This window comes from Kitasatospora sp. NPDC059747, assembly GCF_042732955.1.
Taxonomy (GTDB): Bacteria; Actinomycetota; Actinomycetes; order Streptomycetales; family Streptomycetaceae; genus Kitasatospora.
The window spans coordinates 94,603-152,273 of sequence record NZ_JBHWGV010000001.1 but is presented as its reverse complement, the minus strand read 5'-3'; the positions used below and the strand labels follow the sequence as shown (position 1 = coordinate 152,273).

The following is a 57,671-nucleotide window of genomic DNA, read 5'->3' as shown; positions in this document are numbered from 1 at the left end:
CGGCGCGCCTCCGCGTCCGTGGGGGACCGGGAGGCGCGCCGTCTGCGGAGGATCATGACAGCGGGAACCTGAGGAATTCATGAGCCCGGTGGTGGCCGGTGGGCCCGGGCCGTCCCGCCGGTGTCGTCCAGCGGTCCATGCCGCCGCGGCAGAAGCGCATCGCGAGCCGGTGGTGCCCGGCGGAGGCGGCGTGCTCGCACACCACGTGGAGCGGCCGTACGTCCGCGCTCGCGATCTCCCGCGCGGCGGTTCCGGCGCCCACCACCGCCGCCAGCGCGACCGCCGACCACCCGGCCCGGCGCAGGAGCCCCCCGGCCCGCGCCGAGCCGCGTATGGATTCCGACATCGACTGCTCCGTCCGCCCACCGTCCGACTACGGAACAGAGTGTTGCGGGGGGTACCTGAGGATTCGCTGAAGCGGGGGCCGCAACCGACGGTTCGGCGTGCGGCGTGCGTCGCACGCAGCACCACGGGCGTCCGGGCGGGTCATCCGTCGCGCGTCGACTCTCTCATCTGACGTAGTTTCGGCTCTCCCTCGTGCACACTCCCTTCACACCGGCCGGTCGGACCCGCGAGGCTTCCGCTCGGACTGCCACCGGGCCGCGCGACCGCGCGGCCCGTCGCATGGGGAGGACCGACATCGTGCCCAACAGGCAACGTCGACGGCTGCTGCTTCCGGCCGTCACCCTGACCGCCCTCGGACTGACCACCACCCAGGCGCTCGCCGCCTCCGAGCCGCCCAGGCCCCGCCCGCACCAGGCGCAGCACCTGCAGGAGATCGGGCAGCAGCACGCGAGAAAGGTCCAGGAGGGCCGCGGCGCGGCCGGGCCCGCGTTCTCGGCGAAGGCCGACCGGGGCGGGGACGACGGCGGCGCGGACGAGGCCGAGAACGCGGCCGAGGGCACCGCGCAGTACACCGAGGCCCGCACGGCCCCCGGCGTCGTCGCACCGGGCGCGTACGGCGCGGCGTGGGCGCAGCTGAGGTCGATGCCGAGCGCCGGCGGCCGCTGGGAGCAGGTGACGAGCAAGCCGTACAACGCGGACGACCCGCGCTACCGCGACGTCAACTCCAACTCCAGCGGCGGCGCGGGCTTCGTCACCGGCCGGATCACCGGCATCGCGGCGGACGACGACGGGTACGTGTACGCGGGCGGTGCGAACGGCGGTGTGTTCCGCTCCCGGACCGGCGGCGGGCAGTGGCAGTCGATCTCGGAGAAGCTGCCGTCGCTGTCCACCGGCACGCTGGACCTGGACGGCACCGGGCGGCTCTGGTATGCGACCGGTGAGTCGAACACGGGCGCGGTCTCGTACGTCGGCACCGGCGTCTACGTGCTCGCCGACCCCAAGCGCGGCCAGTTCCAGCCCGGGAACCGGGTCGGCGGGGCGGAGTTGGAGTCGACGACGATCCACGCGCTGCGCTTCGCGGGCGACAAGGTGTGGGCGGCCACCAGCCGGGGTGTGTGGAGCCACTCGACGACGGACCTCTCGGGCCCGTGGACGCAGGAGTTCGTGCCCAACCCCGAGTACCTGCCCGGGGGTTCGAAGGCGGGCGACCCGAGTGCGCCGTACAAGAACATCGCCAACGACATCGCGATCGACCCCAAGGACCCGTCCAAGGTGGTCCTCGCCGTCGGCTGGCGAGGCGGCGACACGTACAACGGCTTCTACAGCAAGGCCGCGGACGGGAGTTGGCAGCGCGTCGCGTCACTGGGTGACCTGCCGACGGACGCGGCGAACGTCGGCAACGTGACCTTCGCGCGCTCGGCGGATGGCTCGCGCTACTACGCGATCGACCAGTCGCCGGACCTCACCGCGCACAACCCGGACTCCGGACTGAAGGGCATCTACGTCTCCAAGTCCGGCTCCCCGTCCGGCCCGTGGACGCTGATCGCGGACAAGGACAAGATCAAGAACTCGGGCTCCGCCCTGCAGGGCGCCGGCTACCAGCCGGGCATCCAGTCCTGGTACAACCAGTTCCTCCAGGTCGACCCGGCCAACCCCGACCACGTCTACGCCGGTCTGGAGGAGGTGCTGGAGACCAAGAACGGCGGTGCCTCCTGGATCGTCCCCGGCCCCTACTGGAACTTCCCGTTCCCCTGCTGGAGCATCGACCCGACGAAGCAGACCGGCGACTGCTCACCGACCACCCACTCCGACCAGCACGCCGTCGCCATCGGCACGTACCACGGCAAGGCGAGCGTGTACGTCGGCAACGACGGCGGCATCTACACCCGCCCGGTCAACGGCGCCGTCGACTCCGGCGGCCACGCCAAGGACTGGAAGTCCCTCGCCGACGGCACCATCGACACCCTGCAGTACTACTCGGTGGGCGTGGGCAAGGACCTCTCGGACCGCTCCGGGCGGGGCGTCAGCGTCAGCGGCGGCCTCCAGGACAACGGCGAATCGATCCTGCGCGCCCACGACAAGGTGATGGGCTCCAACTTCGGCGGCGACGGCGGCGACACGCTGGTCGACCCGGGCAACGGGTGCAACATCGCCCAGGAATACGTCTACATGGACGTATGGGTCACCCAGAACTGCGCCGTCAACGACGGCTCGGGCAACTCCGACCCCAGCAAGGCCACGTCCTACGAGGTCGCCCCGCCCGACAAGGCCACCAGCTCCGCCCGCTTCATCGCCCCGCTCGCCGCCGACCCCAAGGACGTCAACACCTGGATCGCCGGCGGCCGGCACATCTGGGTGCAGCACAAGGGCTACGCGATCCGCAGCGGCAGCGAGTGGACCAGCGCCTACGACCTGGGCGCCGGGCACTTCGCCACCGCCGTCGCGACCGTCAACGGCACTGTGTACGCGGGCTGGTGCGGCCCGTGCAACAACCAGGGCTTCACGCGCGGCATCGCGGTGGGGAACACGGACGGGACGGGCTGGCACCAGCTCGACCTGCCGGTGGACGGGACCGTGCCCAACCGGTACGTCTCGTCGTTCGCCGTCGACGAGAACGACGCCCAGCACGTGTTCGTCGCCATGAACGGCTTCTCGCGGTCCTGGACCGAGGGCCCCGGCGCCGGCATCGGGCACGTCTTCGAGTCCCGGGACGGCGGCGCCACCTGGACCGACGTCTCGGCCAACCTGCCCGACGTGCCCGCGGACTCGGTGAAGATCCTGCCCAACGGCGGACTCGCCCTGGGGACCGACCTCGCGGCGTTCTACCGGGCGCCGGGCGCCACGGACTGGAAGGTCCTCGGCCGCAACCTGCCGACGACGTCCGTGCAGCAGCTGAAGACCGGCCCGGACGGCAAGCTGTACGCGGCCACCTTCGGACGCGGCATCTGGGCCGTCGACCTGCGGCGCTTCGACCACAGGGACGTGGTCGGCGACGTGGCCGGGGACCAGGAGGACTGAGCGTTCCACTGAGGCCCGGGGGCCGCCCGCCCGCGGGGGACGGGCGCCCCGACGGCTCAGCGCCCGCGCAGCGCGCGGTAGCGGGCGACCAGCTCGGCGGTGGAGCTGTCCAGCTGCTCGGCGCCCTCGCCGGAGAGCAGCACCGGCTCGATCCGCTTGGCGAGCACCTTGCCCAGCTCGACGCCCCACTGGTCGAAGGAGTCGATGTTCCAGATCGCGCCCTGGACGAACACCTTGTGCTCGTAGAGCGCGACCAGCTGGCCGAGCACCGACGGGGTCAGCTCGCCGGCCAGGACGGTGGTGGTCGGGTGGTTGCCCTTGAACGTCTTGTGCGGGACGAGCTCGACCGGCACGCCCTCGGCCTCGACCTCCTCGGCGGTCTTGCCGAAGGCCAGCGCCTGCGTCTGGGCGAAGAAGTTGGCCAGCAGCAGGTCGTGCTGGGGGACCAGGCCCGGGAGCAGGTCGGCGACCGGCCGGGCGAAGCCGATGAAGTCGGCCGGGATCACCTTGGTGCCCTGGTGCAGCAGCTGGTAGTAGGCGTGCTGGCCGTTGGTGCCCGGGGTGCCCCAGACGACCGGGCCGGTCTGCCAGTTCACCGGGTTGCCCGCGCGGTCCACCGACTTGCCGTTGGACTCCATGTCCAGCTGCTGGAGGTAGGCGGTGAACTTGGACAGGTAGTGCGAGTAGGGCAGCACCGCGTGCGCCTGGGCGTCGAAGAACGCGCCGTACCAGACGCCGAGCAGGCCCAGCAGCAGCGGGACGTTCTCCTCCGGCGGGGCGGTGCGGAAGTGCTCGTCGACGAGGTGGAAGCCGTCCAGCATCTCGCGGAAGGCGTCCGGGCCGATGGCGAGCATCAGCGAGAGGCCGATCGCCGAGTCGTAGGAGTAGCGGCCGCCGACCCAGTCCCAGAACTCGAACATGTTGGCCGTGTCGATGCCGAAGTCGTGCACGCCCTGGGCGTTGGTGGACAGCGCGACGAAGTGCTTGGCCACCGCCCCGGTGCCGGCGTCCAGTCCGTCGAGCAGCCAGGTGCGCGCCGAGACCGCGTTGGTGATGGTCTCGATGGTGGTGAAGGTCTTCGAGGCGACGATGAACAGCGTCTCGGCGGGGTCCAGGTCGCGGACGGCCTCGTGCAGGTCGGCGCCGTCCACGTTGGAGACGAAGCGGACGTCGAGGTCGCGCTTGGCGAAGGAGCGGAGCACCTCGTAGGCCATGGCCGGGCCGAGGTCGGAGCCGCCGATGCCGATGTTGACGACGGTGCGGATCGGCTTGCCGGTGTGGCCCTTCCACTCGCCGCCGCGGACCCGGTCGGCGAAGGCGGCCATCTTGTCGAGGACGGCGTGCACGCCGGGCACGACGTTCACGCCGTCGACCTCGACGACGGCGCCGCGCGGGGCGCGCAGCGCGGTGTGCAGGACGGCGCGCTGCTCGGTGTTGTTGATCTTCTCGCCGCGGAACATCGCGTCCCGCAGCTCGGCGACGCCGGTGGCCGCGGCGAGCTCGCGCAGCAGCTCCAGGGTCTCGTCGGTGACCAGGTGCTTGGCGTAGTCGACGTGCAGGTCGCCGACCCCGAGGGTGTAGCGGCGACCGCGCTCGGGGTCGGCGGCGAACAGCTCGCGCAGGTGCGTGTCGCCGAACTCGGCGCGGTGCTTGCCGAGGGCGGCCCACTGCGGGGTGCGGTCGAGCGGCGTGCGGGCGTCGGCGCTGGTCTCCGACATCGGTGTTCCTCGATTCATCTGGGTGCAGATACCGGCAGGGCCAGGCGGTGAGGGTCTCTTCGCGAGGTCGTGCGGGTTCCGGTGGTGCGCCGACTCCGTTGACGGCCTGCCCGGGGCCAGCCTATGCAACGCCGGAGGGAGCGGCGCACATTCCGTACGGGCACGTCCGGAGTGCGGTGGACTGCGGGTGGACTGCGGTGGACTCCGGGTGGACGCTCCGGCGCGAACGGCGCGTCACTTGCGTTCGGAGCGCAGGTCGAGCCCGCGCAGCACCTGGTCGACGAGCTCCGGGTCGGCGCCGAGCTCGCTGCGGGCGACCAGCATCTCGCGCCGCGAGGCGGCGATCATCTCCTGCTCGACGTCCCGGGCGGCCCGCCACTGGGAGAGCCGCAGCTTCGCCTCGGAGGCCTCCTCCTCGGCGTACTTCTCGGGGCAGAGCCGGGCCAGCCGGTCGTGCTGACGGTCCCGCAGGCGGTCGGCGACCTCGGCGGGCAGCCGGTCCTGCTCCTCCAGTTCGCCCAGCCGGTCGAGCCCGGCCCGGGCGGCGCGCCACCAGAGCTGACGGACGGCCTGTTCGTGCCGGTCCTGGTCGAGGTCGAGCTGGAAGCGCTTGGCCAGCCAGGGCAGGCTCAGGCCCTGGACGAGCAGCGTGAACAGCACCACGCTGAAGGCGATGAAGACCAGCCGGCCGCGCTCGGGGAAGCCGGCGCCGGAGTCGACGGTGAGCGGGATGGCCAGGGCGAGGGCGACGGTGGCGACCCCGCGCATGCCGGACCACCAGAGGACCACGCTCTCCTTCCAGCTGAACGGGGTGTCCTCGTCGTCCCCCGCGCGCAGCCGCCGGGACAGCCAGCCGGCCGGGAGCAGCCAGAGCAGGCGGACCACGACGACGACCGCGATCACCATGCTCGCGTCGCCGATGAAGCCGGTCCAGCCCTGGCCGGCCTCCTTGAGCACGGTGGCGAGTTCGAGGCCGATCAGGCCGAAGGCGACGCCGGTGATGAGGATCTCGACGACCTCCCAGAAGGCGTTGCCGACCAGCCGGTAGGAGACGGCGTCCGCGTCGGCGGCCCGTTCGGCGAGGTAGAGCGCGCAGACGACGACGGCGAGCACGCCGGAGCCGTGGATCTCCTCGGCGATCGTGTAGGCGGCGAACGGGACCAGGAGGTTGAGCGCGACCTGCTGGGTCGGGTCCTCCAGGAGCTCGGCGAGCTTGGTGTTGACCCAGCCGAGCGCGACGCCGACGACGACGGCGAGCACCGCCGACAGGACGAAGCGCAGCACCGCGTGGCCGGGCGAGAAGTCGCCGCCGACCACGGCGTCGATGGCGAGCGAGTAGATGACGATCGCGGTGACGTCGTTGAACAGGCCCTCGCTCTCCAGGATGGCGACCAGGCGGCGCGGCAGGCCGACGCTGCCGGCCACGGCGACGGCCGCGACCGGGTCGGGCGGGGAGACCAGCGCGCCGACCGCGACGGCCGCGGCGAGCGGCAGGGCGGGCAGCAGCCAGTGGACGGCGCCCGCCACCGCGATCGTGGTGACCACGACGAGGGCCACGGCCAGCAGCAGGATCGACCGGATGTTGGCCTTGAAGTAGCGCACCGAGGAGCGCCGGGCGACGGCGAAGATCAGCGGCGGCAGGACCAGCGGGAGGATCAGCTCGGGTTCGACGGAGATGTCCGGGATCTGCGGCACGAGCGCCATGACGATGCCGAGCAGCGTCATCAGGACCGGCTGCGGGACGCCGGTGCGGCGCGCGAGCGGCAGGGTCACCACCGAGGCGAGCAGCACCAGGAAGAACAGGGGCAGCTGGCCCACGGGGGGGGTTTCCTCTCGACGACGGACGGCTGGGCGGCGGACGACGGACGGCTGGGCGGCGGACGCCCCGCGGCGGACGGCGGGGACGACCGGGCGACGGACGGCTGAGCGCCGCCCAGAATAAATCTGACAATGCGCCCATCCGGGAGGACACGCCGGGAAGGCAGTTGACCTCAAGCGCACTTGAGGTCAGATGATCGGAAGGAAGCACCGGCCGCACCACCGACGAGAGGCAGGACCCCCCGATGAAGGCAGTCACCGTCCCCGAGCCCGGCGGCCCGGAGGCCCTGCGGGTCGTCGAGGTGGCCACCCCCACCGCCGGGCCGGGCCAGGTGCGGGTCCGGGTGTACGCCGCCGGGGTGCAGCCGGTGGACCTCGCCATCCGGGCGGGCTTCCGGCCGCCGGGCGTCGTGGCAGACGGCCCGCTGGTGCTCGGCAACGAGTTCGCCGGCGTGGTCGACCAGCTCGGTCCCGGCAGCTACGGCTGGGAGGTCGGCGACGAGGTGATCGGCTTCCGGGTGCTCGACAGCCAGGCCGAGTTCGTCGTCGTGGACACCTCGCACCTGGTCGCCAAACCGGCCGGGATGCCCTGGGAGCAGGCCGGCTCGCTCTCCGCCTCCGGCCAGACCGCGCACATGGCCCTCGACCTGCTCAAGGTCGGCCCGGGCGACACCGTGCTGGTGCACGGCGCCTCCGGCGGCGTCGGCACGGTGGCCGTCCAGCTCGCCCGGGCCTACGGCGCGACCGTGATCGGCACCGCGAGCGAGCGCAACCACGACTACCTGCGCGAACTGGGCGCGATCCCGGTCGCGTACGGCGACGGACTGGTGGAACGGGTCCGGGCGCTCGCACCGGACGGCGTGGACGCCGCGTTCGACGCCGCCGGGCGGGGCGCGCTGGAGGACTCGGTCGAGCTGGTCGCCGACCGGGACCGGATCGGCACGGTCGTCGACTACGCGACCGCCGAGCGGCTCGGGCTGCGGCAGCTGCGCGCGGAGCGGACGGCCGCCCGGCTGGCCGAGCTGGTCGAGCTGTGGGAGGCGGGCGGCCTGCGCCTGGAGGTCGCCGAGACCTTCCCGCTGGAGCGCGCCGCCGACGCCCACCGGATGGTCGCCACCGGGCACGTCCGGGGGAAGGTCGTCCTCACCGCGTGACGCCCGTCGGCGGGGCGCCCCGGGCCGATTGTGTGTTTCCGCCGCTGACCAGGTAATGTTCTCCGCGTCAGCAGGCGCCGCTAGCTCAGTTGGTTAGAGCAGCTGACTCTTAATCAGCGGGTCCGGGGTTCGAGTCCCTGGCGGCGCACAGACAGCCGGAAGGCCCTTCGCGAGAGCGAGGGGCCTTCCGGGGTTTCGGCGTTCCCCCTGAGCCGAGGGCAGCCGGGGGCGGCTGGTGGCAGGAAAGGTGGGAAACAGGTCATTGCTGCCGTCCCGGCCCGCTGACAGGCTGACCGCATGAGAACGCGCAGCGTGGTCGTCGTCCTCTACGACGGCGTGCAGAGCCTGGACGTCACCGGCCCCCTGGAGGTGTTCGCGGGAGCGGGCGCCGCCGCCGGGCGGCCGGGTGCGTACCGGGTCACGCTCGCCGCCGCGGGCGGCGGGCCGGTGCGCAGCTGCAGCGGCCTGCGGGTGCTGCCGGACGCGGACCTGGCCGACGTCGGGCCCGTGCACACCCTGCTGGTGCCCGGCGGGGAGGGCACGGACGCGCCGGATCCGGCCCTGGTGACCCGGATCCGGGAGCTGGCCGACCGGGCCGAGCGGGTGGCGTCGGTGTGCACCGGCGCCTTCCTGCTCGCCGAGGCCGGGCTGCTCGCCGGGCGCCGGGCGACCACCCACTGGGCGTACTGCGACGCCCTGGCCCGGCGGTTCCCCGACGTCGAGGTCGACCCCGACCCGATCCACGTCCGGGACGGGCACGTCGCGACCTCGGCCGGGGTCACGGCCGGCATCGACCTCGCGCTCGCCCTGGTCGAGGAGGACCTCGGGCGCGACGCCGCGCTGCTGATCGCCCGCCACCTGGTGGTGTTCCTGCGCCGGCCGGGCAACCAGGCCCAGTTCAGCACCCAGCTGGCCGCCCAGGTGGCCGCACGGCACCCGTTGCGCGAGGTCCAGCAGTGGATCGCCGAGCACCCCGAGGAGGACCTCTCGGTCGAGGCGCTGGCCCGGCGCTCGGCGCTCTCGCCGCGGCACTTCGCCCGCGCCTTCGCCGCCGAGGTCGGGGTCACCCCGGGCCGGTACGTGGACGGCGTCCGGCTGGAGGCCGCCCGGCGCCGGCTGGAGGACACCGGGGACGGGATCGAGGAGATCGCCCGCGCCTGCGGCTACGGCACCCCGGAGGCGATGCGGCGCGCCTTCGTCCGGACCCTGGCCGCACCACCCGCCGAATACCGCCGCCGCTTCCACCCCAGCCCTCCCGGAGGAAACTGATGCGCATCGCCGTCCTGCTGTACGACGACTTCACCGCCCTGGACGCCGTGGGCCCGTACGAGGTGCTGTCCCGCATCCCCGGTGCCGAGGTGGTGTTCACCGCGGCCCGGCGGGGGCCGGTCCGCACCGACATGAAGAGCCTCGCGCTCACCGCCGACGCCGCCCTCGACGAGGTCGACACCGCCGACGTGCTGCTCGTGCCCGGCGGCCCCGGGACCGAGCCGGCCCTCGCCGACGGGGAACTGGTCGACTGGGTGCGGCGGGTGGACGCGACCACCACCTGGACCACCTCGGTCTGCTCCGGCTCCCTGCTGCTCGGCGCCGCCGGACTGCTCGCCGGACGCCGGGCCACCTCGCACTGGTGCTGCCTCGACGCGCTGACCGGCTTCGGCGCCGAGCCGACCGGCACCGAGCGGGTCGTCATCGACGGCAAGTACGCCACCGCAGCCGGGGTCTCGGCCGGCATCGACCTGGCCCTGACGCTGACCGGCCGCATCGCCGGGGACGCGACCGCCGAGGCGATCCAGCTGGTCATCGAGTACGACCCGCGGCCCCCGTACTCGGCCGGTTCCCTCGCGACCGCCCCGGCGGGTCTCGCGGACTCGTTGCTGAGCACCAACCTGCTGCTCGGCTAGGGCCCCTGTTCGGTCAGCCGCGGCGGGCCGGGAAGCCGTGGGTGCGGGCGGCGAGGACCGCCGCGAGGGCGGGGAGCACCAGGGCGAGCACCGTCCACGGCAGTGCGCCGGTGCCGAGGCGGCCGAGCACGAGGCCGCCGACCACCCCGCCGCCCGCCATCGCGGCGTTCCACAGGGTGACCAGCATCGCCTGGGCCGCGTCGGCCTGCTCCCCGCCGGCGTCGCCGACGGCGGTCTGCAGCAGGGTCGGCACCCCGCCCCAGCCGAGGCCCCAGAGGAGCGCCGCGAAGTAGACCAGCGGCGCGCTGCCGGACCCGACCGCGAGGACGCCCGCCGTCACCGCGACCAGCAGCGCGCCGCCGATCGTCAGCGCACGCAGCCTGCGGTGGATGTGCGCGCCGACGAACCAGATGCTCACCAGCGAGGCCAGGCCGAAGACCAGCAGCACCGAGTCGGTCGAGCCGCCGAGCCCGGCCCGGGCGAGGAAGGGCGCGATGTAGGTGAACAGGATGGTGTGCGCGAGCACGAAGAGCAGGGTCACGGCGAGCACCGGCACGACCCCCGGCACCGTGAGCGCCCGCCGCAGCGGTGCCCGCTCCCCCGCCGTCCTGCCGGGCTGGTCCGGCAGGACGGCGGCGGTCCAGCCGATCACGCCGAGCGCCAGCGCCGTCATCACCAGGAACGGCACCCGCCACGAGAGCGCCTGACCGGCGAAGGTGCCGGCCGGGACCCCCAGGGAGAGCGCCACCGGGATGCCGGCCATCGCGATCGCGATCGCCCGGCCCTGCAGCTCGGCGGGCACCAGCCGGCGCGCGTAGCCCGCCAGCAGCGCCCAGGCGAGACCGGCCGCCACGCCCGCGACGAAGCGGGCCGCCATCGTCAGCGGGTAGTCCGAGGAGAGCGCGGTCACCGTGTTGGCGGCGGCGAAGCCGGCCATCGCGGTGAGCAGCAGCCGCTTGCGGCTCCAGCCGGAGGTGGCCGCGGTGAGCGGGATCGCGGTGGCGGCGGTGCCGAGCGCGTAGACGGTGACGGTCTGGCCGGTCGCCGACTCGCCGACGCCGAGGGACCCGCTCATCCCGGGCAGGACACCGGCGGGCAGGGTCTCGGTCAGCGCGGTGACGAACACCGCGGTGGCGAGCGCGAGCAGGGCGGGGTACGGAAGTGCCGTACGGGATACGGGCTTCGCGGTCTGCGTGTTCTGTGCGGTCGTCATGCGGACCATGCTCGAACCTCACACCGGTGTGAGGTTCAAGCACGGGACTGCGGGACTTCGGGACTGCGAGGCCGCGGGTCAGCGGCCGTAGTAGGCGTCGAAGTTCTTCGAGAACTCCCCTCCGCCGAACCGGTCCCAGTTGATCGACCAGGTCATCAGCCCGCGCAGGTTCGGCTGGGCACCCGAACGCGGCACGTACGTCCCGCAGTCGGTGAGCTTGGTCAGGCAGTCCAGGGCCTTGTCCACCTCGCCCGGGGCGACGTAGCCGTTGCCCGCGTTGGTGGTGGCCGGCATGCCGATGGCGACCTTCGAGGCGGGCAGCGGCGGGAACACGTTGTTGGTGTTGCCCGCCACCGGGAAGCCCTTGAGCAGCAGGTCGGTCATCGCGACGTGGAAGTCGGCGCCGCCCATCGAGTGGTACTGGTTGTCCAGGCCCATGACGGAGCCGGAGTTGTAGTCCTGGACGTGCAGCAGGGTGAGGTCGTCGCGCAGCGCGTGGATGACCGGCAGGTAGGCGCCGGCACGCGGGTCCTGGCCGCCCCACGGGCCGGAACCGTAGTACTGGTAGCCGAGTTGGACGAAGAACGTCTCCGGCGCCATGGTCAGCACGAAGCCCGGCCCGTACGTGGCCTTGAGGGTCTTCAGCGCCGAGATCAGGTTGACGATGACCGGGCTGGTCGGGTTCCTGAAGTCGGTGTCGCCGGCGTCGAGGGAGAGCGAGTGGCCCTCGAAGTCGATGTCCAGGCCGTCCAGGCCCCACCTGTCGATGATCGCCGAGACCGAGCTGACGAAGGCGTCCCGGGCGGCCGTGGTGGTGAGCTGGACCTGGCCGTTCTGGCCGCCGATCGAGATCAGCACCTTCTTGCCCTGGGAGCGCTTCGCGGCGATCGCGGCCTTGAAGTCGGCGTCGGACTCGGCGGTCGGGCAGTCGGTGGTGGAGCAGCGGTTGAAGCGGATGTCGCCGGAGGTGGGCGAGGTGGGTTCGCCGAAGGCGAGGTCGATGAAGTCCCAGGAGTTCGGGACGTCGGCCATCCGGGTGTAGCCGGCGCCGTTGGCGAAGCTCGCGTGCAGGTAGCCGACCAGGGCGTGGCCGCCGGGCTGGGGGGTGCCGGTGGGCGTACCGGTCGGGGTGCCGGTGGGCGTGCCCGTCGGGGTGCCGGTCGGGGTCGCGGTGGGCGTGGGCGACGCGGTGGGCGTAGGAGTCGACGTCGGGCTCGGGCTCGGCGCTCCCGGCCCGTCGAGCGAGACGTCGTCCGCGTAGTAGGTGCCCTGGCCGTACCAGCCGTGGGTGTACACGGTGGCACTGGTCTGCGTGGCGCCCGTGGTGAAGCTGACGCTGAGCTTCTGGTAGGCGCCGCCGGTGCCCGGGGTCCAGGTGCTCGGGCCGCCGCCGTCGACGCCGAGGTACACGTACGAGCCGTTGACCCACGCGCTCAGCGTGTAGGTGGTGCCGGGGGCGACGGCGACGGTCTGCGCGCACTGGGCGGTGTCGCTCGCGCCGGCGGCCCCGGACAGGGCGTAGCTCCCGCTGTGCACCGGGCTGGCGACGACGCTGCCGGTGCCGCCGGAGCAGCTCCAGGGGCCGAGCGAGCCGGACTCGAAGCCGCCGTTGACCAGGAACTCGCCGGCCGAGGCGGCGGGGGCGAGGCCCAGGGTGAGGCCGGCCAGGGTGGCCGCGGCGACGGCGGAGGCGGTGCCGGCGGCGAGCGCGGCGCGGGACGGGCGCCGACGGGAGGTCGGGGGAGTTCTGCTCATGCGGGGGCTCCTGCGGGGGCGTGGTCGTGGGGGACGTCCGAGGGCACGCCGGAGCACGCGCCAGTGGGGGGAACGGCCCGGCCTGGCACCCAAGTTGGACTAGACCACTGAAGTGGATGCGGCGGGGAGGTGTCAATGGTCCAGACCGGTCGGGGCCCGCCCCCGCGGCCCGCCCCGGTTGCCGGGCGTGACACCCCGTCGAAGGATGGAGGGGTGACCTCGCCCGGCTACCTCCGCTACCCCCACCTGCACGGGGACCTGCTCGCCTTCACCGCGGAGGACGACGTCTGGATCGCCCGGCTCACCGGCGGCGCCACCACCGACCGGGCCTGGCGGGTCACCTGCGACCGCACCCGGGTCAGCCACCCCCGCTTCTCCCCCGACGGCGCCACCCTCGCCTGGACCAGCTGGCTCGGCCTCACCCCCGAGGTGTGGACCGCCCCCACCGCCGGTGGCGAGGCGCAGCGGCTCAGCCACTGGGGCAGCCAGGACACCCGGGTGCGCGGCTGGCTGCCGGACGGCGAGGTGCTCGCCGTCACCTCCTTCCACGAGCCCTTCGGCCACTACACCTGGGCGCACGCGCTGCCCCCGGACGGCTCCCCCGGCCGCCGGATGCCCTGGGGCCCGGTCGGCGACGCCCAGATGAGCCGCGACCGCACCGTCCTGCTCACCGGCGCCGCCCCGCACGAGCCCGCCGCGTGGAAGCGCTACCGCGGCGGCGCCACCGGCCGGCTCTGGGTGGACGGCGAGCAGGTGCTCCCCGGCCACCGCGGCCACCTCGCCTCACCGATGACCGTCGGCGAGCCCCCCGACGACCGGATCGCCTTCCTCTCCGACCACGAGGGCATCGGCAACGTCTACTCCTGCCGGCCCGACGGCACCGACCTGCGCCGCCACACCGACCACGCCTCCTACTACGCCCGCGAGGCCGCCACCGACGGCACCCGGATCGTCTACCAGCACGCGGGCGACCTCTGGCTGCTGGACGGCCTGGACGCCCCCGCGCCGCACCGGCTGCACGTCCCGCTCGGCGGCGCGCGGGCCGGGCGCCGCCCCTACCAGGTCGGTGCCGCGAGCCAGGTCAAGGACCTCGCCTGCGACCAGACCGGCCGGACCGGGGTGATCACGGTGCGCGGCAGCCAGTACTGGCTCACCCACAAGGACGGCCCGGCCCGCGCGCTCGCCGACACCCCGGGGGTGCGCACCCGGCTGCCGGTCATGCTCGGGCACACCGGCGAGGCCGCCTGGATCACCGACGCCGAGGGCGCGGACGCCGTCGAGGTGATGCCGCTGCCCGGACACGACGGCCCCCTCGAACACACCAGCGGGGAGCGGCACCGCCACCGGGTGCTCGCCGCCGGACGGCTCGGCCGCGTCCTGGAGCTCACCGCCTCCCCCGACGGCACCCGGCTGGCCGCCGCCACCTCGGACGGGCGACTGCTGCTCGTCACCGCCGCCGACGGCGAGGTCCGCGAGGTCGCCGCCTCCGCCCACGGGCCCGTCTCCAGCGCCCGGTTCTCCCCCGACTCGCACTGGATCGCCTGGTCCCAGCCCGCCGCCGGGCGGTCGCTGCGCCGCATCCGGCTCACCCGCGCCGACGCGCCCGCCCCGATCACCGACGTCACCGACGGGAGGTTCGAGGACGAGCAGCCGGTGTTCACCCGGGACGGCCGCTACCTGGCCTTCCTGTCCTGGCGCGGCTTCGACCCCGTCCACGACGTCCACACCGGCGACCTCTCCTTCCCGCTCGGCTGCCGCCCCTACCTCGTCCCGCTCACCGCCGACACCCCGTCCCCGTTCGCCGCACCGGCCGAGGACGGCGGCCCGCGCGGGGACGGCGGCGGCGACGGCACCGTCCGGGTCGACCCGCAGGGCATCGGCGAGCGGCTGCTGCAGTTCCCGGTGATCGCCTCCAAGTACTCGGCCACCGACGCCGTCCGCGGCGGCCTGGTCTGGCTGCGCTGGCCGATCTCCGGCACCCTCGGACAGACCTTCACCAGCCCGGACGACACCTCCGGCCGCCCCTCGCTGGAGCACTTCGACCTCGCCCGCGGCACCCGCTCCACCCTGGTCGACAAGCTCGACGGGTACGCGGTGTCCGGCGACGGCGGCTCGATCGCGGTCTACTCGGCCGGGACCCTGCGGATCGTCCCGGTCGGCGCCCCCTCCGCCGGCACCCCGGTGGACCTGCGCCGGATCAACCACACCGTGCACCCCGCCGCCGAGTGGCGCCAGGCCTACCACGAGGCCGCCCGGATCGTCCGGGACCAGTTCTGGGACGACCGGATGTCCGGCCTCGACTGGCCCGCCCTGGTCGCCCAGTACGAGCCGCTGCTCGACCGGATCGCCGGGCCGGACGACTTCGCCGACCTGCTGCGCGAACTCCTCGGCGAACTCGGCACCTCGCACGCCTACGTCACCCCGTCCCGCCGCGGCGAGGGCCCCTCGCTCGCCCAGCAGCCGCTCGGCCTGCTCGGCGCCAACGCCCACCGCTCCCCCGACGGCCGCTGGCTGGTCGACCGGGTGCTGCCCGGCGAGTCCTCCGACCCGCGCGCCCGCGCCCCGCTCGCCGCCCAGGGCGTGCGCGACGGCGACGAACTGCTGGAGATCGGCGGGCGCCCGGTCGACCCGGTGCGCGGCCCGCTCCCGCTGCTCGCCGGCACCGGCGGCACCACCGTCGAGATCGGCCTGCGCAGCGACCCCGGCTCCCCCGTGCGGCGGATCACGGTGACCCCGCTGACCGACGAACGGCCGCTGCGCTACCAGGACTGGGTGGTCAAACGCCGCGCCCTGGTACGGGAGTTCAGCGACGGGCGGTGCGGCTACCTGCACATCCCCGACCTCGGCGGCTCCGGCTGGGCGCAGTTCAACCGCGACCTGCGCCGCGAGCTCGACAAGCCCGCCCTCGTCCTCGACGTCCGCGGCAACGCCGGCGGCAACGTCTCCGAGCTCGTCCTGGAGAAGCTCACCCGGCGCGTCCTCGCCTGGGACTTCACCCGCGACCGCCAGCCCGTCCGCTGGCCGCGCAACGCCCCGCGCGGACCGGTGGTCGCCCTCGCCGACGAGGCCACCAGTTCGGACGGCGACGTGATCATCGCGGCGATCGAACTGCTCGGCCTCGGACCGGTGGTGGGCACCCGCACCTGGGGCGGGGTGGTCGGGATGACCGGGCGGCACACCCTCGGCGACGGCACCCAGATCTCGGTGCCGAAGAACGCGTCCTGGTTCACCGGCGGACTCGGCTGGTCCGTGGAGAACCACGGCGTCGAACCCGACGTGCACGTGCTGCGGGGCCCGCGCGACTGGGCCGGCGGGCGGCACCCGGAACTGCACACGGCCGTCCAACTGGCGCTGGAGCTGCTGGAGGACGCCCCCGCCGCCGCGCCCCCGCCGGACGACACCCCCCGGCCGGACCTGCGGCGCCCGCCGCTGCCGCCGAGGGGCTAGGGAGTGTCCTTCGGATCAGTCCCAGGGGTCGCCCTCGGCCGTCATGTTCTCGGCGGCCCGCCGGTCGGCCTCGGCCTGGTCCTGGACCTGCTGCCGCTGCGACTCGCGCATCTCGCGCGTCCGCTCGATGTCGTCGCTGTACGCGTCGGCCGCCTCGTCGTGGGCGAGCGCGGCCCGTTCGGTGGCGTCCGGCCCGGCGGCCTCGTGCCCCCTGTGGAAGATCCTGTCCAAGATGCCCATGACTCCTCCTCCGGACGGATACCGGGCTGTCCCCCACTCTCACACCACGACCGGACGGGCGCACGTCGGGCCTCGACGCGGCGTGCGTTGAGTCTTTGGTCCCGGTCGAACGCATCGAAGGGCCGTAGCGGGCCGGTCCCGGCCGGGCGGACGGTGGGGGTGTGAGGAACGCCATCGACGAACAGCACGGCGGCCCGCGCCGCCTGGTCGGGCCGCTCGCCGCGCTGGACGGGCGGCTGCCCGGCCCGCACGACCTGCTGCTCATGCAGTGCCCCGGCTCGCTGCGCCCGCTCGGCGGCGGCGAACTCCCGGACTGGGCACGGGCGGTGCTCCGCGCGCACCCGTGGGTGACGGTCGCCAGGGCGCCCGCCGTGGTCGGCTCCCCGGTGGACACCCCGCACCCGGTGCGCTACACCGGGGACGTCACGGCGCCCGAGCACTGGATCCCGGTGACGGTGCGCGGCCCGCGCCGCGGCCAGCTGCTGCACGCGCTCGCGCCCTGGGCGGCGGTGGCCCGCACCTTCCGTCCCGAGCAGCTCCCGGCCCGGCGGGCCCTGCTGGCGCCGGGCCGGGTCGCGCAGGTCCCGGGGCTCGCCCTGCTGCCGGCGGTCGGCGAGCTGGCGGCGGACCACCGGCTGGCCTGGGGCCCGATCGGCGCCGTCGGCTACGAGCTGGGCACCGGCGTGCCGGTGACCGGACCGCTCAGCCCGCTGCGGCTGGTGCTGCGCGCCCCGCAGCCGGTCAGCCGGCGGGACGCGCTGCAGCTGCGGCGCGCGCTGAGCAAGCTGCGCGTGCCCGTGCAGGCCGAGCTGGAGACCCGGCACGGCTCGGTGCTGCTGGCCGAGTACGCGGCGGCGCCGCTCACGCTCACCCTGCTGACGCCGGAGGGGCCCCGGGAGGTCCACGATCCGTGGTTCCCCCGGGGCCCCTCCGGCGGGGCGGTCAGCCGCTGACGCTGGGGGCGCCGGTCTCCAGGTGGCCGGTGAACCGCTGCGACCAGCTGCTGTCGGCGTCCACCGTGACGGTGAAGTCGTACCAGCCGTTGTTGTAGGCCACCGCGTTGAAGAAGTCGCTGGTGCTGCCGCCGGCCGGCACCCGGTACGTCCAGGGGCCGTCCGTGCGGTAGTTGTTCGACGCGATGGTGAAGGTGAGGGCCGTGCTGCCGGTGTTGGCCAGCGCGAAGTAGAGGGCCAGCTTGCCGGTGCCCGGCTCGACCGCGTACGAGGCGGTGACGGCCGCGTTCTTGCCCGCCTTGGTGGCGTCGCCCTTGAAGCGGCGCAGGAAGCGGTTGGGGCCGACCACCGTGAGGTCGTACGGGCCGTTGCCGAAGCCGGTGCCGCAGTTGAAGAAGTCGCTGGTGCCGGCGCCCGGGTCGACGGTGTACTGCCACGGGCCGCCGCTGCGGTAGGCGTTGACGTAGGCCGAGAAGTGGGCCGACTTGGTGGCGGTGCCCCCGTTGGCCATCCTGATCCAGACCTTCATGACCCCGCCGGAGCCGAACTCCAGGTGGTCCAGGTTGGCGTTGGGCTGGTAGGGCAGCGCGCGGGCCGGGCGGGTGCCGGACTCCTGGACGGGCAGCTGGTTGTTGACCGGCGCCGGGTTGGACAGCGGGCCGCAGGCGGCGAGGCCGATGGTCTGCGAGGTGTCGGGCAGCGCCGGGAGGCCGTAGACCGGGTTGGCGAAGTCGAACGCGCTGGTCAGGTCACCGCACACGCGCCGGCGCCAGTCGCTGATGTTCGGGCAGGTGGCGGGCGCGCCGATGGCGGCCGTCCAGGTCTCCAGGAAGCGCAGCACCGAGGTGTGGTCGAAGGTCTCGGAGTTGACCCAGCCGCCGCGGGTCCAGGGCGAGACCGCGATCATCGGGACGCGGAAGCCGAGGCCGATGTTGGTGCCGCTGTAGAACTCGCCCGGGGTGCCGGCCGGGGCGGCCGGCGGCGGGACGTGGTCGAAGAAGCCGTCGTTCTCGTCGTAGTTGATGAACAGGACGCTGGAGTCGAAGACGTTCGGGTCGGCGTTGAGCGCGTCGATCACGTTGTGGACGAAGTGCGCGCCGTCGGCCGGGGTGGCGTACGGGTGCTCGGAGGAGGCCTGGTCGGGGACGATCCAGGAGACCTGCGGGAGGGTGCCGGCCAGCACGTCGGCCTTGATCGCGGCGACGATGTCGTCCGGGGTGCTGCCGGTGACGGCGGGCACGGACGCCATGCCCTTGACGGCCAGGGCGCTGCCGGCCGGGGCGCCCGCGAACTGGCTGAAGTAGGCGAGGGCGTTGTCACCGTAGTTGTCGGCGGCGTTCTGGTAGACCTTCCAGCTCACGCCGGCGGCCTCCAGGGCCTCGGCGTAGGTCTGCCACCGCAGGCCCTTCTCGTCACCGCCGTCGTAGGCGGGGCCGCCCGCGGTGCCGGCCGGGTCGATCTGGCCGGACCAGTGGTAGGTGCGGTTGGGGCCGGTCGCGCTGAGCACCGAGCAGTGGTACGCGTCGCAGATGGTCCAGTTCTCGGCCAGCGCGTAGTGGAACGGGATGTCCTGGCGGGTGAGGAAGCCGAGGGTGCGGACGTTGCCCTTGGCCGCGACCCAGGAGTCCATCCTGCCGTTGTTCCAGGCCTTGTGCTGGTCGCTCCAGCCGTGGGCGAGGTCGCCGTTGCACTGGGCGAGGCGCTCGGGGTCGGCGCCGCCGGCCGGCTTGGTGAGGCTGAACTGCCAGGGGTACTGGCGGCCGGTGCCGTTCGGCTGGTTGAACACGCTGTAGCCGCCGGCGATCTGGATCGCGCTGCGGTCGGCGAAACCGCGCACGCCCTTCATCATGCCGAAGTAGTGGTCGAAGCTGCGGTTCTCCTGCATGAGGATCACCACGTGCTGCACGTCCGCGATGGTGCCGGTCTGCGACAGCGCCGCGGTGTTCACGGCGGCGGGCGCCGCGCCCGCGGCGGTCGGGGCCGCCCCCGCGCCCCCGGCACCGGTCATGGCCAGGCCCGCGGCGGCGGCTCCGGACAGCGTCACGAACTTCCTACGACTCAGCTCGGCCATCAGCCCAGCCCGTCCCTTCACTACCGATGTTGTGTGCACAAGTCGGGGCTCATCGATCGCGGAGCAGTCTCCACCGGCGCCGAACCGGCCCACCAGATGCGGGCGGGAGGGTTGGTGGACTGTTCGTCCGGCCGTCATCGAGCGACCACCGGCTGAACGGGGGACGGAAACTCCGAGGATGTGAAGGGGAGGGGACCGGCCGGCGGGCCTCAGCGGTCCTGGACGGTGATGCCCAGGGCGTGGGCGAACTGCGGCGCCAGTTCCAGGAGTTGGTGCGAGTTGATGATCGCGCCACGCAGCCCCAGGTGGCCGTCCGGGAGGCCGAGGCGGGCGGCGCCGCGCAGGTCCGTCCTGGTCAGCGCGGCCCCGCGCAGGTGGACCTCCTCCAGTGTCGAACCGGGGAACGACACCTGGGTGAGCTTCGCGTCGGCGAAGTCCACGTCGCGCAGCAGGCAGTCCTCGAAGACGACGTCCCGCAGGACGGCCGCCCGCAGGTTGACCGCCTCCAGCTTGCAGCCACGGAACACCACCCGGCGCACGGCCGAGCCGTGCGCGGCGATCCCGGCCAGCACGCCGCCGACGAAGGCGCTGTCCTGCCACTCGCCGTCGCTCAGGTCGCAGGCCACCCAGCGGCCGGACTGCACCCACACGTCGGTGAAGCGGGCCTGGCGCAGCTTGACGCCGCTGAAGGCGACGCCGGTGAGCGCGCACTCCAGGAACGTCGCCCCGGCGGCCGCCTGGTCGGTGTACTCGCCGCCGTCGAAGTGCACGGTGTCGTAGCGCTCGTCGGCGCGCAGCGGCCCGGTGTGCGGGCGGAGCAGGTCGGCGAAGCGCAGGTCGGCGAGGCGGTCGGGGAAGTCGGGCACGTTGGGGGCGGTGTTCGGCACGGGGGCGGCACCTCGCGGGGTCGGGCGGACGGGGTCTCGCCCGCATGCTCGCACGCGCCACCGACAGAACCGGGGGTGCCCGGCCGCGGCCCACGGCGGCCGGGCGGTTCCGGGGGGGTCGGTCAGCCGCGCGCCCAGAGGGAGTTGACCCGGCTGCGCTCGGTGCCGTTCGGGTAGGGGTTGGTGCAGGACGTGCCGGGCCCGCCGCCGGACATCAGCTCGCTGCACGGCCCCGAGTAGTGGTCGGGCAGGCCGAGCACGTGCCCGGTCTCGTGGGCCGTCACCCGCAGCGAGTTGTACTGCCGGTTCTGCTGGTAGTCGAGGAAGACGTACCCGCGCCCGTGGCCATCGGTGCTGGCGTACGAGCCGCGGGAATCGTTGCCCTCGTAGTAGCGGAAGTCGGCGGCCGAGCCGGCGCGCAGCTGGACGTTGCCCACCGAGCCGTTCCAGATCTGCGCGGCCTGGGATATCTGGGTGCGGAACGACGGGGCGCCGCTGGCGTCGTAGGTGACGACGACGGTCGCGAGGTTCGGGTTGGCGGCCTGCTTGGCCTTGGCGGAGGCCATGACGGCCTGGAAGAACGCCTGGTTGTCGGGGGGCGGGGGGGGGGCGCCCCGCGCCGCCCGCCCGCGCGCCGCGCGCCGGCGGCCGGGTACCCCCCCGTGGTGGCGGCCCGCGTCGGCGGCCGAACCGGCGTACGCCGAGCCGGCGGACGCGGAGGCGGTGTAGCCGGAGGCCGCCCGGGCGGCGGGCGCGGCGACGGCCGTCCCCGGCAGGGCGGCGAGACCCGCGGCGAGTGCCAGGCCGAGGGCGGCGGACAGCACGGATCGAGGCATGACGGATCGAGACATGTGGGGGCTCCGATTCCTGCGGTGCGTGGCCGGTGGGGGCCGGCCGTGGGGGGCACCTGGTGAACGGGTGATGTCCACCGAGCTTCGGGCAGCGCGGCGGCGGGGCGGATGATGTCAACCCGCGATAGCCCTGTCCAATACCCCTGGTTTTCCCAGCCTTTGAATCTGCTTTGGCTTGACTTGACTCTTTCTCACCCCTGGCATTCCGCTGCCCGGGCGATTAGGCTCCGCCCCGGGGAAGCAACCGAGCGGCGGGCCGCCCGATTCCGGCCGGACGGCCCGCCGCACCCCGATCGGGCCCCGGCTACTCCGCGCCGTTGGCCCACAGCTCGTCGACCTGGCCGCGCTCGTTGCCGTCCGGGTAGGGGTTGGTGCAGGACGGGCCGGGTCCGCCGCCGGACATCAGCTCGCTGCACGGCCCCGAGTAGTGGTCGGGCAGGCCGAGCACGTGCCCGGTCTCGTGCGCGGTGACGCGCAGGGAGTTGTACTGCTGGTTCTGCTGGTAGTCGAGGAAGACGTACCCGTGGCCGTGGCCGTCGGTGCTGGCGTACGAGCCGCGCGAATCGTTGCCCTCGTAGTAGGAGAAGTCGCCCTGACCGCCGCTCTCCTGGAGCTGGACGTTGCGCACCGACCCGTTCCAGATCTGCGCGGCCTGGGATATCTGGCTGGTGAAGGACGGTGCGTTGCCGGTGTCGTAGGTGACGGTGACGGTCAGCAGCCACGGGTTGGCGGCCTGCTTGGCCTTGGCGGAGGCCATGACGGCCTGGAAGAACGCCTGGTTGTCGGCGGCTTCGGCGGCCGAACCGGCGTACGCCGAGCCGGCCGCGGGCGTGTAGCCCGCGACGCTCGCGGCCGGTGCGGCGGGTGCGGCGACGGCCGTCCCGGGCAGGGCGGCGAGACCCGCGGCGAGCGCGACGCCGAGGGCGGCGGACAGCACGGATCGGGACATGACGGATCGAGACATGTGGGGGCTCCGGATCGCGAAACGCCCGGCCACCGGTGCCGGTTGGGGGCCGGCGGCGGCGGGCGGAATGTGGGGGTGCCCCGGGCCTGCCGGCCGGGGGCTGGAATCGCTGCCCCAGATTCCCCCCGGGCACGGCCGTCGCGGATGATGTCAACCGGCGATAACGCCGGTCAATACCGGTGGGCCTCCGCCGTGTTGATTCGTGTCATGTCCTTGGCGACAAGGGTCGTCGGCGTCTATGCTCCCGACGTGGAGCTCGACGTGAGACACCTCAGGGTGCTGTGCGCGATAGCCGACACCGGCAGCCTCCGCAAGGCGGCGCTCCGGCTCGGCATGACCCAGCCCTCCCTCACCACCCAGCTGCACCGGATCGAACGGGCCATCGGCGGCACCCTGTTCACCCGCGAGCAGACCGGCAGCCGGCCCACCGCGCTCGGCCACTCCGTGCTGTCCCGGGCCCGGCCGGTGATCACCGAGATGGCGGCGCTGGTCGCCGCCGCGCGCCAGGAGGCCCGGGAGTCGGCCGGCCCCGGCAGCCGGCGGCGGCTGCGGATCGGAAGCGTCGGCAGCCGGGCGGTGGCGGCCTGGCTGCGCCGCGTCCACGAGCGGCTGCCGGACACCGACACCACCATCCACGTGGACATCTCCGCCAGCGCCCTGCTGCGGATGGTCGCCGCCGACCAGCTCGACGTCGCCTTCGTGTACGAGAGCGAGGGCTTCCCGCTGCGCGTGCCCCCGGACGCCGAGCACCGGGTCCTGATGGCCCGCGAGCCGCAGTTCGTCGCGCTCGCCGCCGGCCACCCGGCCGCCGCCCGCCCGGTCGTCCACCTCGCCGACCTCGCCGAGGACACCTGGATGGTGGACCCGACCGCCGACCACGAGTACGCGGCGATGCGCCGGGTGTTCAGCGAGGCCGGCCTCAACCCCCGGGTGGTGCAGGTCCGGGACAACACCACCGCCGCCGACCTGGTCGCCTCCGGCGAGGCCGTCCGCCCCTGCCAGCCGACGTCCCTGCCCGGCCCCGGGACGGTCGTGCGCCCGGTCCACGGCGATCCGCTCGCCGTCCGCCTGCTGCTCACCTGGCGGCCGCGCGCGCTCGCCCCGACCGCCCTGGAGGCGCTGTACGGCGAACTGCGGGCCGCCTACCTGGACCTCGCCAAGGTCAACCCGGCCTACCTGGCCTGGCTCGCCCGGCACGAGCCGATGCTGCTCGGACTGCGCCCGGAGGCCGCTCACGCCTCCCTGGCGTGCATCGCGACCCCGACGGCCACCATCGCCGCGCACACCAGGCCGGCCGCCAGGACCCCGGAGCCGCCGAGCGCCGTGCAGGCCAGCACCAGCACCGCGCCGGCGGGCGCCAGCGCCTGCGCGGCACCAGTCTTGGTGTGCCGCGAGTGCAGCAGCCAGACGGTGAACAGGTAGACGGCGGTCGGCACGGTGACCGTCCCGGTGGCCGCCGTCGCGGAGATCTCCGCCTTGTGCACGGCCGACTCCACCGCGACCTCCAGCCCGGTGCCGATCGCCGCCGCGGCCGCGAACACCACGTAGTGGCCGTAGCCCCACGCGAACGCCTGCCGGTTGGAGCGCAGGTGCTCGTGCACCGGGCGGGCGAAGTAGATCCACCAGGCCGAGAAGCAGATCAGCAGCCCGCCGATCGCCACCGGCACCAGCCGCCCCAGCCCCTCGTGCTCGTCCACCCCCGACTGCACCGCGACCGTCGCCGCCGCGACCGTCTCGCCGAGCACGATCAGGGTGAACAGCCCGTACCGCTCGGCGATGTGGTGCGGGTGCCAGGTGGTCTGCATCCGCAGCTCGGCCCAGACCGGCACGGCCAGCTCGGCCAGCACCCCGATCGGGATGACGAACGGCCGGGCGCCGTGCGGCAGGAGCAGCACCACCACCCACCCGACCTGGCACAGCGTGATCCCCAGCGCGTACCGCAGGGCCACCCCGCGCGCCGGGCCCTCCTCGCTGGCGGCGGCGCGCAGCCACTGGGTGACCATCGCCAGGCGCATCACCACGTAGCCGGTCACCGAGAGGACCATGTCCTGCGCCTCGAAGAGCCTCGGCACGCCGGCCGCGAGGATCAGCACCCCGGCGATCTGCACCAGCGTGGTGACCCGGTACGGCACGTCGTCGCAGTCGTACGCGGAGGCGAACCAGGTGAAGTTCATCCAGGCCCACCAGATCGCGAAGAACGCGAGCACGAAGCCCCGCAGGCCCTCGCCGTAGTGCCCGGCGGCGAGGGAGTGGGCGAGCTCGCGCCCGGCCTGGCCGACCGCGACGACGAAGCAGAGGTCGAAGAACAGCTCCAGCGGCGTGGCGACCCGGTGCCGCTCGTTCCGGTCGCGCGGGACCATCCGGCGCACCGGGGGCGGGTCGGCGGGGTGCGGGTGGGGCACTGCGGCGGAATCGCTGGTCATCGCGCTGCTCCGGGACGGGGACGGACGGCTGGGCTGTCCCGCGCATCCTGGCAGCGGGGCGGGCCCGGCGCACGCACCGGCGCGGACCGGCGGACGCCGGACCCGCCCCTTCCGTCCCTTTTCCTTCGTTCCTTTCCCCTTGCCGTCAGCCCCAGTTGACGCTCCGGTGCGCGAACCGGGTGACAGCACGACGGGTTTCCGGGCGCGCCCGCGCCGTACCGCCCGAGCCGCCGGACCGCCCGCTACATTCGTCCCCGGTTGGAAAGCGAGCGCGGGCCCTGCGGGGCCCCACGACACGGGCGGCCTGCGGGCAACGCGGAAGGTCAAGGCCGGTGGCAGGACAACGGGGGCGGCAAGGCCGTCCCACCCGTGTCCGCACCACCGGCCTCGTGATCACCGCGCTGCTCGCCAGCGCCTGTCCCGCCGCCGTGCCCGCGGCGACCGCCGCGTCGGGGGCAGCGGCTACTTCTCCCAGCCGATCTTGGTGTAGTCGGTCGAGGCCAGGCCGAACGCGCCGTAGTTGGCCAGGCCCTTGCGCGCCGCGACCACCTCGGGCCGCTGGTACAGCTCGACGGTGTGGCCGAGCTCCCAGATCTTGGCGTCCGCCTGGTTGTAGTACTTCGCGGCCTCCACCGGGTCGACCGTCCCGGCCGCCTTCTTCAGCAGCTCGTCGATCTCGGGGGTGCCGAGCTTCGAGTAGTTGCCGAAGACGTTGTCCCCCTCCGGCAGGCGGAAGTTGGTCAGGCTCTGGGAGAGCGGGAACGAGTCGGTGTTGCGCCAGCTGGCGAGGTCGAACTTGCCCACGTTGATGTACTTGGTGAAGAAGTCGTTCTTCGCCACCTTGTCCAGGTCGACCTTCACCCCGGCCTGCAGCCACATCGCCGCGGCCGCGGTGTACAGGTCGATCTGGGCCTGCGGGCTGGAGTCGTTGAACACGAAGTGCAGTTCGAGCGACTGGCCGTCCTTGGTACGCGGCTGACCGCTGCCCGCCTCCTTCCAGCCGGCGTCGTCCAGCAGCTTCTTCGCGGCGGGCAGGTCGAACTTCGCCCACTCGCCCGAGTTGTCCTGGTAGCCGGCCTGGTTGGGCATGAAGATGTGGTTGCCGAGCGGCTTGAACTGCACCGGCACGCCATTGTTGGCGATCTTGATCAGCGAGTCGCGGTCGAGCGCCTTGCCGAGCGCCTGACGCACCTTCTGGTCGGTCAGCGCGCCGCCCCCGCCGAAGGAGATGTGCACCTCGTCCCACGGGCTGGAGGTGCGGATCACCGTGTCCTTGTTGTCCTTGAGCTGGCCGTAGGCGGTCGCGGTGCCGGCCGTCGCGAAGTCGATCTCGTTGTTGAGGAACGACTGGGTGGTCGCCGCCTGGGACATCACCCGGAAGGTGACCTTGTCCAGCTTGGGCTTGGCGCCCCACCACGCAGGGTCCGGGACGAGGCTGATCGTCTGGGCCGTCTTGTCGGCGACGCCGAGCTTCAGCGCGCCGGCGGTGATCGGGATCTTCTCGATCCAGGCCTTGTTGAAGTCGTCGGCGGTGGCGATCCCGGCGGCCGGGATCAGCGGCCGGAAGAGGTTCTGCCAGTCCGCGTACGGCGTCGAGAAGGTGACCTTGACCTCGGACGGGTCGGCGCCCTGCTCGACGCCGGAGATCAGCTCGTAGCCGGAGGAGTCGGCGATGTTGTAGCCGTCCTTCTTGCCGTTGCTGGCCTCCCAGTCGGCCTTGAAGTCCAGGTAGCTCAGTGCCTTGCCGTCCGACCACTTGGCCTTCGGGTTGAGCTTGTAGGTGATCACCTGCGGCGAGGCCGAGGTGACCTTGGCGTCCACCAGGTAGTCCGGGTTCGCGTGGAAGGTGCCCTCCGCGTCCGTGGAGAAGAGGGACGGCTCCAGGGCCCGCATGATGTCGACGGCGTCGCCGTAGCGGCCGTCCACCTGGAACGGGTTCCACTGGGTGATCCACTGGTACAGCGGGAAGCGCACCTCCCCGCCGTCCTTCAGCTGGTCCGGCGACTTGGGGTTGATGTCGTTGGAGCCCTGGCTCGGCGGCTCGCTCTTGGCCACGTTGTCGGCGGAGCCCCCACCGCCCGAGGTGCACGCGGTCACCGCCAGGGCGACGGCTATCGCGGGGGCGGTGGCCCGGCCGAAGCGGCGGGCCGTGGTGGCAGCGTCCATGGGGGTCCCCCTGGAGGGTTCGTCGGGAATACGGGACAGGAGATGTGCCGCGCGAGGTGTGGCGGGGCTTGAGTGTGGGCAGCCAAGTCGGCACCGAGCCAGCAGAACGTAACAGCCGTTCAGTTCCACGACCAGAGGCAGGAGTTCACGTCTGATCCAAAAGTCACACGCGGCAACACGCGTGCAACACGGCGGCCGTACGCCGCTGGAACACTCTGACCTGCTGCTTCCCGACAGCCCGTGACACGGCCCGCACCCGGGCCACCGACCGAAGGCCACCACCCGATGCCCACCAGACGCGTCGGCCCCACCCCCACCCAGGGCGGCCGCTGATGCTCCGCTACCTCGCGAAGCGGCTGAGCTACTACGCCGTCCTGCTCGTCGCCGCCGTGTTCCTGGCCTACGCGATATCCGCGGCCGCCCTCCAGCCGCGCACCTACTTCGAGGCCAAGGTCCCCCGTCCGTCCGCCGAATCGGTCGAGCACCAGCTCACCGCCCTCAACCTGAACGACCGCACCCCGGTGGTCGTGCGCTTCGGCCACTGGGCCGACGGCCTGGTCCACGGCGACCTCGGCCGGACCATCCACGACACCCCGGTGACGGACGACTTCGGCCGGCGGATCTGGGTCTCGCTGCGGCTGCTGCTGATCGGCAGCCTGCTCGGCATGGTGCTCGGCGTCGCGGTCGGCGCCTGGAGCGCCGTGCGGCAGTACCGGATATCCGACCGGCTGCTGACCCTGCTCTCCTTCGTCCTCCTCTCCACCCCGGTCTTCCTGGTCGCCCTCTTCCTCAAGAACGGCGCCATCGCCGCCAAGGACGCGGCCGGCCACGAGGTCGTCCCGTTCACCGGCTACGAGACCCCCGGGCTCGCCGGCGGCCTCGGCGCCCACCTCTCCGACTGGGCGCTCCACCTCCTGCTGCCGACCATGTCGCTCGCGCTGTACGGCCTCGCCACCTACAGCCGCTACCAGCGCGGCATCATGCTCGACGTGCTCGGCTCGGACTACCTGCGCACCGCCGAGGCCAAGGGCCTCACCCGCGGCCGGGCCCTGCTCAAGCACGGGCTGCGCACCGCCGTGATCCCGATGTCGACGATGTTCGCCTACAGCTTCCTCGGCATCTTCACCGGCGCGGTGTTCACCGAGACGATCTTCGGCTGGCACGGCATGGGCGAGTGGCTGATCCAGGCGATCAACGAACAGGACGTCAACTCCGTCGTCGCGGTCAACCTGTTCACCGCCCTCGTCGTCCTCGCCTCCGGCTTCCTCGCCGACACCCTGCACGCCGCCCTCGACCCGCGCGTGCGGTCCTGACCGGAGGTGACCCAGATGACCACCGTCGCCGCAGAACCGGCCGGACCCGCCGCCCCGGCCCCCGCGCCCCGCGGCACCGGCCGCGCCCGGCTCGTCCTCACCCGGCTGCTCGCCGCCCGCGGAGCGCTCGCCGGGGCCGTCCTCGTCCTCCTGCTGTTCGCACTCGCCTTCGGCGGGCCGTACCTGACGCAGTGGGACTACGCCGCACCCGACTTCGGCGCCCTGCACCAACCGCCCTCCGCCCAGCACTGGTTCGGCACCAACGGAATCGGGCAGGACGTCTTCGCCCAGTCCGTCCGCGGCCTGCAGAAGTCGCTGGTCATCGGTCTGCTGGTGGCGCTCTTCTCCACCGTGCTCGCCTCGCTGGTCGGCGCGTGCGCCGGCTACTTCGGCGGCTGGGCCGACCGCTGCCTGATGTTCGTCGTGGACCTGCTGCTGGTCTTCCCCAGCTTCCTGATCATCACGATCGTCTCGCCCCGGCTGAAGAGCACCGGCTGGATCGCCTTCGTCCTGCTGCTCGCCCTGTTCAACTGGATGATCACCGCCCGGGTGGTCCGGTCCATGACGCTCTCCCTGCGCGAGCGCGAATTCGTCCGCGCCGCACGCTTCATGGGCGTCCGGCCGCTGCGGATCATCCTGCGGCACGTCCTGCCGAACGTCGCGTCCTTCCTCATCATCGACGCCACCATCGCCGTCGGCGGCGCCGTCATGAGCGAGACCGCCCTCTCCTACTTCGGCTTCGGCGTCAAACCGCCGGACGTCTCGCTCGGCACCCTGCTCGCGGCCGGCACCAGCGAAGCGCCGGTGTTCCCCTGGCTGTTCTACTTCCCCGCCGCGCTGCTGGTGCTGTTCGTCCTCGCCGTCAACCTCATCGGCGACGGGCTGCGCGACGCCCTCGACCCCACCGCCGCGGGCGCGCCCCGCCGCCGCGCCCGTAGGAAGAAGCCGTGACCACCGCCGTGACCAGCACCCCCGGCACCGCCGTCGAAACCCCCCTGCTCGCCGTCCGCGACCTGCGCGTCGACTTCGCCGGCCCGCAGGGCCCGGTCCCGGCCGTGCGCGGGGTGGACCTCACCCTGCGGCGCGGCGAAACCCTCGGCATCGTCGGCGAGTCCGGCTCCGGGAAGTCCGTCACCGCGCTGTCCGTCCTCGGGCTGCTGCCCGGCACCGCCCGGGTCCGGGGCTCGGTGCGGTTGGACGGGCGGGAGCTGGTCGGGCTGCCCGGCCGGGAGCTCGCCTCGATCCGCGGCCGGCGGGTCGCGATGGTCTTCCAGGACCCGCTCTCCGCCTTCACCCCGGTCTACCGGATCGGCGACCAGATCGCCGAGGCGATCCGCGTCCACCAGAAGACCGACAAGGCCGCCGCCCGCCGCCGCGCCGCCGAACTCCTCGACCTCGTCGGCATCCCGGCCCCCGACCGCGCGCTCGACAGCTTCCCGCACGAGTTCTCCGGCGGCATGCGCCAGCGCGCGATGATCGCCATGGCCGTCGCCAACGACCCCGACATCCTGCTCGCCGACGAGCCCACCACCGCCCTGGACGTCACCATCCAGGCCCAGGTGCTCGACGTCCTGCGCACCGCCCAGCGGGAGACCGGCGCCGCGCTGGTGCTGGTCAGCCACGACCTCGGGGTGATCGCCGGGACGGCCGACCGGGTCGCGGTGATGTACGCGGGCCGGGTGGTCGAAACGGCCGGTGTGGACGAGCTGTTCGCGGCCCCGCGCCACCCGTACACGCTCGGCCTGATCGGCGCGGTGCCCCGGCTCGACGGCCGCGGCGGGCCGCTCGTCCCGATCCCCGGTAGCCCGGCGCCACTGGCCGACCTGCCGCCCGGCTGCCCGTTCGCCGCGCGCTGCCCGCTCGCCGAACCGCGCTGCTCGACGGCCGAGCCGGAACTGCTCGGCGGGGACGGCCACCTGGCGGCGTGCGTGCGCTCGGCGGAGCTGGCCGAGCAGCGGCCCGCGCCGGCCGACGTGTACCCCGTGCCGGAGGTGCCCGCCCCCGCCGTGACCGGGGCACGCGACACCCGGCCGCAGGTACTGGCGGTCAGCGGGCTCGGAAAAACGTTTCCGCTCCTCAAGGGCACGGTGTTCAAGCGCCGCGTCGGCGAGGTCTACGCCGTGGACGGCGTCGACCTCGACCTCCGCGAGGGCGAGACCCTCGGCCTGGTCGGCGAATCCGGCTCCGGCAAGTCCACGACGCTCTTCGAGCTGCTCGACCTCGCCGCCCCCGAGACCGGCCGCATCGAGCTCCTCGGACAGGACACGTCCCGGCTCACCCGCGCCGAGGCCCACCGGCTCCGGTCGCAGCTGCAGATCGTCTTCCAGGACCCGATGGCCAGCCTCGACCCCCGGATGCCGGTCGGCGACATCATCGCCGAGCCCCTGCGCGCCCAGCGCGCCGCGCGCGACGAGATCGCCGGGCGGGTGCCCGAACTGCTGCGCCAGGTCGGCCTCGAGCCGGAGCACGCCGGCCGCTACCCGCACCAGTTCTCCGGCGGGCAGCGCCAGCGGATCTCCATCGCGCGCGCCCTGGCCGTCCGCCCCAGGCTGCTCGTCCTGGACGAGCCGGTCTCCGCGCTCGACGTCTCCATCCAGGCCGGGATCCTCAACCTGCTGCAGTCGCTCAAGGCCGACCTGGGCCTGTCCTACCTGTTCGTCTCGCACGACCTCTCGGTCATCCGGCACCTCGCCGACCGGGTCAGCGTGATGTACCTCGGACGGACGGTCGAGCAGGGCGACGTCGCCGCCGTCTTCGACCGCCCCCGCCACCCGTACACCCGCGCGCTGCTCTCCGCCGTCCCGCTGCCCGACCCGGCCGCCGAACGCGCCCGGGACCGGATCCTCCTCGCGGGCGATCCGCCCTCCCCCACCCAGCGACACGCCGGCTGCCCCTTCCGCACCCGCTGCCCGGTCTACGCCCGCCTCACGGAGCCCGGGGCACGGACCCGCTGCGAGGAGGAGAAGCCCGCGCTCGCGGGGGACGGGCACCAGGCGGCCTGCCACTTCCCGGACGCCACCTGAAGGCCCGCACGAGAATCTCACGTAACGTGATCGGCCGAATACGATTCGGCGGATCGCCCCGGTCCCGTGTAATGTCTTCCGGGTCAGCAAGCGCCGCTAGCTCAGTTGGTTAGAGCAGCTGACTCTTAATCAGCGGGTCCGGGGTTCGAGTCCCTGGCGGCGCACAGACAGCCGGAAGGCCCTTCGCGAGAGCGAGGGGCCTTCCGGCGTTTGCGGCTCCTGCCGCCGGCCGTCCGCGGGCCGTCCGCGGGTCAGTGCGTGTCGAGGATCGCCGAGGCCACCGCGTCCGGACGGTCGAACATCACCAGGTGCCCGGCCGGGGCCGTGGTGCGGAAGTCCGCGCCGAGCAGGGCGGCGAGCTCCCGCTGCTCGGCGAGCCAAGCCTCCGTCCGCCGGGAGCGCAGTCCGTCGTCGGCGGCGAGCACGGTGACCGGCAGGCCCTCGGGCAGGGCCCGGGTGCGGCGCAGCCCGTCGAGCTCGGCGGCGACGTCGAGGTAGCGGGCGTTCTCCCGGAGCAGCGCGCGCAGCGCGCGGCCGGTGCGGTAGCAGTGCCGGACGAGGTCCGGCGGGGCCAGGTCCTCGCGGCGGACGGTGGTGAGCCGGGCGGTCAGCCGCCGGGCGGCCGGGCCGAACAGGTACGGCACGGCGAGGGCAGTGGCGGCGCCGGCGGCGCCCCGCACGGCGAGGTCGCGCAGCCCGGGGGCGGGCAGCGGCCGGGGCGCCGGTTCGACACTGCCGTCGACGAGGACCAGCCCGGCCGCCCGCTCGGGGTGCAGCCGGGCGAAGGCCTCGACGTGGAAGCCGGCCAGCGAGTGCCCGGCGAGCGTGCACGGCTCGCGCAGCCCGAGGGCGTCCAGCACGGCCCGGATGCGCCCGGCCTCGCCGGCCGCCGTCGGGGCGGGCCGGCCGGTGGCGGGCTCGGGGGCGCTCAGACCGTAGCCGGGCCGGTCGAAGCGGACGACGGTGCGGTAGGGGGCGAGGAACGGGACGACGAGGTCCCAGTCGAACCAGCTGCTGCCGAGACCGCCGGTGAGCACGCAGACCGGGCCCTCGCCCTCGGTGCGGACGTGCAGCGGCACGCCGTCGATGCGCAGGAACGCCGCCCGGACGGGCGCGAGGCCGGCCGCCGTCATACCGGCTCCCGGCCCGCCCGGTCCCGGGTGGGCGCGGCCCGGTCGTGCGCCCGCCGGTCGTCGGCCTCCCCACGGAACAGGCTCCACGCGAGGACGCCCAGCCAGAGCGCGACCAGCAGCACCTGGAGCCGCTGGCCGGCCCCGAGCGCCCAGGTGCCGCGTCCGGCCTGGAAGGCGCCGATCGCGGCGAGGCTCCAGGTGGTCGCGAGCAGTTCGGCGCCGAGCAGCCAGGGCCCGTACCGGCGCACCGGGGGCCACCATCCGTAGCGGCGCGCGGCCACGGTGAGCGCGACGAGCCCGGCGAGCGCGCCGATCATGGCGAGGCTGCTGGTGACGGCGTGCGCGGTGTGGGTGGCGGGCACGAGCCCGGCCGTCTCGCGGGCGGCACACTCCTCGTCGCTCGTGGGGGTGCAGCTGAGCGGCAGCCGGGAGTCGGCGGCGGTCGCCGCGCCGAACAGGGCCAGGGCCGACCAGCCCGCCAGTGCCCAGCGGTGGCGGGGCTGCGGGGCGCCGGTTCGGCGGGAGGCGCCGGTTCGGTGAGCGGTACCGACGGGCTCGGCGCCGGCTCGGCGGGCGGTGCCGGTTCGGTGAGCGGTACCGACGGGCTCGGCGCCGGTTCGGCGGGCGGTGTCGACCTGCCCGGTGCCGACGAGCGCGGTGCCGGCCGCCGCGAGGACGGCCAGACCGGCGACCAGGTCGGTGGCCCGGAAGAGCCCGCCCAGTGGCTGGTCCGCGGCGGCGAGTTCGCTGATGTACGCCTGGACCGGGTCGAGCCCGGTGCTCAGGACGACCTCCAGCACCCAGGCGGTGTACGCCACCGCGCTGATCAGCAGCAGGACGGCGACGGCTCCGCGGGCGCGCGGACGTCCGGTGGGGCTGGGCACGTTTCCACCCTAACCGCGCCAAAACTCCACCCCAACCGGGAGGAAACGGGCATCGCCGATCCGGTGCGGCCGGACGCGGTTCGAGGCACCCCTCGGAACCGTGTATTGTTTTCCAGGTCAGCAGGCGCCGCTAGCTCAGTTGGTTAGAGCAGCTGACTCTTAATCAGCGGGTCCGGGGTTCGAGTCCCTGGCGGCGCACAGACAGTGGGGAGTCCCTCGCATCAGCGAGGGGCTCCCCAACTTTTTTGCCCATGGCGTCCGTTTTGCGTGCGTTTTGGATGTGATGTCGGTCTCGATTGCCGCTCCGGAGGAGCCGATCGACCCATCCCGTTCGTCCTGGGCGGTAAACCGGAATCGGGACAAAGGTCCCCCGACCACCGTTGTCCCCGTCTGTGCAGGCTGGCCCGGTCCGCCCGCAGGAAAGGCCGCGCCTTGTCCAGAGATCCCCAGGGCGGCAAGAAGCGCCGCCCCAAGCGCACCGGCTGGCGCCGGCTGATACCGACCTGGCGGATGACGCTGCTCGGACTCGCCGCCTCGATCCTCCTCGGTGTCGGCCTCTTCGCGCTCGGCATCGCGCTCGTGAAGGTCCCGGACGCGCACGCCGCGGCCACCGCCCAGAGCAACACCTGGCTCTACGCGGACGGCTCGGTGATCACCCGCACCGGCGAGCGCAACCGGCAGAACGTCGGCCTGGACAAGGTCTCCCCCGCCGCCCAGCACGCCGCGCTGGCCGCCGAGGACCGCAACTTCTACCACGAGGGCGCGATCAACGTGCAGGGCCTGGCCCGCGCCGCGATCAACACCGCCAAGGGCGAGGGCACCCAGGGCGGCTCCACGATCACCCAGCAGTACGTGAAGAACACGTACCTGAACCAGAAGCAGTCCGTCACCCGCAAGGTGAAGGAGCTCTTCATCGCCATCAAGGTGGACGCCACCGAGAGCAAGGACGAGATCCTCTCCGGCTACCTGAACACCTCCTACTACGGCCGCGGCGCCTACGGCATCCAGGCCGCCGCGCAGGCGTACTTCGGCATCGACGCCTCCGCGCTCAACGCCGCCCAGGGCGCCTACCTGGCCACCCTGCTCAACGCGCCCAGCGCCTACGACGTGGCCAACACGACCCCGTTGGGCAAGCAGAACGCGGTCAACCGCTGGAACTACGTCATGGACGGCATGGTCAAGGAGGGCTGGCTGTCCGCCGACGAGCGGGCCAAGACCCCGTTCCCGGACGTCAAGGACCCGCAGCCCAACCCCGGCCTGTCCGGCCAGTCCGGCTACCTGGTCGACGCGGCCACCCAGTACCTCACCTCCAGCGGGATCATCAGCGACAACGAGCTGGCCAAGGGCGGCTACACGATCAAGCTGAGCATCGACCCGACCCGCCAGCAGGCCCTGCAGGACGCCGTCCAGGCGCAGCTGCACGACACCCTGAACCCGGACAAGCGCAAGAAGGACGCGGCCGCCCAGGCCGGCGCCGCCTCGGTGGACCCGAAGACCGGTGCGGTCGTCGCCCTGTACGGCGGCGTCGACTACATCAAGCACTACGTCGACAACGCGACCCGGCGCGACTACCAGGCCGGCTCGACCTTCAAGGCGATCGCCCTCGCCGCCGCGTTCGAGAACAACGCCAAGACCCAGGACGGCCGGACCGTCACCCCGCGCACCGTCTACGACGGCACCAGCGGCCGCAAGGTCCGCGGCGGCAAGGGCACCCCGTACGCGCCGCCGAACGAGGGCGACGTCAGCTACGGCCAGATCTCGCTCCAGCAGGCCATCGACAAGTCGGTGAACTCGGTGTTCGCCCAGCTCGCCCAGGACACCGGGCTGCAGAAGGTCAAGGACACCGCGGTCGCGCTGGGCCTGCCCGGCAGCACCCCGGGCCTCGACCCGGTGCCGTCCATCCCGCTGGGCGCGGCCACCCCGAGCGTGCTCGACATGGCCGGCGTGTACGCCACGCTCGACAACGGCGGCAAGCAGATCACGCCGTGGCTCGTGCAGTCGGTGGACCGCGAGGGCGAGGCCGTCCAGCTGCCCGCACACAAGACCACCCAGGCGATCAGCGCGGACACCGCGAACCAGGTCACGTCGATGCTCCAGGGCGTCGTGAGCGACCCGGGCGGCACCGGTTTCCGGGCGAAGGCGCTGGGCCGGCCGGCGGCCGGCAAGACCGGCACCACGGACGACCAGAAGTCGGTGTGGTTCGTCGGCTACACCCCCGAGCTCGTCACCTCGGTCGCGCTGTTCGGCCAGGACCCGGGCACCGGGGCGCAGGTGAGCCTGAGCGGCGTCGGCGGCATCGACGGCGCGGCCGGCGGCCAGTACCCGGCGCAGATCTGGACCAGCTACATGAAGGCCGCGCTCAAGGGCCAGCCCGTGGGCGACTTCCCGGACCCGTCGGACGGCGGCGACTCCGGCGCGACCGACGCGCCGACCTCCCCTGCCACGCCGTCCGGCACCCCGTCGACGGGCAGCGCCACCGGCAACCCGAACGGCGGCGCGAGCAGCCAGCCGAGCAGCGGCTCGAACGGCTCGCAGAACGGCGGGTCGAACGGGTCCCAGAACGGCGGAGCGAACGGCTCCGACGGCTCGAACTCCGGCGGGAACACCGTGCCGACCGCGCCGCCCACGACGCAGCCGACCACGAACCCCACGTCGCCGCCGACGACCAGGCCCACCACCCGGCCGACGCCGACCACGCAGCCGACGACCGGCCCGACGACGACGCCCACCACCCAGCCGACGGGCGGGACGAACAACGGCGGCACGGGGGCCGGGCCGGGGAACTGATCCCGGCCCGTCCGATCCGGCGGCCCGTCCGATCCGGCGGCTCCTGCGCCCCGGGGTCTCATCCGACCCCGGGGCGTTGCCGTGCGCCTTCACGTCCCCTTGCTTCCCGTTGCTTCCCCTTACTGCCCCGTGCTCCCTCTTACTCCCTGCGGGCGAGCGGTGTGAATACTCCGCTGCGTACAGTTGCCCGCAGGACCAAATGGCGGAATGGCGCCTTACACCATCGGCGGTATGACTGTCACAATGCGTCGGTGCACCAGACAACGGCCCCGTCCGCCCGCCCCTCCGGACGAACCCTCGGCCTCGGCCTCGCGCTGATCTCCGCCTGCGCCTTCGGCGGCTCCGGCACGGCCGCGAAGCCGCTGATCGAGGCCGGGCTCTCCCCGCTCCACGTGGTCTGGCTGCGGGTCACCGGTGCCGCCGTGGTCCTCCTGCCGATCGCCTACCGCCACCGCGACGCCGTGCTCCGCCGCCCCGGCCTGCTGATCGGCTTCGCCCTGCTCGCCGTCGCCGGCGTCCAGGCCTGCTACTTCGCGGCGATCTCCCGCATCCCGGTCGGCGTGGCCCTGCTCATCCAGTACCTCGGCCCGCCGCTGCTCATCGGCTACGTCAAGTTCGTCCAGCGCAAGCCCGTCAGCCGGGGCGCGGCGTTCGGCGCCGCAGTCGCCGTGACCGGCCTCGCCTGCGTGGTGGAGGTCTGGAACGGCCTGAGCTTCGACGCCCTCGGCGTCCTGTTCGCGCTCGGTGCCGCCTGCTGCCAGGTCGGCTACTTCGTGCTGGCCGACGCCGGCCGCCGGGGCGAGCGACCGGTCGACCCGATGGCCGTCAGCGCGTTCGGCCTGCTGATCGGCGCGGTCGTGCTCACCGTGGCGACCCGGCCCTGGGAGGCCGACTGGAGCCCGCTCGGCGGGGACGTCGTGATGAACGGGCACTCGCTGCCCGCGTTCCTCCCGGCCGCCTGGATGGTGCTGGTGGCGACCGTCCTCGCCTACTTGACCGGCGTGGTCTCCGTCGGGCACCTCTCGCCGCCGGTCGCCGGAGTGGTGGCCAACCTGGAGGCCGTCGTCGCCACCGTGCTGGCCTGGATCCTGCTCGGCGAGCACCTCGGGCTGCCGCAGCTCGCGGGCGGCCTGCTGGTGCTCGCCGGGGCGTTCGCGGCCCAGGCGAGCAAGCCGGCGGAGGCCGCGGGGACCGCGCGGGCGGCGGAGTCCGTCGCGGTGGACGCCGTCGCGGTCGAGCCCGTCGCGGGGGCGGTGGCGGCGGCGGCCGAGGCCGTCGCGGTGGACGCCGGGGAGCCGACCACCGCCGAGAGCGGGGTCAGCGGCCGACCCAGCCGAACCAGTCGAAGTGGTTGAGCGGCCACACGACGGCCGACACCGGCCCCACCACGTTGCCCACCGGCACCGCGCCGCCACCCGGGCCGCTGCGGTGGTAGCGGGAGTCCGCCGAGTCGCTGCGGTGGTCGCCCTCCACCCAGATGTGCCCGGCCGGCACCGTCACCGGCCCGAAGTCCAGGCCGGCGCAGGAGTCGTCCCCCGGGTGGAGGTACGGCTCGTCGACCTTCTTCCCGTTCACTGTGAGCGTGGTGCCGGTGCACTGCACGGTCTGACCACCGGTCGCGATCACCCGCTTGACCAGGTAGTTGTCGTCCTTCGGCGGCACCAGCCCGACGAAGCTCAGCGCCGAGGTGAGCGCGTTGGTGAACGGGTTGCCGTCGACCGGCTGCGGCGGGAGCCAGTCGCCCGGGTCCTTGAAGACCACCGGCTGCCCCTGCTCCGGCTCCCAGCCGGTCAGCGGCGCCAGCTTGTTCACGCCGACCCGGTCGCCGATCCGCAGCGTGTTCTCCATCGAGCCGGACGGGATGGTGAACACCTGGAGCAGACAGGTCTTGATCAGCAGCGCGAGCGTCAGGCCGACCGCGATCATCGCCGGGATCTCGATCCACCACGGCCGCGGCTTGCGCCGCGTCCGCCGGGCCTTGCGGGCGCGTCCGCCACGGGCCCGGCGGCGGGCCTCGGCGCGACCGCCGGGGGCGGCGGAACTCTCGGCACGGCCCTCGGCCTCGCTCGGCGTTTCGGGCAGGTTCACCGCCATCGTCGCTGCTCCACCTCTCCGGCTGCGGAAACCTGCACGCTACGCCAACCGTGGAGCCTCACGAAATCCGGACTTTAGCCGCGCCCGACACCCCCGGCACCCCTGACACCGGGCCCCCGGGACGCTGATTCACCGCCGCGGAGCCCGCCGGTACCGGTTGAAAACAGTCGGAACCGGTCGACATCGGTCAGTGCCGGACCTTCTCGGGCCCGCGGCCCTCGTGCGCGGAGCCTCAGGCGCGGGCGATCGCCTCGTGGTGGCGGATGACCTCGGCGATGATGAAGTTCAGGAACTTCTCAGCGAAGACCGGGTCCAGCTTGGCCCCGGCGGCCAGCTCGCGCAGCCGCTTGATCTGGTCCCGCTCCCGCGCCGGATCGGCCGGCGGCAGCTTGTGCTCGGCCTTGAGCCGGCCGACCCGCTGGGTCGCCTTGAACCGCTCGGCCAGCATGTGGACCACCGCGGCGTCGATGTTGTCGATGCTCTCGCGCAGGCTGGTCAGCTCGGCGCGCACGGCGTCGTCCACCCCCGCGGGCAGAGCGGCGTCGGAGGTCGTGGGGTGGTCCGTCATCGCGGCGGCTCCCGGAAAGGCTGGTGGTGGAAACCCGGCCGTACGGCGGCCGAGCTCGGGCCCGCGCCAATCTAACAGGGCTCCCGGCCCCGGTCCCCTCCGTTGCACCCGACCGTCCACGATCCGGACGGCGCACGCACCGCCGCACCGCCGGGCACCCGAAGTACCCGGGGACGGACCGGGGCCCACCGTAGGCTGGTGCGTGCATGACCGGAAGTGACGCACCAGCAATTCCTCAGCTGCTCCTCAGCAGTTCCGCAGCAATGTCAGCAATGGAGGTACCGATCGTGGCTACGACCCGCACCGCCCGCACCGCCTGGGAGGGCAACCTGCTCCAGGGCAAGGGGCAGGTGACCTTCGCCTCGTCCGGCATCGGTGAGTACCCCGTCTCCTGGGCGGCCCGTGCCGAGGAGCCCAACGGCAAGACCAGTCCGGAGGAGCTGATCGGCGCCGCGCACTCCGCGTGCTTCTCGATGGCCCTCTCGCACGCCCTGGCCGGCGCCGGCACCCCGCCCGCCAAGCTGGACACCCAGGCCGACGTGACCTTCCAGCCCGGCGCCGGCATCACCGGCATCCACCTGACCGTGGTCGGCGACGTCCCGGGCCTGGACGAGGCCGGCTTCGTGAAGGCCGCCGAGGACGCCAAGGCGAACTGCCCGGTCAGCCAGGCCCTCACCGGCACCACCATCACCCTGACGGCCACGCTGGCCTGACGTTCCGGCGGACGCCCCGCCGGCCGAGGCCCCACCCCGCTTCGCGCTCCCGGCGCGCAACCGGTGTCATGGGGCGCGGGTTCGGCGCACGCGCCCCTGGCGCACATCATGTGATGTGTACCGGGGGCGTCTGCATGTACCGCCACGGTTGACCCCAAAGCGGGCGAATCACCCTGGCGGCGGTCACCGCGCGTTGCCGACGCGTCCTATGATCGGCCGCAGCGCCCTGTTCTTCACGCGGGTGTCCACGCGGTCTCCCCCACGCGGCAGTTCCCCGCCGGGCGTCCCGCGCCGGACCGACCCCGAGGACCGCGACAGAGTGCGGAGCCGGCCGCCGCAGTCCCGGGTGACCGGTCGGACCAGCATCAGGCGTCAGCAGCGGACGGGAGCATGCCGTGCCGGGCCAGAACGAGGGGGCCGACGCACACCACCCGGGGGTGGCCCTGGAGGACGGGCCCACCAACCGGGACGGAGCCCGGGACAGCACCCCCGAGGTGGCCCCGGACGCGGCACCCGAAGTGCTCCTCTGCCCCACCTGCTCGGCGCCACTGACCAACGGCGCCCACCGGGCGGACGACGGGACCGACCGGATGCTCACCGCACTGCGGGCCAGCGAGTCCCGCTTCCGGGCCGCCTTCTGCGACGCCGTCATCGGCATGGCCCTGATCGACCCCGACGACCGGATCATCGAGGTCAACCCCGCCTTCGCGGCCCTGCTCGGCCGCGGCGTCGGCGAACTCGTCCGCACCCACCTGCACGAGATCCTCGACCCGGAGGGCATGCCGCACCGGCTCTTCCCCGCCCTCGTCCACGGCGGACGCGAACGGTTCCGGGTCGAGAAGCAGCTCAGGCACCGCGAAGGCCGCACGGTCTGGAGCAAGGTGACCGTCTCCCTCATCCGGGACAGCGCCGGGCACCCCCTCTACACCCTCGCCCTCGTCGAGGACATCACCGAACAGCGCCGGCTCGGCGACCGCCTCGAATACCAGGCCCTCCACGACCCGCTGACCCGGCTCCCCAACCGGACCTACTTCTTCGAACGCCTCGACGCCGCCTGCCTCACCGGCGACCCCCGCCCCGCGGACGGGCGCCGCGTCGGCGTCTGCTACCTCGACCTCGACGGCTTCGCCGCGATCAACGAGACCCTCGGCCACCACATCGGCGACCAGCTCCTGATCGCCGTCGCCACCCGGCTGCGCGGCGGCTTCCCCGGGCACAGCGCCCACCTGGTCGCCCGGATGGGCGGCGACGAGTTCGCCGTCCTCGTCACCGACAGCGCGGGCAGCGAACAGCTCACCGACCTGGCCGCCCGCATCCTCGAAGCCCTGGAACTCCCCTTCGACATCGCCGGCCACCGCCTGGTGATCACCGCCAGCGTCGGCGTCGTCGAACGCCCCGTGCACGGGACCACCCCGACCGACCTGGTCAAGGACGCCGACGCCACCCTCTACTGGTCCAAGGCCGACGGCCGCGCCCGCTGGACCCTCTACGACTCCGACCGCGGCGCCCATCAGCTCACCCGCCAGCTCCTCGCCACCGCACTGCGCCCGGCCCTCGAACGCGGCGAGTTCACCATCGAGTACCAGCCGCTGGTCGGCCTCGCCGACGGCGCGGTGCACGGCGCCGAGGCCCTGGTCCGCTGGCGCCACCCCCGCTACGGGACGCTCTCGCCCGACCGCTTCATCCCGCTCGCCGAGGAGTCCGGCGCGATCGTGCCGCTCGGCAAGTGGGTGCTGGAGGAGTCCTGCCGCCAGGCCCGGCAGTGGCTCACCGAGTTCCCCGACACCGAGACCTTCGTCAGCGTCAACCTGGCCGCCCGGCAGATCTGGGACTCCGACGTCGTCGCCGACGTCGCCCGCGCCCTCGAACGCACCGGCCTGCCCGCCCGGCTGCTCCAGCTGGAGATCACCGAGAGCGCCCTGCTCGGCCCCGGCGGCCGCCCGCTCCAGGCCCTGCAGGCGCTCGCCGACATGGGCGTCCGGATCGCCATCGACGACTTCGGCACCGGCTACTCGAACCTCGCCTACCTCTCCCGCCTGCCGGTGCACGTGCTCAAGCTCGACGGCACCTTCATCGAGGGCTTCCGCGACCCGGCCCCGGCCGGCCGGCCCGACCACCCGGCCCCCGACAGCCGCCGCAGCGACGCCGACGAGCAGATCGTCGGAGCGATGGTCCAGCTGGCCCACACCCTGGGCCTGACCGTCACCGCCGAGGGCATCGAGAACGCCGCCCAGGCCGAACGCCTCCGCCTCACCGGCTGCGACACCGCCCAGGGCTGGTACTTCGCCCGCCCCGGCGACGCCGAACGCGTCGCCGCCATACTGCGCCGGTCCCGGCCCGCCCCCCGGTAAAGGGCCGGAGCGCGAGCGCCGCCCGTCGGACGGCTGCTGACTCGCGGCTGGCGGCTGGCGGCTGGCGGCTGGCGGACTGAGCGTCCGCAGGGCCGAGTACCGGGGATCCCCGCGACCCCGGCCACGACGACGGCCGGGCCGGGGGCGCTGGGGCGGCTGGCGATCAGGCGGCACCCCGGCCGCAGGGGCTCGCCACCTCGCTCTCGGCCGCCCGGTTGCCGGGCGGCTCGGTTGCTCGGCGGCTCGACGGCGGCTCGGGACGAGCCCGCGACGGTATCTGGCGGCCTGCACGACCGGAGGCCGGCAGCTGCGGGGAGTCCCCGGCCCGGCGCCCATGACCTGGCAAGGTCCGTCAGGACACGGCCGGTCGCTCGCTCGACGCTTCGCGATCGGCGTGCGAGGAGGCCCGGCCCTGAGGGCTCCAGCCCCGGCACCACCTCTGTGAGCAGGCCCGTTGCCCGCCGGTCCGGTCGCCACCGGAGTCCGCCACGGCCTGCCGGCCAGGGACCCGCCGACCCCGGCCACGACGATGGCCAGGGACAGGCGATCTGCGTCGTGCGGTCTGCCTCAGGCCGTGGCCGTCAGGCCGTAGGCCTCGGCGATCCGGCCGTAGGAGCGGAGGCGGGCCTCGTGGCCGTGGATGTGGGAGGTGATCATCAGCTCGTCGACGCCCGTTCGCTTGCGCAGGGCTTCGAGGCCGTCGGCGACCTCGCCCGGGGCGCCCAGGACCACGTTGGCCAGCCAGTTGTCGATGAAGTCCGCCTCGACCGGGCTGTACGGGTAGGACTCGGCCTCCTCCGGCGTGGGGATCGGGCCCGGGGTGCCGCGGCGCAGCCGGAGCATGCCGAGCGCCGCGGAGCGGGCGAGGCGGCGGGCGGAGTCCTCGTCGTCGGCGGCCACCGCGCTCACGCCGATGAGGGCGTAGGGCTCGGTGAGGACGGCGGAGGGGCGGAAGGAGTCCCGGTAGAGGTCGAGTGCCGGGAGGGTGTTGGCGCTGCTGAAGTGGTGCGCGAAGGCGAAGGGCAGGCCGAGGCGGCCGGCGAGCTGGGCGCTGAAGCCCGAGGAGCCGAGGAGCCAGATCGGCGGTCGGGCGTCGCCGTTGGGGATGGCCGTGAGCCGGGCGTACGGGTGGCCGGCCGGGAAGTCGCCGTCGAGGAAGTGGGTCAGTTCGGCGAGCTGCTGGGGGAAGTCGTCGGCGCCCTCGGCGAGGCCGCGGCGCAGTGCCCGGGCGGTGGCCTGGTCGGTGCCGGGGGCGCGACCGAGGCCGAGGTCGATCCGGCCGGGGTGCAGGGCCTCCAGCAGGCCGAACTGTTCGGCGATGGCGAGCGGGGCGTGGTTGGGGAGCATGACGCCGCCGGAGCCGAGCCGGAGCGTGGTGGTGTGGGCGCCCAGGTGGGCGAGCAGGACGGCCGGGGTGGAGCTGGCGACGCCGGGCATGCCGTGGTGCTCGGCGACCCAGAAGCGGTGGTAGCCCCAGCGCTCGGCGTTCCGGGCGAGTGCGGTGGTGGCCGCGAGCGCCTCGGCGGGGGTGTGGCCGACGCCGACGGTCGCGAGGTCGAGGATCGAGAGCGGGGCGGGTGCGGTGCCGCGGGCGGTGCCCCGGATCGCGGGGGCGGGCGGTTCGGTGCCGTGTGTCTGCTGGTCCTCGGTGGTCATGCCGCTCGCCTTTCCGGTCTCTTCTACTCCTGCCGATCGGGGGCAACCACCGTCCGGCGCCCGCTGTTCCCCGCCTTCGGGGTGTCCCGCGGCACATCTCCGGAGCCGCCGCTCGATCCGCGACCGGAGCCGCCGCCGACCGGACGTTCGGCTGACGCAGCGCCAGCGGGCGGACACGCGTGGCGACTTCACGCCAGAGCCGGAAGTCGCCAGCCGCAGGTCTCGCGATGGACCGCCGGAGTCCGGCAGGCTGGTGATCAGGAGCGGGGGCATCGATGGGAAGCCCCCCGTTCCCGTTGACAAGGTCGCCGGGCTGGACCAGTTCCGGACGATCCATGCGAGCCCCCGGAGTGGAAACCCCGCTCCGGGGGCTCGTTCCATTCCATGTGCGGCCCGCATCCGTCCGGCCGGGCGCAAATCCGGCAGCGGTTCCACGCCCGGCGGGAAGTGCGGCAGCATGGAATGTGGCGCGGATCACTCCGGCGGCTGGTGCCGCCGACCGCGACGGCTTCGTTCCCCGGCTGTGATCCCGCGCATACCCGGGGTGCTTCATGGCATGAAAGTCGAGGCGCTAGCGTTGACCCCAGCAGCCACCTGCTCCCCCGGGCGGCGTGGAGGGAGTACGGGCCTTGAACTTCGTGGCGGCGATCGGATCCTCGTGGATCTGCGCCCTGGCGCTCTGCGCCGTACTCGGCGACGCCCTCCTCCCCTTCATCCCCAGCGGCACGCTGGTGATCCTGGCCGTGCTCAAGACCGCGCAGATCGACGGCGCCCCGGTGCTGCTCGGCCTGGGCGTTGCGATTTCCTCGTTCCTCGGCGACCTCCTGCTGCTGCACCTCGCCCGACGCGGCGCCCCGCTGGTCCAGCGGCGGCTGGCGCGGCGCCCCAAGCTCGCGGCGAGCGTGTCCCGGGTGCAGCAGGCCCTGGTCGAACGGCCGCGCGGGGCCGCCGCCGCGATGGTGGTGGTCGCCCGGTTCGTGCCGGCGGGACGGACCGTCCTCGACCTGGCCATCGGGCACTCCCCCGACCACCCGCACCGCTTCCTGCACTGGTCGGCGCTGGCGGCGCTGGTGTGGGCCGCCTACATCGTGACGCTGGGCTGGCTGAACAGCCACTGGTTCGACACCGCCTGGCTCAGCCTGGCCGTCTCCTGCACGGCGGCGACCGTGGTGAGCACCGCGATAGCACGAATAGTGCGCCGCAACCGGCGACTCTCGGCACTCTGACGGAGCCCGCCCCCGCGGCGGTACGGTACTGCCCGAGCGAGTGGTCGGCCGCGAAGCGTCACAGGACCGCAACAGAACCGGGATCCCTGCAGCCCAGCCGGGCGCCATGGGCGTGTTGACCCACGTCGGGCCCGGACGACCCCTTTGATCGCCGTCCGGTCCGCATGACATGCTAACGGCGGAATACTCATCAATTGCCCGATTTGACCGGTAAGGCCCAGAGCCGCCCGCACCACCGGCCGTCGGCACCAGGGGAGACCATGACCAGCATCTCGCGCAGGACCGTGCTCAGTGCCACCGCAGCGACCGCGGCCCTCGGGGCGGTCGCGGCCTGTTCCAGCAACGGCTCCGGCTCGGGACCGGCCTCCTCCTCCGCCCCCTCGGGCACCCCCGCCCCCGCCCCGACCGGCACCACCGATCCGACCCAGGCCGTGGTGCCCAAGGGCACGCCGATCGGTGACGGCTCCAACGCGGACACCGGGCCCCAGCCGAACCAGCCCAAGCCCGAGAAGCTCAAGCCCGGCGAGCGTCCGCCGCAGTTCGTCGTCTTCTCCTGGGACGGCGCGGGCGGCACCGACGACGGCCAGTTCCCCCGGTTCCTCAAGCTGGCCGAGCAGTACAAGGCCACGATGACCTTCTTCCTCTCCGGCATATACGCCCTGCCGAAGGGCAAGTCCAGCCTCTACCACCCGCCGAAGCACGCGGTCGGGGCCTCCGACATCCCGTACCTGTCGGACGGCGCGGTCAAGAGCACGCTCAAGCTCGTCAGCCAGGCCTGGCTGGCCGGGCACGAGATCGGCACCCACTTCAACGGGCACTTCTGCTCCAGCCGCCCGGACAAGAACGGGGTCAACATGTGGACCTCGGACGACTGGCAGAGCGAGATCGACCAGGCGATCGGGTTCGTCACCCAGTGGCGGACCAACACCGGCTTCACCGACGTCGACCCGCTGCCCTTCGACTACAAGAAGGAGCTCATCGGCGGCCGGACCCCGTGCCTGGAGGGGCAGAAGGCGCTGCTGCCGACGGCGGCGAAGATGGGCTGGAAGTACGACGCGAGTTCGGCGGGCGGCCTCCAGATATGGCCGCAGAAGGTGCAGGACGGCAAGGTCTGGGACTTCCCGCTGCAGTCCATCCCCTTCCCGGGGCACACCTTCCAGGTCTTGTCGATGGACTACAACATCCTGGCCAACCAGTCCAGCGGCAGCACCAAGGGCGACCCGTCCAAGTACGGCGACTGGCGCAACCAGGCCCGGGACTCCTACCTGGCCGGCTTCGACCGCGCCTACAACAGCAACCGCGCGCCGTTCTTCATCGGCAACCACTTCGAGCAGTGGAACGGCGGCATCTACATGGACGCCGTCGAGGACGCGCTCAAGGCCATCGCCGGCAAGCCCGAGGTGCGGATGGTCTCCTTCAAGCAGCTCGTCGAGTGGCTGGAGGTGCAGGACCAGTCCACCCTGCGCAAGCTGCGCACGCTCAACGTCGGCCAGGCGCCCACCGGCGGTTGGGAGACCTTCCTGGGCGCGGCCGGCTGACGGCCGCACCCGGCGAGCGGCAAGCGACGGGAGGGGACAGGGGCGGGGACGGGGACGGGTTCGGCTGACGCTAGGCGTGCCCGCCGGACAGGCGGCTCGCGATGGCCCCGGCGCCGTCCGCCGACCAGAGAATCGAGTAGTGGTTGGTGTCCGGCACGGGCGAGGCCGGGACCCGTGCCCGGTCGAGCCCGGACCGCGCGACCCGCTCGGCGTCGTAGAGGCCCTGCGCTTCGTCGAGCAGGCCGCGTTCCGCCCACAGCAGTTCGGCCGGGCAGGGCAACCGGTGCACGGCTGCGGCCGCTTCGGTGTCCAGCAGCACCTGGGCACCGTCGGTCTGCACGGCCTCCAGCACACAGGAGGAGCGCAGCTCGGGCTCGCGGCCGACCAGGTCCCGCTGAGTGTAGGCGTCGATCCCGTCCGACCAGGCGGAGCCGACGGCCGGATGCCGCTGCCAGAAAGCCCGGTAGGCGTTCCGGTCCGGGAAGGTCATCGAGAGGCGCGCCAGCGCTGGGCCGAGCACGGCGGCGAGGGCGTCCTCCTCTCGGACGCCGTCGGGCAGCGGGAAGGTCAGCGCTCCGTCCACGAGCAGCACCCGGCCGACGAGTCGGGGGTGCCGCACCGCCGCCAGGGCGGTCACCCACGCCCCCATGGAATGCCCGACGACGGTGGCCGGCCCGAGTCCGAGCGCGTTGATCAGTGCGGCCACGTCGTCTGCGTGGCGGGCCAGGCCGTACGGCCCGGCGAGCGCGCGGCTGCCGCCGCGGCCCCGCAGGTCGGGGGCGAGCAGAGTGACCTTCCCGGCCAGTTGGCGGGCGACCTCGTACCACGCGAGGCCGTTGGCGGTGATGCCGTGCACCGCCACGACGGTGGGCGCCCGCGGGTCCGCGGCGGGCCAGCGCAGGACGGACAGCGCGCCGCCGGGCACCGGGACGGCCAACTCCTCGGGGTGCAGGGACGACTGGCTCACGTGGGACCACCTCCGGTGGGACGGGCAGGACGGACGCCACCCGGCGGGCACGTCGCGCGGGCGGATCGGGCGGCGCGGATACGGGCGGGCAGCCTGGCCAGACCGCCGGGCAGCAGGTAGACCACGGCGACGAACAACGCACCGAGCAGGAACAGCGGTTGGGAGAGCGGGGCGCGCAGGACAGCGGGGAGGTCCGCGACCGTCCCCGAGTTGGCGAGGTCGCCGAGCCGGTGACCGGCCCAGGTGTAGAGCACGCCGCCGAGCAGCGGACCCCAGCGGGTGCCGGATCCGCCGAGGACCACCATGACCAGCAGCGCGAGGGTGGCGTCCGAGGTGGCGGCCTGCGGAGTGGCGCCGCCGGTCAGCAGCAGGTAGACGACCCCGCCCGCTCCGGCGAGTCCGCCGGCCAGCACGAAGGCGACCAACTTGTAGCCGTAGGGCCGCAGTCCGAGCACCTCGACCCGGCGCTCGTTCTCCCTGATGCCCTCCCAGACCCTGCCGGTCGGCGAGTTGACGGCACGGTGGACGACGCCGAGGGTCAGCGCCAGGTAGGCGACGGCTATCCAGTACAGGTTGGCGGTGTTCTCGATCCCGAGCAGGCCGGCGGGCAGGTGGTCGGCCGGCGCGGACCGGCCCTCCTCACCACCCGTGATGCCACCGGGGTTGCGCTGGACGAGGATCGAGCCGGCCTGGGCGAAGGCGAGGGTGACCATGGAGAACCCGATGCCGGAGACGCGGAGGCTGACCGAGCCGAGGAGGAGGGCCAGCGCGACGGTGCAGGCCACGCCGAACACCGCGGCGGCGGCGAACGGCAGGTCCAGCTCCAGCATCCCGAGGTCGGTGGCGTACAGGCCGGTGGCGAAGTAGAGGGCGTGGCCGAAGGAGAGCAGTCCGGTCCGGCCGAGCAGGAGGTCGTACCCGGTGGCGAGCGCCCCGTAGAGCAGGCACAGGGCGATGAGTTGGAGACTTCCCGGGCTGCCGAGCGGGCCGTCGAGCAGTCCCGGGACGGGAAGCACACTGTATGGGGCGACAAGGAGCGAGATCAGCAGAGCGATCGGCCACCAGCGTAGCGCTCTGTACACCGGTGTCGAGCGATTAGTGACTGAATCACCTGTTCGAGGGATACCGCGCGGCTCGTTCCTGTGATCGGATGTGGTCACGGCAGGGCCGGTGTCAGTCCCCCCTGCCACAGTGTCGGTGTCGGCGGAGCTGGTGTCAGTCCCCTCTGCTGACATGGTGGTCCCGGCAGGGCTGGTGTCAGTCCCCCCTGCCAGGGTGGCGGCGGTTCGGTCGGCCGTCATGCCACCGGTGCTCGTGATCGGTGTTTCGGCGCTCACGCGAGCCTCCCGGTGAGTCCACGGGGTCGGACGAGAAGCAGGACGGCGAGCAGGACGACGACGGAGAGGTCGCCGAGCCCCGCCCCGGTGTAGTAGTTGGCGAACTGCTGGACGAGACCGACGCCGGCCGAGGCGACGGCGGCGCCGGTGACCGAGCCCAGGCCGCCCATCACGACGACGACGAACGCGAAGACGAGCAGGCCGGTCCCCTGGCCGGGGGTGACCGAACCGAAGTAGAGGCCGCCGAGGGCCCCGCCGAGCGCGGCGGCGGCCCCGCCGATGGCGAAGACGAGGGTGAAGGCCCGACGGACGTCGATGCCGAGCGCCGTGACCATCGCCCGGTCCTCGACGCCGGCCCGGACGATCAGCCCGTAGCGGGTGCGGGCGAGGAACAACCGAAGAGTGAGCAACAGCACCGCGGCGGCGGCCACGAGCACGAAGCGGTTGACCGGGACGGTCGCGCCGAGCACGTGCCAGGTGCCGGCGAGGGCGGCGGGCTGGGGGAAGGGGCGGGCGTCCGCGCCCCACACCCCCATCAGCAGGGCGGGAACGGCGAGCCCGACCCCGACGGTGGCGAGGATCTGGTCGCGCGGCCGGCTGTAGAGCGGCCGGATCAGGGAGAGCTCCAGCAGGACGGCCGTGGCCGTCCCGACGAGGGTGCCGAAGGGCACGGCGAGCCAGAAGGAGAGACCGGCCTCGGTGCCGGCCCACCAGGTGGCATAGGCGCCGATCGAGAGCAGGGCGCCGTGCGCGAAGTTGAGCACGTCCATCAAACCGAAGATCAGCGACAGACCGGAGGCGATCAGGAAGTACAGCGCACCGAGACCGAGTCCAGTGCAGGAGAGGAGAACGATGGTGTCCATCAGGGCTTCACCTCCGTGGTGACGGCGGAGACGCTCGGAGCTCCCAAGGGCGGGGCCGCCGCCGGCGCGGCAGCCGCGGGCATGGCCGCCGAGGCCGTGGCCGCCGCGACCGACCGGCGGGTGCCGACGCCGAGCAGGCGACGGGCGGCCTCCTCGTCGGCCACCAGCGCGACGGTGTCGCCCTGGTGGGCGGTACGGCCGTCGGCCAGGACGACGCAGGTACCGGCGAGCCGGCGCACGAGGGCGAGGTTCTGCTCGACCAGGAGGACGGGCACGGCCTCGGCCGCGCGGGCCAGCACGTCGGCCACCTCGGCGACGACCTTCGGGGCCAGGCCCTTGGTCGGCTCGTCGGCGATGATCAGCCGGTTGCGGTTGAGCAGCGTCCGGGCGATCGCCACCATCTGCTGCTGGCCGCCGGAGAGGGTGCCCGCCAACTGTGCGGACCGCTTCCTCAGTTCGGGGAAGAGTTCGTGGACGAGGGCGTAGTCCGGTTCGCCGCCGGGAGCGCCGCGCTCGGCGAGACGGAGGTTCTCGGCGATCGTCAGGCCGGCGAAGATCCCCCGGTCCTCGGGGGCGTAGCCGATGCCGTGGCGAACCACCAGATGAGTCGGAAGAGAGGAGATCTCCGTATCGGCGAAGAGGATGCTGCCCGTTCGGGGCACCAGGCCCATGACGGCCCTGACGGTGGTGGTCTTGCCCGCGCCGTTGCGGCCGAGGAGCGCGGTGACCCCGGCCGGGGCGACGTCCAGGTCGACGCCGTGCAGGATGTGCAGCCCGTTGACGACCACGCGCAGATCGCGAACGGAGAGGAGAGGAGGAAAGTCGGTCACAACGCCTCGCCCAGGTAGGCCTGTTGGACGGTGGGATCGGCCATCACGGCCTCCGGGGTGCCCAGGGCGAGCAGAGTGCCGTGGTGCATCACCGCGAGGCGGTCGGCGAGGCCGAGCAGGACGTCCATGTGGTGCTCGACCATCAGGACAGTCCGGCCGAGGTCCCGGTGCACCGAGCGGATCAGGGCGGTGAGGGCGGGCACCTCCTCGGCGCTCACCCCGGCCATCGGCTCGTCCAGCAGGATGAGCCGGGGGTCGGAGACCAGCAGGACGGCCAGTTCGAGCTTGCGCTTCTCGCCGTGGGAGAGCGTGCTCGCCACGGTGTCGGCCCGGTGGGCGAGTTCGGTGCGGCGGAGGGTCTCGGCCACCTGGTCGGCGAAGCGGTCGGCGCGGCGCCAGAGCCGGTACGAGGCGCCCGGCCCGGCGGACGCCTGGGCGGCGAGACGGACGTGGTCTGCGACGGTCGTGCCCGGCCAGAGGGAGGAGGTCTGGAAGGTCCGGCCGAGTCCGCGGCGGGCGCGGGCGTGGACGGGCTCGGCGGTGATGTCGGCGCCGTCGAGGCGAAGGCGGCCGCGGGCCGCCGGGTAGATGCCGGTGATCAGGTTGAACAGGGAGGTCTTGCCGGCCCCGTTGGGGCCGATGAAGGCGATGAACTCGCCTTCGGCTACGGAGAAGGAGACGTCCTCGACGATCGGGACGCCGCGGACGGACCAGCCGAGTCCGTCCAGACTCAGAACGGAGGTGGTCACGGGCGGGGAGGGAGTGGGCAGAGTCGGAGCGGGCATCGGATCAGCCCGCCATCGGGGCGACCGGGGGCACGACCTCGTCCGCGGTGAGGGCCTTCGCCACGGAGGGCCTGGCATCGGCGCCGGTGCCGGTCAGCCGGACCTGGAACATCGGCTGGAGCAGGGCGTGGTCCTCGGCGCGGACGGTGGTCCGGCCCTTGACCCCGTCGAAGCTCCAGCCCTCCAGGGCCTTCACCAGGGCCGAAGTGTCCTCGGCGGAGCCGTGGACGGCCTCGACGGCGTGCACGATCATCTGCGCGGCGGTGAAGCCGTCGGGGGTGAAGATGTCGGTCTTGCCCCCGGCGGCGGTCACGGCGTCCGTCATGGCCTTCTCCACCGGGGTTCCGGCGGCGCCGGCGAAGTAGTGGTTCAGAAAGGAGATCCGTTCGCCGGCCGGACCGAACAGCGGGTAGGAGGCCGCCAGGTCGAGGCCGGTGACGACCTTGGTGCCGGAGAACACGTCCTGCTGGCTGAGCGCCGTCCACAGGGCCGACGCGGTGTCGCCGGCCCAGGCGACGAAGAGCAGATCGGGCCTGGCGTTCCTGGCCTGGGTGGCGAAGGGGGTGAGGTCGGTGGCGCTCGGCGGGGCGAGCACCTGCTCGACCGTCGCGCCCTGGGCGCCCAGTACGTCCTTGACGGCGGCCACGTTGGCCTGGCCGAAGGCGTTGTCCTGGGCGAGCACCGTCACCTTCCTGCCCTTGGCATCGCCGATGAACGAGGCGGCGGTGCGGATGTCCTGGTAGGACTGGCGGCCGGAGCGGAAGGTGTACCGGTTCAGGCCGGTGATCTTGTCGGCGGCGGCCGGGCCGCTGATGAAGAGCACCTTGTTCTGGGCGGCGATCGGGCCGACCTGGAGGGCGACGCCCGAGGCGGTGGAGCCCGCGAGGATCTTGTGCCCCTTGCCGATCAGGTCCTTGGCGGCGGACACCGCCTTGGCCGGGTCGCCCGCGTCGTCCTGCTCCTCGACCTCGATCCGGTGTCCGTCGACCGCGCCGGTGCCCTTGGTCGCGTAGTCCAGACCCGCCTTGAAGCCCTCCACGTACTGCTTTCCGTAGGCGGCCAGCGGGCCGGTCCTGGAGTACACCAGGCCGACCTTGACCGGGCTCTTCACGCCGCCGCCGTCCGCCGCGCCCGTCCCGGCGGTGCCGGCCTTGGCGCAGCCCGCGGCGAGCAGGACGCAAGCCGCGAGCGCGGCGAGCCGCCGCCCCGGTCCGCCGGTCGGGGCCCGACGGGCCGCGGTCCTGGTGGGGGCTGTCGAGCTGCGCATGGTGACCGACTCCTGGGGGTGCGGCGGGTGGATGCCGGAACCGTAGGTGTGCGGTGAGACCGGCGACATGTGCCCGGACGACGCATCAGCCGGTCGTGGTGTGGCTGCGACCGCCATACCGTCGGGCCCCGGAGGCGGCGCGGGCGCCACGCACTTGCCACGGTGTGCCCTCCCGACACGGATCCGCAGCCGGCCATGGCGGCAGCAGCCATGGCCGCGACGGCGCGGGGCCGGACACCGTGGAAGGACCGGCGTTCCCTGCTCGCGACTCGTCCGCCCACAACTCCCCTCACGAGGTGCTCCTTTGGACAAGGTCATGGACTCCCCTGCCGACGCGGTCCGGGACATCCCCGACGGCGCCGTGCTGGCCGTCGGCGGCTTCGGCCTCTGCGGCATCCCCAGCACGCTGATCGGCGCCCTGGTGCACGCCGGGGCCACCGGGCTGCGCGTGGTCTCCAACAACTGCGGGGTGGACAACTGGGGGCTGGGCCTGCTGCTGCGGGCGGGCCGGATCGCCCGGATGACGTCCTCCTACGTCGGCGAGAACAAGGAGTTCGCCCGGCAGTACCTCTCGGGCGAACTGGAGGTGGAGCTGACGCCGCAGGGCACGCTGGCCGAGCGGCTGCGGGCCGGCGGGGCGGGCATCCCGGCGTTCTACACCCCGGCGGGCGTCGGCACCCAGGTCGAGGAGGGCGGGCTCCCCTTGCGGTACGCGGCGGACGGAACGGTGGCGCTCGCCTCGCCGGCCAAGGAGGTCCGGGAGTTCGGCGGCCGGCGCCACCTCCTGGAGGAGGCGATCACGGCCGACTTCGCGCTCGTCCGGGCCGAGGCGGCGGACCGGCACGGCAACTGCGTCTTCCACGCGGCCGCCCGCAACTTCAATCCGCTCTGCGCGGCGGCGGCCCGGATCACCGTGGTCGAGGCCGACCGGATCGTCGAACCGGGAGCGCTGGATCCGGACGCCGTGCACCTCCCCGGCGTGTACGTCGACCGGGTCGTGGCCGCGGACCCCACCGACCGGCGGATCGAGCGCCGCACGGTCCGCGCAACGCCAGCGACTCCCGGCACCCCCACCGCCCCGACCCCCACCGCCACACGAGAGCAGGCCTGAGCCGATGACCGCCGCGACACCGTTCGACCCCCGCAAGGCACTCGACCCCCGGAAGGCATCCAACCCCCGGAAGGCATCCAACCCCCGCAAGGCATCCAACCCCCGCAAGGCACCCGACCCCCGGAACGCCCTCGCCGCGCGCGCCGCGAGGGAGTTGCGCGACGGGGAGTACGTGAACCTGGGCATCGGCCTGCCCACCCTGATCCCCGACCATCTCCCGCCGGGCGTGGAGGTGGTGCTGCACTCGGAGAACGGCGTCCTGGGCGTGGGCCCGTACCCGGCCGACGGCGCCGAGCACGCCGACCTGATCAACGCGGGCAAGGAGACCGTGACCGTCGCGGCGGGCGCCTCGTACTTCGATTCGGCCGTCTCCTTCGGCATGGTCCGGGCCGGCCGGATCGACGTCTCGGTGCTCGGCGCGATGCAGGTGTCGGCGGCCGGCGACCTCGCCAACTGGATGATCCCCGGGAAGACGGTCAAGGGCATGGGCGGCGCGATGGACCTCGTGCACGGCGCCCGGCGGCTGATCGTCGTCATGGAACACACGGCCAGGGACGGCTCGCCGAAGATCGTCGAGGAGCTCACGCTCCCCGCCACCGGACGGCGGGTCGTGGACCGGATCGTCACCGACCTGGCGGTCGTGGACGTGACGCCGGCCGGGCTGCTCCTCGTGGAGACGGCACCCGGCAGAACCCTCGAAGAGGTGCGCGCAGCGACCGGAGCCCCATTGCTGACGTAGCGTCAAGTTACTTGTCGAGAAACGGAGATGGCGAAGAGAGGGCCTCGGCGCGAAGTCCGCTCTCCGCCCGCTCATTCGACCGGAGCGGGCCCCGATGCGCCGGACGCGTCCAATCCGCGCCAATATCACTTCGGCACTCCGGTTTGGCTTGGAACCGTAGTATCTTCACGCTTGCGCACTGATCATCTCTCAGATCGGTTGCGATCACCGCGACCCTCCGGGAGAGTTGAGCACGCCAAGGATCCCGCACACCCGGAGGGGAAACCGGGAAGTGGTCCGGGATCCCGCATTCGAAGCCGGTCGCGCAGTTACACGCCATGTAGTCACACAATAGAATTGATTGCTCACGGTTTATGTGACGAATAGCCCGGAAACTGCCCGACCCACCGCAGTTCACCGGGCAGTGTTCTGCCCCGGGCGGCTCCGAAGCGGCGGCGCAGCCAGTCGACGCACGACTCCGGGGGGAGCAACCATGACCTTGCCGTTCTCGCGGCGGAAAGACGCCGAGACGGCCGACGGCGGCGGCAGTACACGGATCGACGACGCCTTGGCCGACGTACCGGCCCCCGAAGCCCCGTACGACTACGCCCACTTCAGCCGACTCGCCGGGCCGGCCCTCGACCCCGGCGACGGGGTCTACCGGACCGACGCCTGGACCGACGCCTGGGCCGACAACTGGACCGACACCCGAATACACCCCGACGACGGCGCCCGCACCGACACCGGTACCGGCACCGACGCGGAAACGGAAGCCGAGCCCGGCACCGGATCCGCGCCCTACCGCGTCCAGTACCGCAGCCTGCTGCGCCGCGAGCCGCACCGGATCCGCGCCGCCCTGCTGCTGATGGCCGCCCCGCTCGTGGAAGCGGTGCTGCTGGTCTGGCTGTTACTGCCCGAACACTGGCCCGAGCGCCCCGGCGAGACGGACGCGTGGCTGCTCACCGCCGACAAGGTGATGATCGGGATCATCGCCGTCGTCGAGGTGTTCCGGCTGGTCAACGTGGTCTCCAACGCCCACGCCACCCTCGTCGCCCGCGATCCCGTCCCGGTCACGCCCGAGCGCGGCACCAGGGTCGCCTTCCTCACCACCTGCGTGCCGGGCAAGGAGCCCGCGGAGATGGTCCGGGCCACGCTCACCGCCGCGCTCGCCGTGCGGCACGAAGGCCCCTACGACGTCTGGCTGTTGGACGAGGGAAACGATCCTGCGATGCGCGCGCTCTGCGCCGAGCTGGGCGTCCGCCACTTCAGCCGCTTCGGCCGGCCGCACTGGAACCGGCCCGAGGGCAGGTTCCGCGCCAAGACCAAGCACGGCAACTACAACGCCTGGCTCCAGGCGCACGGCGACGACTACGACTTCTGGGTGTCGGTCGACACCGACCACGTCCCGCTGCCGGACTTCTGCGAGCGCATGCTCGGCTACTTCCGCGACCCCGACGTGGCATTCGTCGTCGGCCCCCAGGTGTACGGGAACTACCGCAGCTCGGGCTCGGCGGTCACCAAATTCTCCGAGAGCCAGCAGTACCTCTTCCACGCGCTGATTCAGCGCGCCGGAAACCGCTACGGGGCGCCGATGTTCGTCGGCACGAACAACGCCGTGCGAATCGGCGCGCTCCAGTCGATCGGCGGGTTGTACGACTCCATCACGGAGGACATGGCGACCGGTCTGGAGTTCCACCGGAGCCGCAACCCCCGGACCGGTGCCCGCTGGAAGTCCGTCTACACCCCGGACGTCCTGGCGGTCGGCGAGGGCCCGTCCTCCTGGACCGACTTCTTCTCCCAGCAACTGCGCTGGAGCCGCGGCACGTACGAGACCCTCCTCACCCAGTACTGGCGGGTGATGTGGAAGCTCTCCCCCGGGCGGCTGCTCAACTACTCGCTGATGGTCTGCTTCTACCCGATGGCCGCGCTGACCTGGCTCCTCGGGGCGGTCTCCAGTGTGCTCTACCTCGTCTTCGGGGCGTCCGGCGTCCACGTCTCCTCGGAGATCTGGATGATGCTCTACAGCGACGCCGCCGCGCTCCAGCTCCTGCTCTACACCTGGAACCGCAAGCACAACGTGAGCCCGCACGAGCCGGCCGGCTCCTCCGGGGTCGCGGGCATGGTGATGTCGGCGCTCTCCGGGCCGGTCTACGCGGCCGCCCTGGTGCAGGCCGCGCTGCGGCTGCGCAGCCGCTTCGTCGTCACACCGAAGGGCGGCTCGGCCAGCCCCGACCGGTTCTCCACGTTCCGGCTGCACCTGTTCTGGACGGTCGTGTTCGGGGCCGCGATCGTCGCGTCCTTCTTCACCGGCCACGACCACGCGGCCATGCGCACCTGGGCGTTCATCGCCCTCGTCCTGACGCTGCTGCCCCTGCTGGTGACCGCCGCGGACACCGTCCGGCGCCGGCGGGCCAGGCCCACGGCCACGCTCACCGTGACCGGGGGCGGCCCCTCGGCCACCGCCGTCCGGGTGGACCAGCCCACCGTCCAGCTGCGCCGGCCGGTCCTCCTCGACCCCGCCGCACTCGACCCCGCCGCACTCGACCGGGAGTCGCGGGACCACTCGGGCCTCGACCAGCCCACGCTGGAACTCCGGAGGCCGCCGCAGCCCCGGCAGGCCGAGCCCTCCTCCACCCGCTGAGCGAATGCCCGCCGAGCGGCTGCCCATCGGGCGTTCACCGCGATCACCCACCGAACAGCCACCCACCGAACAGCCACCCACCGAGCAGCCACTTGCCGAACAGCCACCCGTCGAACCGGCCCACGAGGGGACCGATCACCGTGAAGATCCACAACGCCGGACGGACCAGGCGCTTCGCCCTCGGCAGCACGGTCGCCCTGACCGTGGCCGGGATGAACGCGCCCGCCGTCCTCGGCTTCGCCTCCGACCAGTACCACCAGTACGTGATCAACCGCCCCGAGTACAAGGCGGAGTACGGCCACTGGCAGACCCTCACGCTGCCCGCCGAGTTCCGGGTCAACGCCGTCCACGCCACGCTCCTGCGCACCGGCAAGGTCCTGGTCGTGGCCGGCTCCGGCAACGACGAGAAGGCCTTCGGCGCGGGCACGTTCAAGAGCCTCCTCTGGGACCCGGCGAAGAACACCTACAAGCTCGTCCCGACCCCGGACGACATGTTCTGCGGCGGCCACACCTCGCTGCCCGACGGCCGGGTGCTGGTCGCCGGCGGCACCCAGCGGTACGAGAAGCTGGACGGCGCCGTGAAGAAGGCCGCGGGCACCATGCGCGTGCGCAACGAGAGCCCCGAACGCGCCCGGACGTTCCCCAAGGGCACCGTCTTCGTCGCCCCGAACGGCCGCGAGTACGCCTCCACCGCCGACGTGACCGTCCCGGCCGCGGTGAAGACCGGCTCGGGCACCGGAACCGTCGTGACGGCCAGCGAGCAGCACGTGTTCGTCGAGGCCGTCGGGGAGGGCAAGGACTACCTCACCGACGCCCGTGCGCAGTACCGGATCAAGGGCCTGAGCGGCGTGGACGCCCACAACCTGTACGGCATGAACGACAAGATGACTTTGGAGAAGCAGGAATACCAGGGCATCCGCGCGGCGTTCGAGTTCAACC

Annotated in this window: 41 protein-coding genes, 3 tRNA genes and 2 pseudogenes (1 of these 46 running past the window's edge); 23 read left to right on the top strand and 23 right to left on the bottom strand. The window is 73.1% G+C overall.

The genetic code is table 11. From position 1 onward, the window contains the following. Positions 1-52: 52 nt before the first annotated feature. Positions 53-346: a hypothetical protein gene (locus ACFV4G_RS00715; protein WP_380435225.1), complete on the bottom strand. Its 294-nt coding sequence runs from the start codon at positions 344-346 to the stop codon at positions 53-55. A gap of 293 nt (positions 347-639) precedes the next feature. On the opposite strand from ACFV4G_RS00715, the gene ACFV4G_RS00710 reads away from it, so the two are divergent. Continuing rightward, a complete protein-coding gene (locus ACFV4G_RS00710; RefSeq protein WP_380435300.1) occupies positions 640-3,363 on the top strand; it encodes a glycosyl hydrolase in 2,724 nt (907 codons plus the stop codon). Positions 3,364-3,419: 56 nt separating this feature from the next. On the opposite strand, the gene pgi is transcribed toward ACFV4G_RS00710, so the two are convergent. After that, positions 3,420-5,081 carry a glucose-6-phosphate isomerase gene (gene pgi / locus ACFV4G_RS00705; protein WP_380435224.1) on the bottom strand — a complete coding sequence of 554 codons (1,662 nt, stop codon included), beginning with the start codon at positions 5,079-5,081 and terminating at the stop codon, positions 3,420-3,422. A 234-nt stretch (positions 5,082-5,315) separates the two neighbouring features. Beyond that, positions 5,316-6,899: a Na+/H+ antiporter gene (locus tag ACFV4G_RS00700; protein WP_380435223.1), complete on the bottom strand. Its 1,584-nt coding sequence runs from the start codon at positions 6,897-6,899 to the stop codon at positions 5,316-5,318. A gap of 245 nt (positions 6,900-7,144) precedes the next feature. Between ACFV4G_RS00700 and ACFV4G_RS00695 the strand changes: the two genes are divergently transcribed. The 4 genes from ACFV4G_RS00695 to ACFV4G_RS00680 all read left to right on the top strand — a co-directional run bounded on the left by ACFV4G_RS00695 (position 7,145) and on the right by ACFV4G_RS00680 (position 9,957). Continuing rightward, the gene (locus ACFV4G_RS00695) at positions 7,145-8,053 is read left to right on the top strand and encodes an NADP-dependent oxidoreductase (RefSeq protein ID WP_380435222.1); all 909 of its coding nucleotides are present in this window, start codon (positions 7,145-7,147) and stop codon (positions 8,051-8,053) included. 74 nt (positions 8,054-8,127) lie between these two features. Continuing rightward, positions 8,128-8,201, top strand: a tRNA-Lys gene (locus tag ACFV4G_RS00690). A gap of 149 nt (positions 8,202-8,350) precedes the next feature. Further along, positions 8,351-9,322 (top strand): GlxA family transcriptional regulator, encoded by a 972-nt coding sequence (locus ACFV4G_RS00685; protein WP_380435221.1) that lies wholly within the window; start codon positions 8,351-8,353, stop codon positions 9,320-9,322. Then, a complete protein-coding gene (locus tag ACFV4G_RS00680) occupies positions 9,322-9,957 on the top strand; it encodes a DJ-1/PfpI family protein (RefSeq protein ID WP_380435220.1) in 636 nt (211 codons plus the stop codon). Before ACFV4G_RS00685 ends, ACFV4G_RS00680 begins: the two co-directional genes overlap by 1 nt. A 13-nt stretch (positions 9,958-9,970) precedes the next feature. On the opposite strand, the gene ACFV4G_RS00675 is transcribed toward ACFV4G_RS00680, so the two are convergent. Beyond that, positions 9,971-11,170 carry an MFS transporter gene (locus ACFV4G_RS00675; protein WP_380435219.1) on the bottom strand — a complete coding sequence of 400 codons (1,200 nt, stop codon included), beginning with the start codon at positions 11,168-11,170 and terminating at the stop codon, positions 9,971-9,973. A 78-nt stretch (positions 11,171-11,248) separates the two neighbouring features. Beyond that, positions 11,249-12,925 (bottom strand): chitinase, encoded by a 1,677-nt coding sequence (locus tag ACFV4G_RS00670; RefSeq protein WP_380435218.1) that lies wholly within the window; start codon positions 12,923-12,925, stop codon positions 11,249-11,251. A 135-nt stretch (positions 12,926-13,060) separates the two neighbouring features. Between ACFV4G_RS00670 and ACFV4G_RS00665 the strand changes: the two genes are divergently transcribed. Further along, positions 13,061-16,372, top strand: coding sequence for a S41 family peptidase (locus ACFV4G_RS00665; protein WP_380435217.1), 3,312 nt, complete (start codon positions 13,061-13,063; stop codon positions 16,370-16,372). 15 nt (positions 16,373-16,387) lie between these two features. On the opposite strand, the gene ACFV4G_RS00660 is transcribed toward ACFV4G_RS00665, so the two are convergent. Further along, complete coding sequence (locus tag ACFV4G_RS00660; RefSeq protein WP_380435216.1) at positions 16,388-16,612, bottom strand: hypothetical protein; 225 nt, start codon at positions 16,610-16,612, stop codon at positions 16,388-16,390. 161 nt (positions 16,613-16,773) lie between these two features. On the opposite strand from ACFV4G_RS00660, the gene ACFV4G_RS00655 reads away from it, so the two are divergent. Continuing rightward, positions 16,774-17,565 (top strand): phosphoribosyl-dephospho-CoA transferase MdcG domain-containing protein, encoded by a 792-nt coding sequence (locus tag ACFV4G_RS00655; RefSeq protein ID WP_380435215.1) that lies wholly within the window; start codon positions 16,774-16,776, stop codon positions 17,563-17,565. On the opposite strand, the gene ACFV4G_RS00650 is transcribed toward ACFV4G_RS00655, so the two are convergent. The 4 genes from ACFV4G_RS00650 to snpA (ACFV4G_RS00635) form a co-directional block, all read right to left on the bottom strand. Continuing rightward, positions 17,555-19,636, bottom strand: a complete 2,082-nt coding sequence (locus tag ACFV4G_RS00650) for a phosphocholine-specific phospholipase C (RefSeq protein ID WP_380435214.1) — start codon at positions 19,634-19,636, stop codon at positions 17,555-17,557. The genes ACFV4G_RS00655 and ACFV4G_RS00650 overlap by 11 nt on opposite strands. A gap of 209 nt (positions 19,637-19,845) precedes the next feature. Further along, complete coding sequence (locus tag ACFV4G_RS00645; protein WP_380435213.1) at positions 19,846-20,523, bottom strand: pentapeptide repeat-containing protein; 678 nt, start codon at positions 20,521-20,523, stop codon at positions 19,846-19,848. A gap of 122 nt (positions 20,524-20,645) precedes the next feature. Then, entirely contained in the window at positions 20,646-21,359 is a 714-nt protein-coding gene (gene snpA, locus ACFV4G_RS00640) for a snapalysin (RefSeq protein WP_380435212.1), read from the bottom strand. 319 nt (positions 21,360-21,678) lie between these two features. Next, positions 21,679-22,323: a snapalysin gene (snpA, locus tag ACFV4G_RS00635; RefSeq protein WP_380435211.1), complete on the bottom strand. Its 645-nt coding sequence runs from the start codon at positions 22,321-22,323 to the stop codon at positions 21,679-21,681. 159 nt (positions 22,324-22,482) lie between these two features. On the opposite strand from snpA (ACFV4G_RS00635), the pseudogene ACFV4G_RS00630 reads away from it, so the two are divergent. After that, positions 22,483-23,466, top strand: a pseudogene (locus tag ACFV4G_RS00630) (LysR family transcriptional regulator); the annotation flags it as partial. Positions 23,467-23,570: 104 nt separating this feature from the next. Here the strand turns inward: ACFV4G_RS00630 and ACFV4G_RS00625 are convergent. Next, on the bottom strand, positions 23,571-24,761 hold the full coding sequence (locus ACFV4G_RS00625; RefSeq protein ID WP_380435210.1) for a low temperature requirement protein A: 1,191 nt from the start codon (positions 24,759-24,761) through the stop codon (positions 23,571-23,573). A gap of 462 nt (positions 24,762-25,223) precedes the next feature. Next, entirely contained in the window at positions 25,224-26,927 is a 1,704-nt protein-coding gene (locus ACFV4G_RS00620) for an ABC transporter family substrate-binding protein (RefSeq protein WP_380435209.1), read from the bottom strand. 332 nt (positions 26,928-27,259) lie between these two features. Between ACFV4G_RS00620 and ACFV4G_RS00615 the strand changes: the two genes are divergently transcribed. From ACFV4G_RS00615 to ACFV4G_RS00600, 4 genes are all read left to right on the top strand, one after another. After that, positions 27,260-28,240 carry an ABC transporter permease gene (locus tag ACFV4G_RS00615; protein ID WP_380435208.1) on the top strand — a complete coding sequence of 327 codons (981 nt, stop codon included), beginning with the start codon at positions 27,260-27,262 and terminating at the stop codon, positions 28,238-28,240. Between the two features lie 15 nt (positions 28,241-28,255). After that, positions 28,256-29,191: an ABC transporter permease gene (locus ACFV4G_RS00610; RefSeq protein ID WP_380435207.1), complete on the top strand. Its 936-nt coding sequence runs from the start codon at positions 28,256-28,258 to the stop codon at positions 29,189-29,191. After that, entirely contained in the window at positions 29,188-31,263 is a 2,076-nt protein-coding gene (locus ACFV4G_RS00605) for a dipeptide ABC transporter ATP-binding protein (RefSeq protein WP_380435206.1), read from the top strand. The genes ACFV4G_RS00610 and ACFV4G_RS00605 overlap by 4 nt, the downstream gene beginning before the upstream one ends. 90 nt (positions 31,264-31,353) lie before the next feature. Then, positions 31,354-31,427 (top strand) — tRNA-Lys (locus tag ACFV4G_RS00600). Between the two features lie 87 nt (positions 31,428-31,514). On the opposite strand, the gene ACFV4G_RS00595 is transcribed toward ACFV4G_RS00600, so the two are convergent. After that, positions 31,515-32,396, bottom strand: coding sequence for an alpha/beta fold hydrolase (locus ACFV4G_RS00595; protein WP_380435205.1), 882 nt, complete (start codon positions 32,394-32,396; stop codon positions 31,515-31,517). After that, the gene (locus ACFV4G_RS00590) at positions 32,393-33,280 is read right to left on the bottom strand and encodes a DUF998 domain-containing protein (protein ID WP_380435204.1); all 888 of its coding nucleotides are present in this window, start codon (positions 33,278-33,280) and stop codon (positions 32,393-32,395) included. The genes ACFV4G_RS00595 and ACFV4G_RS00590 overlap by 4 nt, the downstream gene beginning before the upstream one ends. Before the next feature lie 124 nt (positions 33,281-33,404). Between ACFV4G_RS00590 and ACFV4G_RS00585 the strand changes: the two genes are divergently transcribed. The 3 genes from ACFV4G_RS00585 to ACFV4G_RS00575 all read left to right on the top strand — a co-directional run bounded on the left by ACFV4G_RS00585 (position 33,405) and on the right by ACFV4G_RS00575 (position 37,422). Further along, positions 33,405-33,478: transfer RNA gene (locus ACFV4G_RS00585), tRNA-Lys, on the top strand. A gap of 234 nt (positions 33,479-33,712) precedes the next feature. Next, entirely contained in the window at positions 33,713-36,067 is a 2,355-nt protein-coding gene (locus ACFV4G_RS00580) for a transglycosylase domain-containing protein (RefSeq protein ID WP_380435203.1), read from the top strand. Positions 36,068-36,318: 251 nt separating this feature from the next. Next, complete coding sequence (locus ACFV4G_RS00575) at positions 36,319-37,422, top strand: DMT family transporter (RefSeq protein ID WP_380435202.1); 1,104 nt, start codon at positions 36,319-36,321, stop codon at positions 37,420-37,422. On the opposite strand, the gene lepB is transcribed toward ACFV4G_RS00575, so the two are convergent. Next, positions 37,385-38,161, bottom strand: a complete 777-nt coding sequence (gene lepB, locus ACFV4G_RS00570) for a signal peptidase I (protein ID WP_380435201.1) — start codon at positions 38,159-38,161, stop codon at positions 37,385-37,387. The two genes, ACFV4G_RS00575 and lepB, sit on opposite strands and share 38 nt — an antisense overlap. A gap of 232 nt (positions 38,162-38,393) precedes the next feature. After that, positions 38,394-38,729, bottom strand: coding sequence for a chorismate mutase (locus ACFV4G_RS00565; protein WP_380435200.1), 336 nt, complete (start codon positions 38,727-38,729; stop codon positions 38,394-38,396). A gap of 287 nt (positions 38,730-39,016) precedes the next feature. Here ACFV4G_RS00565 and ACFV4G_RS00560 point away from each other — a divergent pair, with 287 nt between their 5' ends. Then, positions 39,017-39,442, top strand: coding sequence for an OsmC family protein (locus ACFV4G_RS00560; protein ID WP_380435199.1), 426 nt, complete (start codon positions 39,017-39,019; stop codon positions 39,440-39,442). A gap of 395 nt (positions 39,443-39,837) precedes the next feature. Further along, entirely contained in the window at positions 39,838-41,793 is a 1,956-nt protein-coding gene (locus tag ACFV4G_RS00555; protein ID WP_380435198.1) for a putative bifunctional diguanylate cyclase/phosphodiesterase, read from the top strand. 567 nt (positions 41,794-42,360) lie between these two features. On the opposite strand, the gene ACFV4G_RS00550 is transcribed toward ACFV4G_RS00555, so the two are convergent. After that, positions 42,361-43,449 (bottom strand): LLM class flavin-dependent oxidoreductase, encoded by a 1,089-nt coding sequence (locus ACFV4G_RS00550; protein WP_380435197.1) that lies wholly within the window; start codon positions 43,447-43,449, stop codon positions 42,361-42,363. A 638-nt stretch (positions 43,450-44,087) separates the two neighbouring features. On the opposite strand from ACFV4G_RS00550, the gene ACFV4G_RS00545 reads away from it, so the two are divergent. Both ACFV4G_RS00545 and ACFV4G_RS00540 read left to right on the top strand, forming a co-directional pair. Further along, a complete protein-coding gene (locus ACFV4G_RS00545) occupies positions 44,088-44,675 on the top strand; it encodes a DedA family protein (protein ID WP_380435299.1) in 588 nt (195 codons plus the stop codon). A 260-nt stretch (positions 44,676-44,935) separates the two neighbouring features. Then, positions 44,936-46,213: a hypothetical protein gene (locus ACFV4G_RS00540; protein ID WP_380435196.1), complete on the top strand. Its 1,278-nt coding sequence runs from the start codon at positions 44,936-44,938 to the stop codon at positions 46,211-46,213. 70 nt (positions 46,214-46,283) lie between these two features. On the opposite strand, the gene ACFV4G_RS00535 is transcribed toward ACFV4G_RS00540, so the two are convergent. The 6 genes from ACFV4G_RS00535 to ACFV4G_RS00510 all read right to left on the bottom strand — a co-directional run bounded on the left by ACFV4G_RS00535 (position 46,284) and on the right by ACFV4G_RS00510 (position 52,262). Next, complete coding sequence (locus ACFV4G_RS00535) at positions 46,284-47,180, bottom strand: alpha/beta fold hydrolase (protein ID WP_380435195.1); 897 nt, start codon at positions 47,178-47,180, stop codon at positions 46,284-46,286. After that, entirely contained in the window at positions 47,177-48,304 is a 1,128-nt protein-coding gene (locus ACFV4G_RS00530; protein WP_380435298.1) for a branched-chain amino acid ABC transporter permease, read from the bottom strand. The genes ACFV4G_RS00535 and ACFV4G_RS00530 overlap by 4 nt, the downstream gene beginning before the upstream one ends. Positions 48,305-48,513: 209 nt before the next feature. After that, entirely contained in the window at positions 48,514-49,380 is an 867-nt protein-coding gene (locus ACFV4G_RS00525; protein WP_380435194.1) for a branched-chain amino acid ABC transporter permease, read from the bottom strand. Then, complete coding sequence (locus ACFV4G_RS00520; RefSeq protein ID WP_380435193.1) at positions 49,380-50,168, bottom strand: ABC transporter ATP-binding protein; 789 nt, start codon at positions 50,166-50,168, stop codon at positions 49,380-49,382. Before ACFV4G_RS00520 ends, ACFV4G_RS00525 begins: the two co-directional genes overlap by 1 nt. 38 nt (positions 50,169-50,206) lie before the next feature. Then, entirely contained in the window at positions 50,207-50,995 is a 789-nt protein-coding gene (locus ACFV4G_RS00515; protein ID WP_380435192.1) for an ABC transporter ATP-binding protein, read from the bottom strand. Positions 50,996-50,999: 4 nt separating this feature from the next. Then, complete coding sequence (locus tag ACFV4G_RS00510; RefSeq protein WP_380435191.1) at positions 51,000-52,262, bottom strand: substrate-binding domain-containing protein; 1,263 nt, start codon at positions 52,260-52,262, stop codon at positions 51,000-51,002. Between the two features lie 316 nt (positions 52,263-52,578). Here ACFV4G_RS00510 and ACFV4G_RS00505 point away from each other — a divergent pair, with 316 nt between their 5' ends. The 4 genes and pseudogenes from ACFV4G_RS00505 to ACFV4G_RS00490 form a co-directional block, all read left to right on the top strand. Continuing rightward, the gene (locus ACFV4G_RS00505; RefSeq protein WP_380435190.1) at positions 52,579-53,373 is read left to right on the top strand and encodes a CoA transferase subunit A; all 795 of its coding nucleotides are present in this window, start codon (positions 52,579-52,581) and stop codon (positions 53,371-53,373) included. A 121-nt stretch (positions 53,374-53,494) separates the two neighbouring features. Continuing rightward, positions 53,495-54,112: pseudogene (locus ACFV4G_RS00500) on the top strand (3-oxoacid CoA-transferase subunit B); the annotation flags it as partial. Positions 54,113-54,584: 472 nt separating this feature from the next. Further along, positions 54,585-56,732, top strand: coding sequence for a glycosyltransferase family 2 protein (locus ACFV4G_RS00495; RefSeq protein WP_380435189.1), 2,148 nt, complete (start codon positions 54,585-54,587; stop codon positions 56,730-56,732). 212 nt (positions 56,733-56,944) lie between these two features. Beyond that, positions 56,945-57,671 carry the 5' end (the start) of a galactose oxidase-like domain-containing protein gene (locus ACFV4G_RS00490; protein ID WP_380435297.1) on the top strand. The gene runs 1,133 nt beyond the window's last position, so 727 of the gene's 1,860 nt are visible here — the first part of the coding sequence; its start codon is at positions 56,945-56,947; its stop codon lies beyond the right edge, outside the window.

What these genes read in the sequence shown, in the direction of transcription:
- ACFV4G_RS00610 (WP_380435207.1), top strand. Translation starts at nt 28,256, where the DNA reads ATGACCACCGTCGCCGCAGAACCGGCCGGACCCGCCGCCCCGGCCCCC.
- ACFV4G_RS00505 (WP_380435190.1), top strand. Translation starts at nt 52,579, where the DNA reads ATGGACTCCCCTGCCGACGCGGTCCGGGACATCCCCGACGGCGCCGTG.
- ACFV4G_RS00715 (WP_380435225.1), bottom strand. Translation starts at nt 346, where the DNA reads ATGTCGGAATCCATACGCGGCTCGGCGCGGGCCGGGGGGCTCCTGCGC.
- ACFV4G_RS00515 (WP_380435192.1), bottom strand. Translation starts at nt 50,995, where the DNA reads ATGCCCGCTCCGACTCTGCCCACTCCCTCCCCGCCCGTGACCACCTCC.
- pgi (WP_380435224.1), bottom strand. Translation starts at nt 5,081, where the DNA reads ATGTCGGAGACCAGCGCCGACGCCCGCACGCCGCTCGACCGCACCCCG.
- ACFV4G_RS00695 (WP_380435222.1), top strand. Translation starts at nt 7,145, where the DNA reads ATGAAGGCAGTCACCGTCCCCGAGCCCGGCGGCCCGGAGGCCCTGCGG.
- snpA (WP_380435211.1), bottom strand. Translation starts at nt 22,323, where the DNA reads ATGTCCCGATCCGTGCTGTCCGCCGCCCTCGGCGTCGCGCTCGCCGCG.
- ACFV4G_RS00525 (WP_380435194.1), bottom strand. Translation starts at nt 49,380, where the DNA reads ATGGACACCATCGTTCTCCTCTCCTGCACTGGACTCGGTCTCGGTGCG.
- lepB (WP_380435201.1), bottom strand. Translation starts at nt 38,161, where the DNA reads ATGGCGGTGAACCTGCCCGAAACGCCGAGCGAGGCCGAGGGCCGTGCC.
- ACFV4G_RS00650 (WP_380435214.1), bottom strand. Translation starts at nt 19,636, where the DNA reads ATGGCCGAGCTGAGTCGTAGGAAGTTCGTGACGCTGTCCGGAGCCGCC.
- ACFV4G_RS00625 (WP_380435210.1), bottom strand. Translation starts at nt 24,761, where the DNA reads ATGACCAGCGATTCCGCCGCAGTGCCCCACCCGCACCCCGCCGACCCG.
- ACFV4G_RS00615 (WP_380435208.1), top strand. Translation starts at nt 27,260, where the DNA reads ATGCTCCGCTACCTCGCGAAGCGGCTGAGCTACTACGCCGTCCTGCTC.
- snpA (WP_380435212.1), bottom strand. Translation starts at nt 21,359, where the DNA reads ATGCCTCGATCCGTGCTGTCCGCCGCCCTCGGCCTGGCACTCGCCGCG.
- ACFV4G_RS00620 (WP_380435209.1), bottom strand. Translation starts at nt 26,927, where the DNA reads ATGGACGCTGCCACCACGGCCCGCCGCTTCGGCCGGGCCACCGCCCCC.
- ACFV4G_RS00680 (WP_380435220.1), top strand. Translation starts at nt 9,322, where the DNA reads ATGCGCATCGCCGTCCTGCTGTACGACGACTTCACCGCCCTGGACGCC.
- ACFV4G_RS00660 (WP_380435216.1), bottom strand. Translation starts at nt 16,612, where the DNA reads ATGGGCATCTTGGACAGGATCTTCCACAGGGGGCACGAGGCCGCCGGG.
- ACFV4G_RS00675 (WP_380435219.1), bottom strand. Translation starts at nt 11,170, where the DNA reads ATGACGACCGCACAGAACACGCAGACCGCGAAGCCCGTATCCCGTACG.
- ACFV4G_RS00685 (WP_380435221.1), top strand. Translation starts at nt 8,351, where the DNA reads ATGAGAACGCGCAGCGTGGTCGTCGTCCTCTACGACGGCGTGCAGAGC.
- ACFV4G_RS00550 (WP_380435197.1), bottom strand. Translation starts at nt 43,449, where the DNA reads ATGACCACCGAGGACCAGCAGACACACGGCACCGAACCGCCCGCCCCC.
- ACFV4G_RS00510 (WP_380435191.1), bottom strand. Translation starts at nt 52,262, where the DNA reads ATGCGCAGCTCGACAGCCCCCACCAGGACCGCGGCCCGTCGGGCCCCG.
- ACFV4G_RS00665 (WP_380435217.1), top strand. Translation starts at nt 13,061, where the DNA reads ATGGTCCAGACCGGTCGGGGCCCGCCCCCGCGGCCCGCCCCGGTTGCC.
- ACFV4G_RS00565 (WP_380435200.1), bottom strand. Translation starts at nt 38,729, where the DNA reads ATGACGGACCACCCCACGACCTCCGACGCCGCTCTGCCCGCGGGGGTG.
- ACFV4G_RS00495 (WP_380435189.1), top strand. Translation starts at nt 54,585, where the DNA reads ATGACCTTGCCGTTCTCGCGGCGGAAAGACGCCGAGACGGCCGACGGC.
- ACFV4G_RS00670 (WP_380435218.1), bottom strand. Translation starts at nt 12,925, where the DNA reads ATGAGCAGAACTCCCCCGACCTCCCGTCGGCGCCCGTCCCGCGCCGCG.
- ACFV4G_RS00540 (WP_380435196.1), top strand. Translation starts at nt 44,936, where the DNA reads ATGACCAGCATCTCGCGCAGGACCGTGCTCAGTGCCACCGCAGCGACC.
- ACFV4G_RS00595 (WP_380435205.1), bottom strand. Translation starts at nt 32,396, where the DNA reads ATGACGGCGGCCGGCCTCGCGCCCGTCCGGGCGGCGTTCCTGCGCATC.